The sequence below is a fragment of the Paenibacillus sp. F024 genome, from assembly GCF_057814255.1.
This window is the reverse complement of record NZ_JBVASZ010000015.1, coordinates 57672-114680: the sequence shown is the minus strand read 5'-3', so window position 1 is coordinate 114680 and position 57009 is coordinate 57672. Positions and strand designations below refer to the sequence as shown.

General features: G+C 50.3%; 54 protein-coding genes, 2 tRNA genes and 1 CRISPR repeat array (1 of these 57 cut by a window edge). Of the genes, 39 read left to right on the top strand and 17 right to left on the bottom strand.

Features of this window, described 5'->3' with window-relative positions; translation table 11 throughout:
- Positions 1-783, top strand: partial view of a L,D-transpeptidase gene (locus ACZYR9_RS16745; RefSeq protein WP_488979630.1) — the 3' portion only. 627 nt of this gene lie to the left of the window's left edge; the window shows 783 of its 1410 coding nt (coding positions 628-1410); its start codon lies off the left edge, out of view; the stop codon is at positions 781-783.
- Between the two features lie 45 nt (positions 784-828).
- Here the strand turns inward: ACZYR9_RS16745 and ACZYR9_RS16740 are convergent, their stop codons facing one another.
- Positions 829-966 (bottom strand): hypothetical protein, encoded by a 138-nt coding sequence (locus tag ACZYR9_RS16740; protein ID WP_488979629.1) that lies wholly within the window; start codon positions 964-966, stop codon positions 829-831.
- Positions 967-1132: 166 nt separating this feature from the next.
- On the opposite strand from ACZYR9_RS16740, the gene ACZYR9_RS16735 reads away from it, so the two are divergent.
- From ACZYR9_RS16735 to ACZYR9_RS16725, 3 genes are read left to right on the top strand one after another with little or no spacing between them, the layout of a single operon-like run.
- Entirely contained in the window at positions 1133-2236 is a 1104-nt protein-coding gene (locus ACZYR9_RS16735) for a quinone-dependent dihydroorotate dehydrogenase (protein ID WP_488979628.1), read from the top strand.
- A gap of 16 nt (positions 2237-2252) precedes the next feature.
- Complete coding sequence (yjbM, locus tag ACZYR9_RS16730) at positions 2253-3056, top strand: GTP diphosphokinase (protein ID WP_488979627.1); 804 nt, start codon at positions 2253-2255, stop codon at positions 3054-3056.
- Between the two features lie 40 nt (positions 3057-3096).
- Positions 3097-3513, top strand: a complete 417-nt coding sequence (locus tag ACZYR9_RS16725; protein WP_488979639.1) for a DUF309 domain-containing protein — start codon at positions 3097-3099, stop codon at positions 3511-3513.
- Positions 3514-3588: 75 nt separating this feature from the next.
- Here ACZYR9_RS16725 and ACZYR9_RS16720 read toward each other — a convergent pair whose 3' ends face one another.
- Entirely contained in the window at positions 3589-4071 is a 483-nt protein-coding gene (locus ACZYR9_RS16720) for a thioredoxin family protein (RefSeq protein ID WP_488979626.1), read from the bottom strand.
- Positions 4072-4295: 224 nt separating this feature from the next.
- Here ACZYR9_RS16720 and ACZYR9_RS16715 point away from each other — a divergent pair, with 224 nt between their 5' ends.
- The 11 genes from ACZYR9_RS16715 to ACZYR9_RS16665 all read left to right on the top strand — a co-directional run bounded on the left by ACZYR9_RS16715 (position 4296) and on the right by ACZYR9_RS16665 (position 19296).
- On the top strand, positions 4296-5765 hold the full coding sequence (locus ACZYR9_RS16715) for an RsmF rRNA methyltransferase first C-terminal domain-containing protein (protein ID WP_488979638.1): 1470 nt from the start codon (positions 4296-4298) through the stop codon (positions 5763-5765).
- 2 nt (positions 5766-5767) lie between these two features.
- Positions 5768-6517 carry a pseudouridine synthase gene (locus ACZYR9_RS16710; protein ID WP_488979625.1) on the top strand — a complete coding sequence of 250 codons (750 nt, stop codon included), beginning with the start codon at positions 5768-5770 and terminating at the stop codon, positions 6515-6517.
- 25 nt (positions 6518-6542) lie between these two features.
- Complete coding sequence (locus ACZYR9_RS16705) at positions 6543-7352, top strand: Cof-type HAD-IIB family hydrolase (RefSeq protein WP_488979624.1); 810 nt, start codon at positions 6543-6545, stop codon at positions 7350-7352.
- Between the two features lie 608 nt (positions 7353-7960).
- Positions 7961-10384, top strand: a complete 2424-nt coding sequence (cas3, locus tag ACZYR9_RS16700) for a CRISPR-associated helicase Cas3' (protein ID WP_488979623.1) — start codon at positions 7961-7963, stop codon at positions 10382-10384.
- A gap of 223 nt (positions 10385-10607) precedes the next feature.
- Positions 10608-11327: a type I-C CRISPR-associated protein Cas5c gene (gene cas5c, locus ACZYR9_RS16695; RefSeq protein ID WP_488979622.1), complete on the top strand. Its 720-nt coding sequence runs from the start codon at positions 10608-10610 to the stop codon at positions 11325-11327.
- Positions 11324-13222, top strand: coding sequence for a type I-C CRISPR-associated protein Cas8c/Csd1 (cas8c, locus tag ACZYR9_RS16690; RefSeq protein ID WP_488979621.1), 1899 nt, complete (start codon positions 11324-11326; stop codon positions 13220-13222). Before cas5c ends, cas8c begins: the two co-directional genes overlap by 4 nt.
- A 14-nt stretch (positions 13223-13236) precedes the next feature.
- A complete protein-coding gene (gene cas7c / locus ACZYR9_RS16685) occupies positions 13237-14097 on the top strand; it encodes a type I-C CRISPR-associated protein Cas7/Csd2 (RefSeq protein ID WP_488979620.1) in 861 nt (286 codons plus the stop codon).
- Positions 14087-14746: a CRISPR-associated protein Cas4 gene (cas4, locus tag ACZYR9_RS16680; RefSeq protein WP_488979619.1), complete on the top strand. Its 660-nt coding sequence runs from the start codon at positions 14087-14089 to the stop codon at positions 14744-14746. The genes cas7c and cas4 overlap by 11 nt, the downstream gene beginning before the upstream one ends.
- Positions 14743-15774 carry a type I-C CRISPR-associated endonuclease Cas1c gene (cas1c, locus tag ACZYR9_RS16675; RefSeq protein WP_488979618.1) on the top strand — a complete coding sequence of 344 codons (1032 nt, stop codon included), beginning with the start codon at positions 14743-14745 and terminating at the stop codon, positions 15772-15774. Before cas4 ends, cas1c begins: the two co-directional genes overlap by 4 nt.
- A gap of 9 nt (positions 15775-15783) precedes the next feature.
- Positions 15784-16074 (top strand): CRISPR-associated endonuclease Cas2, encoded by a 291-nt coding sequence (cas2, locus tag ACZYR9_RS16670; protein WP_488979617.1) that lies wholly within the window; start codon positions 15784-15786, stop codon positions 16072-16074.
- A gap of 168 nt (positions 16075-16242) precedes the next feature.
- Positions 16243-17460: direct repeats of the CRISPR family, unit length 32 nt; unit sequence GTCGCATCCTACGCGGATGCGTGGATTGAAAT.
- A 792-nt stretch (positions 17461-18252) separates the two neighbouring features.
- Complete coding sequence (locus ACZYR9_RS16665; protein ID WP_488979616.1) at positions 18253-19296, top strand: hypothetical protein; 1044 nt, start codon at positions 18253-18255, stop codon at positions 19294-19296.
- 123 nt (positions 19297-19419) lie between these two features.
- Here the strand turns inward: ACZYR9_RS16665 and ACZYR9_RS16660 are convergent, their stop codons facing one another.
- On the bottom strand, positions 19420-20784 hold the full coding sequence (locus ACZYR9_RS16660; RefSeq protein ID WP_488979615.1) for an RsmF rRNA methyltransferase first C-terminal domain-containing protein: 1365 nt from the start codon (positions 20782-20784) through the stop codon (positions 19420-19422).
- Positions 20785-20994: 210 nt separating this feature from the next.
- Between ACZYR9_RS16660 and queD the strand changes: the two genes are divergently transcribed.
- The 3 genes from queD (at position 20995) to queC (ending at position 22944) form a co-directional block, all read left to right on the top strand.
- Positions 20995-21471 (top strand): 6-carboxytetrahydropterin synthase QueD, encoded by a 477-nt coding sequence (queD, locus tag ACZYR9_RS16655; protein ID WP_488979614.1) that lies wholly within the window; start codon positions 20995-20997, stop codon positions 21469-21471.
- 44 nt (positions 21472-21515) lie between these two features.
- Entirely contained in the window at positions 21516-22175 is a 660-nt protein-coding gene (locus ACZYR9_RS16650) for a 7-carboxy-7-deazaguanine synthase QueE (protein WP_488979637.1), read from the top strand.
- A 73-nt stretch (positions 22176-22248) separates the two neighbouring features.
- The gene (gene queC, locus ACZYR9_RS16645) at positions 22249-22944 is read left to right on the top strand and encodes a 7-cyano-7-deazaguanine synthase QueC (protein WP_488979613.1); all 696 of its coding nucleotides are present in this window, start codon (positions 22249-22251) and stop codon (positions 22942-22944) included.
- Positions 22945-22990: 46 nt separating this feature from the next.
- On the opposite strand, the gene ACZYR9_RS16640 is transcribed toward queC, so the two are convergent.
- The gene (locus ACZYR9_RS16640; RefSeq protein WP_488979612.1) at positions 22991-23251 is read right to left on the bottom strand and encodes a DUF1450 domain-containing protein; all 261 of its coding nucleotides are present in this window, start codon (positions 23249-23251) and stop codon (positions 22991-22993) included.
- Positions 23252-23372: 121 nt separating this feature from the next.
- Positions 23373-23843 carry a helix-turn-helix domain-containing protein gene (locus ACZYR9_RS16635; RefSeq protein ID WP_488979611.1) on the bottom strand — a complete coding sequence of 157 codons (471 nt, stop codon included), beginning with the start codon at positions 23841-23843 and terminating at the stop codon, positions 23373-23375.
- A gap of 719 nt (positions 23844-24562) precedes the next feature.
- Between ACZYR9_RS16635 and ACZYR9_RS16630 the strand changes: the two genes are divergently transcribed.
- Together ACZYR9_RS16630 and ACZYR9_RS16625 are read left to right on the top strand one after the other, a co-directional pair.
- On the top strand, positions 24563-25180 hold the full coding sequence (locus tag ACZYR9_RS16630) for a rhomboid family intramembrane serine protease (protein ID WP_488979610.1): 618 nt from the start codon (positions 24563-24565) through the stop codon (positions 25178-25180).
- A 175-nt stretch (positions 25181-25355) separates the two neighbouring features.
- Positions 25356-25562, top strand: coding sequence for a helix-turn-helix transcriptional regulator (locus ACZYR9_RS16625; protein ID WP_488979609.1), 207 nt, complete (start codon positions 25356-25358; stop codon positions 25560-25562).
- Between the two features lie 131 nt (positions 25563-25693).
- Here ACZYR9_RS16625 and ACZYR9_RS16620 read toward each other — a convergent pair whose 3' ends face one another.
- Complete coding sequence (locus ACZYR9_RS16620) at positions 25694-26836, bottom strand: GGDEF domain-containing protein (RefSeq protein ID WP_488979608.1); 1143 nt, start codon at positions 26834-26836, stop codon at positions 25694-25696.
- 168 nt (positions 26837-27004) lie between these two features.
- Between ACZYR9_RS16620 and ACZYR9_RS16615 the strand changes: the two genes are divergently transcribed.
- The 3 genes from ACZYR9_RS16615 to ACZYR9_RS16605 are packed head-to-tail and all read left to right on the top strand — an operon-like array spanning position 27005 to position 32624.
- Positions 27005-28135 carry a glycosyltransferase family 4 protein gene (locus ACZYR9_RS16615; protein WP_488979607.1) on the top strand — a complete coding sequence of 377 codons (1131 nt, stop codon included), beginning with the start codon at positions 27005-27007 and terminating at the stop codon, positions 28133-28135.
- Between the two features lie 26 nt (positions 28136-28161).
- Entirely contained in the window at positions 28162-29448 is a 1287-nt protein-coding gene (locus ACZYR9_RS16610; protein WP_488979606.1) for a metallophosphoesterase family protein, read from the top strand.
- Entirely contained in the window at positions 29445-32624 is a 3180-nt protein-coding gene (locus tag ACZYR9_RS16605; RefSeq protein WP_488979605.1) for an AAA family ATPase, read from the top strand. Before ACZYR9_RS16610 ends, ACZYR9_RS16605 begins: the two co-directional genes overlap by 4 nt.
- Positions 32625-32671: 47 nt before the next feature.
- Here the strand turns inward: ACZYR9_RS16605 and ACZYR9_RS16600 are convergent, their stop codons facing one another.
- Both ACZYR9_RS16600 and ACZYR9_RS16595 read right to left on the bottom strand, forming a co-directional pair.
- Positions 32672-33592: an EamA family transporter gene (locus ACZYR9_RS16600; RefSeq protein ID WP_488979604.1), complete on the bottom strand. Its 921-nt coding sequence runs from the start codon at positions 33590-33592 to the stop codon at positions 32672-32674.
- A gap of 35 nt (positions 33593-33627) precedes the next feature.
- Positions 33628-34389, bottom strand: coding sequence for a glucose 1-dehydrogenase (locus ACZYR9_RS16595; RefSeq protein WP_488979603.1), 762 nt, complete (start codon positions 34387-34389; stop codon positions 33628-33630).
- A gap of 105 nt (positions 34390-34494) precedes the next feature.
- Here ACZYR9_RS16595 and ACZYR9_RS16590 point away from each other — a divergent pair, with 105 nt between their 5' ends.
- Entirely contained in the window at positions 34495-34788 is a 294-nt protein-coding gene (locus ACZYR9_RS16590; RefSeq protein ID WP_488979602.1) for a hypothetical protein, read from the top strand.
- A 33-nt stretch (positions 34789-34821) separates the two neighbouring features.
- The gene (locus ACZYR9_RS16585; protein ID WP_488979601.1) at positions 34822-35274 is read left to right on the top strand and encodes a hypothetical protein; all 453 of its coding nucleotides are present in this window, start codon (positions 34822-34824) and stop codon (positions 35272-35274) included.
- Here the strand turns inward: ACZYR9_RS16585 and ACZYR9_RS16580 are convergent.
- On the bottom strand, positions 35200-36246 hold the full coding sequence (locus ACZYR9_RS16580; protein WP_488979600.1) for a YkvI family membrane protein: 1047 nt from the start codon (positions 36244-36246) through the stop codon (positions 35200-35202). The two genes, ACZYR9_RS16585 and ACZYR9_RS16580, sit on opposite strands and share 75 nt — an antisense overlap.
- Before the next feature lie 184 nt (positions 36247-36430).
- Here ACZYR9_RS16580 and ACZYR9_RS16575 point away from each other — a divergent pair, with 184 nt between their 5' ends.
- Entirely contained in the window at positions 36431-37045 is a 615-nt protein-coding gene (locus ACZYR9_RS16575; protein ID WP_488979599.1) for a DedA family protein, read from the top strand.
- Between the two features lie 115 nt (positions 37046-37160).
- On the opposite strand, the gene ACZYR9_RS16570 is transcribed toward ACZYR9_RS16575, so the two are convergent.
- On the bottom strand, positions 37161-37886 hold the full coding sequence (locus ACZYR9_RS16570; protein WP_488979598.1) for a DUF4309 domain-containing protein: 726 nt from the start codon (positions 37884-37886) through the stop codon (positions 37161-37163).
- A 308-nt stretch (positions 37887-38194) separates the two neighbouring features.
- On the opposite strand from ACZYR9_RS16570, the gene ACZYR9_RS16565 reads away from it, so the two are divergent.
- The 8 genes from ACZYR9_RS16565 (at position 38195) to ACZYR9_RS16530 (ending at position 41943) form a co-directional block, all read left to right on the top strand.
- Positions 38195-38764: a xanthine phosphoribosyltransferase gene (locus tag ACZYR9_RS16565; protein WP_488979597.1), complete on the top strand. Its 570-nt coding sequence runs from the start codon at positions 38195-38197 to the stop codon at positions 38762-38764.
- 151 nt (positions 38765-38915) lie between these two features.
- Entirely contained in the window at positions 38916-39239 is a 324-nt protein-coding gene (locus tag ACZYR9_RS16560; protein ID WP_488979596.1) for a hypothetical protein, read from the top strand.
- 157 nt (positions 39240-39396) lie between these two features.
- Positions 39397-39624 (top strand): hypothetical protein, encoded by a 228-nt coding sequence (locus ACZYR9_RS16555; protein ID WP_488979595.1) that lies wholly within the window; start codon positions 39397-39399, stop codon positions 39622-39624.
- Positions 39624-40343, top strand: coding sequence for an adenosylcobinamide amidohydrolase (locus tag ACZYR9_RS16550; RefSeq protein WP_488979594.1), 720 nt, complete (start codon positions 39624-39626; stop codon positions 40341-40343). The genes ACZYR9_RS16555 and ACZYR9_RS16550 overlap by 1 nt, the downstream gene beginning before the upstream one ends.
- Positions 40344-40416: 73 nt before the next feature.
- Complete coding sequence (locus ACZYR9_RS16545; protein ID WP_488979593.1) at positions 40417-40635, top strand: hypothetical protein; 219 nt, start codon at positions 40417-40419, stop codon at positions 40633-40635.
- 318 nt (positions 40636-40953) lie between these two features.
- Positions 40954-41038 (top strand) — tRNA-Leu (locus ACZYR9_RS16540).
- Positions 41039-41062: 24 nt separating this feature from the next.
- A tRNA-Leu gene (locus ACZYR9_RS16535) sits at positions 41063-41146 on the top strand.
- Positions 41147-41457: 311 nt separating this feature from the next.
- A complete protein-coding gene (locus ACZYR9_RS16530) occupies positions 41458-41943 on the top strand; it encodes a GNAT family N-acetyltransferase (RefSeq protein ID WP_488979592.1) in 486 nt (161 codons plus the stop codon).
- Positions 41944-41989: 46 nt separating this feature from the next.
- Here ACZYR9_RS16530 and ACZYR9_RS16525 read toward each other — a convergent pair whose 3' ends face one another.
- The gene (locus tag ACZYR9_RS16525) at positions 41990-42430 is read right to left on the bottom strand and encodes an Hsp20/alpha crystallin family protein (RefSeq protein WP_488979591.1); all 441 of its coding nucleotides are present in this window, start codon (positions 42428-42430) and stop codon (positions 41990-41992) included.
- 291 nt (positions 42431-42721) lie between these two features.
- Here ACZYR9_RS16525 and argS point away from each other — a divergent pair, with 291 nt between their 5' ends.
- Positions 42722-44434, top strand: coding sequence for an arginine--tRNA ligase (gene argS / locus ACZYR9_RS16520; RefSeq protein WP_488979590.1), 1713 nt, complete (start codon positions 42722-42724; stop codon positions 44432-44434).
- 137 nt (positions 44435-44571) lie between these two features.
- On the top strand, positions 44572-44772 hold the full coding sequence (locus ACZYR9_RS16515; protein ID WP_488979589.1) for a YqzE family protein: 201 nt from the start codon (positions 44572-44574) through the stop codon (positions 44770-44772).
- Positions 44773-45145: 373 nt separating this feature from the next.
- On the opposite strand, the gene ACZYR9_RS16510 is transcribed toward ACZYR9_RS16515, so the two are convergent.
- From ACZYR9_RS16510 to ACZYR9_RS16500, 3 genes are all read right to left on the bottom strand, one after another.
- Positions 45146-46081, bottom strand: coding sequence for a hypothetical protein (locus ACZYR9_RS16510; RefSeq protein ID WP_488979588.1), 936 nt, complete (start codon positions 46079-46081; stop codon positions 45146-45148).
- A gap of 168 nt (positions 46082-46249) precedes the next feature.
- Positions 46250-47209: a YqhG family protein gene (locus tag ACZYR9_RS16505; protein WP_488979587.1), complete on the bottom strand. Its 960-nt coding sequence runs from the start codon at positions 47207-47209 to the stop codon at positions 46250-46252.
- A gap of 2 nt (positions 47210-47211) precedes the next feature.
- Positions 47212-49020, bottom strand: coding sequence for a DEAD/DEAH box helicase (locus ACZYR9_RS16500; protein WP_488979586.1), 1809 nt, complete (start codon positions 49018-49020; stop codon positions 47212-47214).
- Between the two features lie 297 nt (positions 49021-49317).
- On the opposite strand from ACZYR9_RS16500, the gene ACZYR9_RS16495 reads away from it, so the two are divergent.
- Positions 49318-50163, top strand: a complete 846-nt coding sequence (locus tag ACZYR9_RS16495; RefSeq protein ID WP_488979585.1) for a lipoate--protein ligase family protein — start codon at positions 49318-49320, stop codon at positions 50161-50163.
- 67 nt (positions 50164-50230) lie between these two features.
- Here the strand turns inward: ACZYR9_RS16495 and ACZYR9_RS16490 are convergent, their stop codons facing one another.
- The gene (locus tag ACZYR9_RS16490; RefSeq protein ID WP_488979584.1) at positions 50231-50557 is read right to left on the bottom strand and encodes a DMT family transporter; all 327 of its coding nucleotides are present in this window, start codon (positions 50555-50557) and stop codon (positions 50231-50233) included.
- 203 nt (positions 50558-50760) lie between these two features.
- A complete protein-coding gene (gene dat / locus ACZYR9_RS16485; RefSeq protein WP_488979583.1) occupies positions 50761-51600 on the bottom strand; it encodes a D-amino-acid transaminase in 840 nt (279 codons plus the stop codon).
- 394 nt (positions 51601-51994) lie between these two features.
- On the opposite strand from dat, the gene ACZYR9_RS16480 reads away from it, so the two are divergent.
- The gene (locus ACZYR9_RS16480) at positions 51995-54601 is read left to right on the top strand and encodes an adenosylcobalamin-dependent ribonucleoside-diphosphate reductase (protein ID WP_488979582.1); all 2607 of its coding nucleotides are present in this window, start codon (positions 51995-51997) and stop codon (positions 54599-54601) included.
- Positions 54602-55114: 513 nt separating this feature from the next.
- Here ACZYR9_RS16480 and ACZYR9_RS16475 read toward each other — a convergent pair.
- Positions 55115-55561: a GreA/GreB family elongation factor gene (locus tag ACZYR9_RS16475; RefSeq protein ID WP_488979581.1), complete on the bottom strand. Its 447-nt coding sequence runs from the start codon at positions 55559-55561 to the stop codon at positions 55115-55117.
- 432 nt (positions 55562-55993) lie between these two features.
- Here ACZYR9_RS16475 and ACZYR9_RS16470 point away from each other — a divergent pair, with 432 nt between their 5' ends.
- Positions 55994-56914, top strand: a complete 921-nt coding sequence (locus ACZYR9_RS16470) for a hypothetical protein (protein ID WP_488979580.1) — start codon at positions 55994-55996, stop codon at positions 56912-56914.
- Positions 56915-57009 lie beyond the last annotated feature (95 nt).

The window sequence follows — 57009 nt, the reverse complement described above, 5'->3', positions numbered from 1 at the left end:
AATTACTACGATGCGCAGAGCTGCAGCTGTGATCCGGCTGATCCCAAGAAGGCGGAGCAGATTGCAGCCGCATGGATGTCCAAGCAGGAGCAGGAGCTGGTGCTGAAATCGGCGCTCGCCTATTATACCAAGACGAACGGCCGTCCGCCCCAGCAATTGACTGAATTGACGGCGCCTTACCCCGGAAATGTACTGCCGGGCATCACTGAGGATATGCAGGAGCTGTTTGACGGACAAAAAGCCGCAATGATGGAGGAAGCGGCAGCGTGGGTGAAACCAAACGGGACGCCGGAAGCTTCGGAGGCTGCTCCGGATGCGGAGGGACTGACCAAACCGATGAAGGAGCCGCTGCGGATTGTTGTGGACAAGTCCGCCCATCGTTTGGCGCTGGTCAGCGGCAAGCTGATCGTGCGCAGCTACACCGTCGGGCTGGGAGGCGACCGTACCCCGGAAGGAACCTTCGCGGTCACGGAAAAGGTCCGTAACCCCAACGGGAAATCGAACGGAGAATTCGGCAGCCGCGGCATGACGCTTTCGGATACCCTCTACGCCATTCACGGAACGAACCGGCCTTCCAGCATCGGCAAGGATGAGTCTCTCGGCTGTATCCGGATGCGCAAGGAGGATGTGGAAGAGCTGTTCGATATGACGCCGCTCGGTACTCCGGTTACGATCGGCAAAGGCTTGCTGCCGGCGGAAGAATCGCGCAGCGGGCGTCCGTTCGGGCTGCCGCAGCAGACCGAGGAAACGAACCCGGGGAAGGTTTACAAATGGCTGAATTAAAGGCGGAGCTTGGCAGGGTAAAGACTTCAGGCTTTCCAAAGAGAGCTAGCTGCCGAGGATGAGCAGTACGGCCATAATGATGATAATCGCTGCAAAGATGGAGCTGATCCAAATGATCAGCTTTTTGTTTGGCTGCTCCTTCGATTTGCGCTGCAAATAGGTGGAGCTTCTCTTCTTCGGCATGGTGATCCGCCCTTTCGCAAATGTGAGTTTAAACATATATTAACATAATGCAGCCGCAGAGACAGGGAGATTTTATAGCCGCTTCCTCTTTATTTTTGTCCCGTAAAACGATACACTGTCAACAGAGAGTAAAAGACAAGAGATCGTGCGGGGAGAGAAAAGAAGCATGCTGTACAAAAAAATAGCAAAACCGGTGTTGTTCGGAATGGACCCGGAAAAAGCACATCATGTCATCATTGACGGAATGCATACGGTAGGTAAGCTGCCGGGAGGCCGCCTGCTGCTCCGTTCAGTATGGGGCGTTCGCCCGGTTCCGGAGCTTACGATGCAGCTGTGGGGGATCACCTTTGCCAATCCTGTCGGTTTAGCGGCAGGACTGGACAAGAACGCCAAGGCGGTCCCGGGGTTTTCAAACATCGGCTTCGGGTTTATGGAGGTTGGAACGGTAACGCCCAAGCCTCAGGCGGGCAATGAGCTGCCGCGCTTGTTCAGACTGCCGGAAGATACAGCCCTGATTAACCGTATGGGCTTTAATAATGTAGGCATTGAAGGAATGAAGCGAAATTTACGGGATCAAGGCAAACGAACGATTCCGCTGGCGATTAACATCGGCAAAAACAAAGCGACGCCGAACGAGCAGGCGGAGGAAGATTACCGCGCATGCATTCAGTCGCTGTATGGTTACGGAGATTTTTTCGTTGTGAATATCAGTTCTCCGAATACTCCGGATTTGCGCAATCTTCAGCATGGAGACGACTTGTCCAGGCTGCTTGCCGCCGTGAAGGACGAGGTTCGCAAGCAGCATGCGCGCTTTGGCGGAAGGGAGAAGCCCGTACTGGTCAAAATCGCGCCGGACCTGCAGCAGCAAGAAGTGGAATATATGGTGGAGACGATCATGCGGAGCAACGTTTCCGGCATTATCGTTTCGAATACGACCATCTCGCGTGACGGACTGCAAAGCGCATACCGGAACGAGACCGGGGGATTGAGCGGACGTCCGCTGACGAAACGTTCCACGGAGCTCATTTATTCCGTATATAAGGCAACGGGAGGACAGCTTCCGATTATCGGTTCAGGCGGGATTTTTTCCGCGGAAGACGCATATGAAAAAATACGGGCCGGGGCCAGCCTGGTTGAAGTTTATACGGGTCTAATCTATGAAGGTCCTGCTCTCATCGGCCGCATTAACGAGGGACTTCGAGCTTTGCTTCGAAAGGATGGTTTCAAGCATATTTCCGAAGCGATCGGTTCAGCGCATCGAGGCAAGTAGAATGGGGGATTACGGAATGGACGGACGCGACTGGAAAAAATTCCTTCTGCCTTACGAACAAACGGTTGAGGAATTGAAAGTAAAATTTAAAACCATGCGTGCAGAACTGAAAATCCGGGAAGAATATTCGCCTGTTGAATTCGTCACAGGACGCGTTAAACGAATTTCGAGTATTTTGGAGAAGTCCAAACGGCTCAATGTCCCTATGGATAAGCTGGAAACAGGAATTGAGGATATTGCCGGGATTCGGATCATGTGCCAATTCGTCGAGGACATCGAACGTTTAGCCGAGCTGATCCGCAAACGCGAGGATATGAAGCTGATCTATGAGAAGGATTATATTCTTAATAAGAAGCCAAGCGGCTACCGCAGCTATCATATGATCGTAGAGTATCCGGTTCAAACGGCGCTCGGCATGAAGCGGGTGTTGGCCGAAATTCAGCTTCGCACGCTGGCGATGAATTTCTGGGCGACGATCGAGCATTCGTTGAACTATAAATACCGGGAAAGCCTGCCGGAAAAGGTACTGACCCGTCTCAGCAGAGCGGCGGAAGCCGCGTTCCTGCTCGATCAGGAAATGAGCAACATCCGCGAGGAAATTATGGAAGCGCAAAAGCTGTTTGAGGATAAATCCAACATCGTCAACCGGGTGCTTAACGGCATTCAGGAGCTGTATTTTTACCACCGGGTACGCGAGGCGGCACAGTTTCAGCTGCGTTTCAACGAGCTTTGGGATACGGATGACGTTTGGCAGCTAAAGCGCCTATCCAATGAAATTGATGATGCCATCCAACGGGCCAAAAAAGGTACTACGACGTAAACCGGCACCAGGTGAAAATAGGAGGGACCATCCTTTGAATTTGTCCTACGATCCTTTGTATGTGCAGTTTGTATACTATTTCAATGATGCAAGGGATTACTTCGAATGTCACGAGGTAATGGAGGAATTGTGGCTTGAAGAAGGCCGCAATCCTCTTTATCAAGGCCTGCTGCAGGTAGCGGTAGGCCTTTATCATTATCGGAACGGCAATGTGAACGGGGCGGTCAAGCTGTTTACCGCAGCGATCGAGAAATTGGAAGGGTTTCCTGCGGATAGTTTGGGAATCGATCTGCAGCGGCTTCGGGAGGACAGCAGGACGTATTTGGCGAAGCTGCTTCGTCTGGAGGAGGAGCCGTTTGCTTTTTACGATTTGGATATCCTTATTATAGACCCCCAGCTGGAAGCACTGGTGGCGGAGGTTCGTCTGCATCCTCCGGCGGTTCATGACGAGGATTAGTGTCATAGACGGACCGGGATAACGATAAAAGCAGCGGAGCTGTTGTCCGCTGCTTTCATTGAATCATGCCTTTGGTTATTGTTTATGTTTAGCGATAAAGCCCCGGAACGCATCGGCGGTTTGCTCGCCTTCGAGACGCTCCACTTCTTTGCCGCCCTTATAGTAAATGAAAGTAGGCGTGTATTGAATATTATACCTCGACCATGCGTCCCGGTATTCCTCTAGGTTAAACTGCTTGACGTCCACGTTGAGTTCTTTGGCGACCGGCATCAGCACGGGAGTCGTCGCTTTGCAGTGGGAGCAGGTGGATGCAAAATAGTAGAGGAAAAAGTCTTCCTGATCGGCGATTTTCTTATCTAAGGCGTCGGGCAGAATAATGTTCTGGTAGTTCGGATCGTCAAGCAGCTTCAGCGTTTCGGGATGAAGCTTGCTTGGGTCTATACCGTATACATTGTCCGTATGCTTGCCATATTTGGCTTGATTGGATTGCTGGTTGACAAAATAAAGCGCGCCGAAGAGAACGACGATGATCGATAAATAAATGCCAAGCTTTTTCATTATGCCCCTCTTTTCCATATTAAAGATGTAACAATCTTTCAAAATATTCGTTACTTACTGTTTGGTTTCCTTCTATGATCATACACTAAAAATGAAGGAATTTCGAACTTGCCGATGAAATGGTCGGGTGAGATCCCTCCGGGAGCCGGTTCATTGCGGCGCGGGATGATAAAAAGTACAATGGGACTACATGTTTTAGAACAATTGAAGAGAGTTGAGAAGTGATGACGGTACCGATGCTGCCTGAAGCATTTTTGGATAAAATGGAACGATTGCTGGGAGCGGAGCTTCCGGATTTTCTGGCTTCATACGATAAGGAGCGGTTGTTCGGTTTGCGCGTCAATACGTTGAAGCTGAAGGCGGACCGGTTTCAGGAGCTGACGCCATTGGAGCTGGATCCTGTGTCTTGGGCACATACCGGATTCTATTATCGTGAAGGAGAGCGTCCCGGCAAGCATCCGCATTATCATGCGGGACTATACTACATACAAGAACCCAGCGCAATGGCGCCTGCGGAGCTGCTGGACGTACGTCCCGGAGACCGGGTGCTTGATTTGTGCGCGGCGCCGGGGGGCAAAACAACGCAGCTTGCCGGGAAGCTTCAGGGAACCGGTGTGCTTGTCGCCAATGATGTGCATCCGGAACGGGTCAAGGCCCTCGTGAAAAATATGGAGCTCAACGGAGTTCAAAATGCGGTCGTTCTCAACGATAATCCGGACAAGCTGGAAGGGCCTTTTGCCGGATATTTCGATAAAATTTTGATCGATGCCCCTTGCTCGGGCGAGGGCATGTTCCGCAAGGAAGAGGATATGGCGAAGGCCTGGCGGCCGGATTGGCCCGAGAAGTACGCTGCGATGCAGCGGATCCTGCTGAGGCAGGCCGCCCGGATGCTGCGCTCCGGCGGTCAAATGGTCTATTCGACCTGCACATTCTCCCCGGAGGAAAATGAAGCGGTGATTGCGGAGTTTCTCGAGGCGCATCCTATGTTCGAGGTAATGCCGATATCGGAGCGCAGCGGCTGGATGCCGGGCCGCCCGGATTGGCTGGGCGAAAGCGGCGGCCGCGCGGCCGAGGCTGCCGGTACGGCCAGGCTGTGGCCCCACCGCCTGGCGGGCGAAGGCCACTATGTGGCGGTGCTGCGCCATCACGGGCCGGCCGTGCCTGTGGAGGCGGACGCGAGGCCCGCAATGCGGCGGGCGGCAAAGCCGCCGCGCCGCGAAAGCAAGCGGCCCGCTAAGGCGGCGGCCGACCCGCGCGAGGCGCTTGCGCGCTTCGCGGCGGAGCAGCTGGCGGCGGTGCCGTACGCTGCCGCGGAGCTTGTGTTCCGCGGCGAGCACGCGTACGCCGCGCCTGCAGGGCTGCCGATCTTAGACGGAGTCCGGGTGATCCGGCCCGGCTGGTACCTCGGCAGCGCCGCAGGCCAGCGTTTCGTGCCGTCGCACGCGCTGGCGATGGGATTGCGCGCGGAGGATGCGCTGCGTACGGTAAGCTTTACGGCCGACGATCCGCAGGCCGTACGCTATTTGAAGGGCGAGACGCTGATGCTCGCCCAAGAGGATCTGCACACCGCAGGAGAAGGCGTGCCTGCCAAGGGCTACTGCCTCGTCTGCATCGACGGTTTTCCCGTCGGCTGGGCCAAATGGCAGGACGGCCTGCTGAAAAACGAATATCCTCCCGGCTGGAGGTGGACATAGAGATGAAAGCAACATTGCGTTTGGACAAGCTCCTCGCCCATACAGGCTTCGGTACGCGCAGCGAGATCAAGCAGCTGGTGAAACGCGGGGCCGTCAGCGTGAACGGCAGAACAATCAAAGACAGCGGACAGCAGGTGCATCCGGAGCGTGATGAAATTATTGTGGACGGAGAGCCGGTGTTATACCGGGAATTCGTTTACCTGATGCTGAACAAGCCGCAGGGTGTAGTTTCGGCTACGGAAGACACCCGGGACCGTACCGTTGTGGATCTGTTGGATCGCGGGTACGCCCATTTTGATTTGTTCCCCGTCGGACGGCTGGATAAAGATACGGAAGGGCTGCTGCTGCTCACCAATGACGGCAAGCTGGCTCATAATTTGCTGTCCCCCCGCAAGCATGTGCCTAAAACGTATTATGCCGATGTGGAGGGAGCCGTTGATGAAAGCGACAGGGCGGCGTTTGCCCGCGGCGTCACGCTGGATGACGGGTACGTCACGATGCCTGCGGAGCTTCACATTCTGCACAAGGGGGATCCGGCGCAGTCCGAGCTTTCCCGCATTGAGCTTACCATTATGGAGGGGAAGTTTCATCAGGTGAAACGCATGTTCCAATCCGTCGGCAAACGCGTCGTTTTTCTTAAACGAATTACGATGGGACCGCTCAAGCTTGATCCGACTCTTCCAGTAGGGAAGTACCGGGAGCTGACGGAAGATGAACTGCTGTCTTTAAAGGAGCATGACGAAACCCAATAGAGCAGGAGAAGGAAGTGGATACGAAATGCAGTATAAATTAATTGCGCTTGATGTGGACGGAACGCTGTTAAACGACAGCTATGAGCTGACGGAGAGAACGGTGTCCACCCTCCGCCGGGTTCATGAGGCGGGGAGCCGCATCGTGCTTTGTACGGGAAGAGCTCCGGAGAGCTCGGTTCCGCTCATGGAACAATTGGGATTCGAGGGGGTGCTGATCGCCCATAACGGTGCGGCTACGGTCGAGACTCCAGGCTCTCGCCTGCTGCATGAATTCTCTTATCCGATCCGGGATATTGCGGGGTTAATCGAATATTGCCGGGCGGAGCAAGTGCATTTTGATTTGAATACCTCATGGAAAATGTATATAGAACACGTTGGAGAGGTCGAAGCGGCGATGTACGAGAAATATATGGCCGCTCCGGAGCAGGTCGAAGATGTGCTGGCCTTATCGGTACCTATCGTGAAATTTACCATGTTCGGTTCGCAGGAAGCGATGGATCGGGTGGAACAGCAGCTGGATTCCCTTGGCCTGCCGCCTTCGCTGCATGCGATTCGCAGCGGAGTGCATTTTATCGACGTCATGCTCACCTCCGTATCCAAGGGGCGCGCGCTGAGCAAGCTTTCCGAGATGTGGGGGATTGAACGGTCCTCTATTCTGGCCATGGGCAACTATTACAACGATATCGACATGCTCCGCTTTGCCGGGCTTGGCATTGCCATGGGCAACTCCCCGGAAGAGGTTAAGCTAGCCGCGGATGAAATTACGCTTTCAAATAATGAAGATGGCGTGGCTGATGCGCTTTTGCGTCATATCTGTTCGGAATTAACGAGATAAGTCTGATTTAGTGTGCAGGCTGAAATAAAGGCGCAAAGAATTCCGGTTTTCTCTTTCCATAGCCAATGGGAAATCAATGTGTTTATGAATAGCCTCTACAAAAAAAGGACGGGAAACTCCCCGCCCTTTTTATTAATTCCATTTGAATGTCAAAATGAAATCTTCGAAAATAATATTCAAACCTTCTCCTACGATGATCTCCAATGTTACAAACAAAATAGTGTAGCTCATTAATGGTTACCAGAGTCGGCTGCTGCATAGCATCTATTCGGTCGAAGTTATGGACTTTTTCCATTAGTCTACATCATACTACAAATTAAGATATGATAATTTTTCTGAAAATGTTGCATATCATGATCGGAACGTAGAGGCTTAAATCCTGTGTACTTATCCAGGTTAGGGTCCAATCATTTGCAATCCTATTTTGATGAATTTTGCTTTCCGCTTCAATATGCCCTTTTAAACTTCGATGTGTTTTAGTTTTATCTTCTCGCCATCCGAGATATTAAGGCATATAATCGAAACATATGTTCCCTGACAACTTGTTGTCCATAAGATGATGTATTCTTATTTTAGCTAAGCAAAAGTACAGAACTGGGAGTGATAAAATGAACTACATCGCCCATATTCGAGAAACTGATAATCAAATTCAAAGTGTTTCAGAGCATTTGCTTGGAGTAAAAGATTTAGCGGAATCATACGGGGAGAAGATTGGCGTCAAGCATATAGCAGGTCTTGCGGGCATACTTCATGATATGGGCAAGTACTCCTATGAATTTAGAGATTACATAATAGAGGCAGTGAGAAATCCGGACTCTCCTCCGAAGAGAGGCAGTGTAGACCATTCGACGGCGGGCGCAAAGTTAATATACCAACTGTTTCATACAGGGAATCCATCCCGGTTTCATTGGATTTTGGCCGAAGTCGTAGGAAACGCGATCCTATCGCATCATTCCTATCTTCACGATTTTTTAAATCCAGATTTGGAGTCACCTTACTTGAAGCGCGTGCGTGAAAAACAATTAAATGAGTTTGACAGGTCTATGCAGTGCTTTTTTGACAATGTGATCAGCGAGGTGGAATTACAGCAATATGCGTCTAAAGCACTAGTAGAATTAGAAGCTTATCTGATGAAACCTTTTGTGGAAAATAGTGAAAGCAAGCTGATGTTCCTGACCAAATTTATTTTTAGCGCTTTAATCGATGCCGATCGAACGAACACCAGGTTATTTGAAGAAAATACGACCGGCGAAGCAGAACAGAGCCACAAGAATTTGTTCGATGCTTATTATGAGAGGCTTATGACAAGGATTCACTCCTACCAAGCACTAGACGCCGCAACAACGCCAATTAATGTGCTTAGGAAAGAAATGTCCGATCAATGCGATCACTTTGCCGAAAAGCCGTCGGGGATCTATACGTTATCGATTCCAACCGGAGGCGGAAAAACTTTGGCCAGTTTAAGATATGCGCTCAGGCATGCCAGTCTGCACGACAAGAAGCGCATCATATATGTAGTTCCGTATACAACGATTATTGAGCAGAACGCCGAAGAAGTTCGCAAAATCCTCATGGATATTGGACATATTTTGGAACATCATTCGAACGTCATTGAGGATGGGGATGATGACGACGAGAACGAGGATGGCCTGATCAATGTACGTCAAAAGCTGAAACTGGCCAAGGATAACTGGAATTCGCCGATTATTTTTACAACAATGGTGCAGTTTTTGAATGTGTTCTATGCCAAAGGGAGTAGAAATATTCGGAGGCTGCATAATTTAAGCGAGTCGGTGATAATTTTTGACGAGGTGCAGAAGGTTCCCGTTTCTTGTGTATCGTTATTTAATCAAGCAATGAATTTTTTGAAAACCTATGGCCATTCCAGTATTATTCTTTGCACTGCAACCCAGCCTGCCTTGGATTTTGTCGAGCATAAGCTGGTGCTGGATGCAGATGCTGAAATGGTTAAAAACCTGGATCGAGTGATTGAGGCTTTTAAACGAGTGGAAATTATTGATAAAGCAACGGATGAAACGTTCAACAATGACAAGCTTGCCGATTTTATTGCAGAGAAAATGGTTGAGGTTCAGAATGTGCTTGTTATTTTGAATACGAAAACAGTTGTGAAAAGATTATATCGTCAAATGGAGGGGAGTGATATCCCCATATATCACTTAAGCACATCAATGTGCGCCGTACATCGGTATCACATATTGGGTCAAGTGCGGGAACATCTTGAGAAGAACGAGAAAGTCATATGCATCAGCACACAACTGATTGAAGCCGGGGTAGATGTAAGCTTCGATTGTGTGATTCGCTCTTTGGCGGGGTTGGATTCCATCGCGCAAGCTGCAGGCAGATGCAACCGTCATGGGGAGCGGGAACTACAGCAAGTTTATGTCATTGATCATGTGGAGGAGAAACTGGATCATTTACTGGAAATAAAGGTTGGGAAGAAATTATCCAGACGGATCCTTGTTGATCTCAGGCGTAACCGGAACCACCATGGTGGCCATGTTTTATCTGTTCAGGCTATGAATAGGTATTTTAAAGAGTTTTATACGGAATTCGAATCCAGTTTGAACTATTTTATCCCCAAATTAGAGAAAGATATGACAGAGTTGTTGGCATCTGATAGGAAACACAACTCGTATAACCAAGCCTACACGCATCATAGGAAGGAAAGCTTGCCATTATTTATTGTCAATAGTTATCGAACGGCGGCAGAATATTTTCATGTTATCGACGATCGGACCACTTCTGTTATTGTCCCTTATGACCATGAAGGCAAAGACATTATTGCAAAGCTGAATGGCAAAGAGTCGATTGAGGAGCTATCACGTTTATTGCAAAAAGCCCAGCAGTATACGATTAATCTGTTTCATTACGAAAGGGATCAATTGGCTCAGAATGGGGGACTGGTAAGGCTGCTCGACGGGAAAGTATTCGCATTGAAAGAAAGCGCCTATAATAAGGAATTTGGCTTTGATCTCGACAATGACTGCCAATTTGAATTGGGGATGTTTTGAAAATGAACAAGAATCGTATCTAATCGTTCGGATAGGCTTCCACATTCCGCACTATATTTTTCAATCCACGCTTTATTTAAATATTGAGGATTATAGTATTACCTAAGTTTTATTGAAAAATTCTTATAATGTGTTATGGAAATTGCGTTTACTAGGGTGCATGAATGGAATATTATTTAATTATATCAAATTATATCCATATTAAATTATAGGAGGTGAAATGATGAGGAACTCGATCGAGTTTGTCATACATGGTGCTTACGCGTTGTTCACGGATCCCTTAACTAAACTTGGTGGGGAAAAACTTTCCTATCAAGTGCCTACGTACCAAGCTCTAAAGGGGATTGTTGAAAGCGTTTATTGGAAACCCACGATCATAATGATCGTCGATGCAGTACGGATCATGAAATCAATACGTATGGAATCCAAAGGCATTCGCCCGATTGATTATGGCGGAGGGAATACACTTGCCAACTATACGTATCTGAGAGATGTACGTTATCAAGTAATTGCACATTTCGAGTTCAACATGAACCGGCCCGATATGGCTTTTGACCGTAACGAACACAAACATCACATTATTATGAAGCGCTCTCTCCAGGCTGGCGGTAGAAGAGATATTTTCCTCGGCGCCAGAGAATGCCAGGCTTATGTTGAACCTTGCGTATTTGGTGAAGGAGACGGATTTTACGACGGTTATGGCGATATTCATCTGGGAAGCATGGTACATGGCATCAATTATCCGGATGAAACAGGTCGTAACCACTTGGAAGTGCGTCTATGGAATCCGGTTATGAAGGACGGCATTATCCAATTTATAAGACCTGAACAGTGTGCTCAGGTTCGTAAGATTACGGATATGGAGCCGAAGCATTTCAACGGTTCAAATGTTGAATCGGCAGATGATCTGTTCGAAAGACTTGAAGAGGGGGGGAATCCATGAGCTGGTTACTAAATCTGTATGAGACCTATGAAGCTAATGTTGATCTCGTCGGTAAAATTGAAAAAAAACATAACGAACAAGAGTACACGCTGCTTCCTGTCTCTCATACTACGCAAAACGCGCATATCGAAGTGGAAATAACGGAAGATGGCGAGTTTCATACGGCGACTGTCATTGACAAGAGCAATGCAAATACATTAATTCCATGCACCGAAGATGCCGCAAACCGCGCAGGTTCAAAGATTGCGCCATACCCGCTTCATGATAAATTGAATTATGTTGCGGGAGATTATGCAGCCTATGGTGGTGAAATCAAAAAAGAAGAGCCTTTTACATACTATATTAAACAGCTTGAAGACTGGACTAATTCTCCATATGCTGCCGCTAAGGTAAAGAGCATCTATTATTATTTGCGCAAGGGCCGACTCATTCAGGACTTAGTAGAGCATAAGATTTTATATGTAGATGCCGAAAATCGCCTAATTGATAAGTGGGATAAGAAATATGAGGCGTTATATGGCTCAAGACCTGAAATATTCTCAGTTATTAGCGGCGAGCAAGGGAGTGCATTCATTCGGTTCAACGTCTATTCCCCTAATAGAATTTTAACAAAGGTATGGAAGGATAAGGAAGTATATGACTCCTTCATCCAGTTTTACAGTAGTCGGTTGGGCGAAAAGGATCTTTGCTATGTCTCGGGGAGAGTACTCCCTGCCACGGACAAGCATGCCAACAAAATAAGACATGCGGCAGACAAGGCAAAGTTAATTTCGGCCAATGACACCAGCGGCTTTACGTTTCGAGGGCGGTTTAATCAAAGCAATGAAGCGGCTAGCATTAGTTATGATGTATCTCAAAAAGCGCATAATGCATTGAAGTGGCTCATTAATCGTCAGGGAAAAATCATTGATCAGCGTGTGTTTCTTGTGTGGGGTAATGATGATCTTGATATTCCGGGACCTACAGAGGATCTTTTTTCGATCGCTCCTGAACCAATTGCCGTCAAAGAGAGAATATCATTTACTCATAAGGAGTTCGCCGGAGAAGTTTCCAAGGCGTTGGACGGGTATCGCAATCGGTTGTCGGTTTCGTCCGATGCAAAGGTGAATATTTTGATTCTGGATTCGGCAACAACAGGGCGTATGGCAGTGCTGTATTATCGGAATATGAACAAGGAGCTCTATTTGGACAGACTTGTGAAATGGCATTCCACCTGTGTATGGCTGCATCGGTATCATAAGGTTGATAATGGTGATTATGTGCAATTTTATGGGGCCCCCGCCACGAAGGATATCGCTTTTGCCGCATACGGGCCAAGAGCAAGTGACAAGATGGTCAAAGGGTTGATGGAGCGGATGCTGCCATGCATTGTCGACGAGCGAAATATTCCTTTGGATATTGTAAACAGCGCATGCAACCGAGCGTCAAACCCCATGTCGATGGAAAAATGGGAATGGGAGAAGACGTTGAGTATTACGTGCGCCCTGATCAAAAATAGACAGGAGGGATTCGATGTGGCATTAGATAAAGAAAATAATGATCGGAACTATTTATTCGGCCGCTTGTTAGCCGTCGCTGATGTTTTGGAAAGACGCGCACTGGGTGCTGAAGAAACTCGCGCCACCAACGCCATTCGTTATATGAATTCCTTCTCCAGACATCCGGCAAGAACCTGGAAGACCATTCAGAATTGCTTGCAGCCGTATCAGGCCAGGCTTGGAACAAAGGGGATCTATTTATCCAAGATTATTGATGAAGTAGCTTCACGAATTCCGGTCGCCGAATTTAATAATAAGCCATTATCCGAAGTGTTTTTATTGGGCTTCTATAGTCAACGGGATGAACTTTTTCAGAAGAAAGAAAATAATGACGATGCAGCGGCTGCATCTGATTAAAAGGGAGAGATAGCATGACTATATTAGATCATAAAATTGATTTTGCAGTTGTATTGTCCGTATCCAAAGCTAATCCTAACGGTGATCCCCTCAATGGTAATCGGCCGCGGCAAAACTACGACGGCTATGGCGAGATTTCGGATGTTGCACTCAAACGGAAGATTAGGAATCGTCTTCAGGATATGGGCGAATCTATCTTTGTTCAATCCAATGATCGCAAATCAGATTCGTATAACAGTTTAAGAGAGCGCGCGGATGCAAATGCCGAGCTGGAGAAAATTCTGAAGTCTAAGACAAGCTCCAGTGATGACTTTGCCAGAGTCGCTTGCCAAGAATGGCTGGACGTCCGAAGCTTTGGCCAAGTATTTGCGTTCAAAGCGGATAAGGGGGCCGGTGTTTCTGTCGGCGTAAGAGGTCCAGTGTCTATCCATACGGCAACAAGTATTGATCCTATTGATATTACTAGTATGCAAATTACAAAAAGCGTCAATTCCGAGCCTGGTGCTGCAAGAGGTTCGGATACGATGGGAATGAAGCATCGCGTAGATTCGGGTGTTTACATTTTTTATGGTAGCATTAATCCGCAGCTGGCCAAGAAAACCGGATTTACGAATAGGGACGCCGAGAAGATTAAGCAAGCGCTCATAACTTTGCTTGAGAACGACGCGTCATCCGCCAGACCGGAAGGAAGCATGGAAGTCCACACGGTATATTGGTGGGAGCATAATTCCAAACTGGGCCAATATTCTTCCGCTAAGGTACACCGGTCTCTACTGTTTGAAAAACTTGGCGAGGAACCCAAGACGTTCGAAGATTACAAGTTTACGGTTCAGCCTTTAGAAGGATTAAAAGTCGAGAGCATCAATGGGCAGTAATGGTGACGATAATTATTTAATGTTGTCTGGCATACAGCATTTTCGATTTTGCAAACGTCAATGGGCGTTAATTCATATTGAGCAACAATGGGAAGAGAACGTCAGAACCGTTGAAGGGAAGCATCTTCACCGGAATGCCGATCAGCCGTTTGTAAGAGAGAAGCGAGGAAATAAGCTTGTCGTTCGCGCAATGCCTGTAAAGTCGGAGAACCTTAAGATATCAGGTATTTGTGATGTGGTAGAATTTATAAGAAACGATAGCGGTGTTGAAATTAATAGTGCTGAAGGCAAATACATTCCCTATCCAGTCGAATATAAACACGGAAAGCCAAAACAAAACGATGAGGATATTTTACAGTTGGCTGCACAAGCCATCTGTCTGGAGGAAATGCTGCTGTGCGACATAAATACAGGCTATTTATTTTATAATGAAATCAAACATCGGGTTGAAGTGCCGCTATCCACAGCTATTAAAAATAAAGTAAAGCTAGTTGTTGCCGAAATGCAAGACTACTATAAGCGCAAGCATTCGCCCAAAGTAAAAACGGGGTCTTTTTGCCGAAGCTGTTCCCTTCAACATGTTTGCTTGCCGGAGCTCATGAATAAACGGACCGTTAAGAGTTATGTTGAAGGGAGAATTAAAGAATGAAGAAGCTGCTGAATACGCTATTTATTACGACATCCGATGTTTATTTATCTCTAGATGGAGATAACATTGTTCTGCTTAAGGAACAGGAGAAGCTTGGCAGGCTGCCGTTGCATAATCTGGAATCAATTATCGCATTTGGTTATACAGGTGCAAGTCCGGCGCTCATGGGATATTGTGCGGAGCGCAATATCTCATTAGTGTTTTACACGATGAACGGCAGGTTCCTTGCTAGAGTGATCGGGGAAAGCAAGGGCAATGTCGTCCTAAGGAAGAAACAATATGCTATATCGGAAGATGAGGCTCTTTCGGCGAAGATTGCGAGGAATTTTATTATCGGCAAGGTTTATAATCATAAATGGATTATTGAGAGAATGACCAGAGATTACCCTTTACGCATTGATGTTGACCAGTTCAAAGCCATTTCGCAGCAGCTAACCGCTGTAATGTTGGAAGTAAGGACATGTGAGAATTTAGAACGTTTAAGAGGGCTGGAAGGTCAAGCGGCTATTAGCTACAATAAGCTGTTTGACCACATGATTTTGCAGCAAAAAGACGATTTTTACTTTCACTCGCGTTCCCGAAGGCCACCTTTGGATAACGTAAATGCGATGTTGTCGTTCGCTTATTCGCTATTAGCGAATGATTTGGCATCTGCGCTGGAAGGTGTCGGATTGGATGCATATGTCGGATTTTTGCATCGTGACCGGCCGGGGCGCGCATCTCTGGCTCTGGATGTGATGGAAGAATTGCGAGGTGTTTTTGCAGATAAATTTGTGTTGTCATTAATTAACAAGAGGATTGTGAGCAAAGAGGACTTTTTGAAAAAAGAGAATGGCGCCGTCATGATGAAGGATGAGGCGAGAAAAAAGTTTCTAACCGCATGGCAAAATAAGAAGCAAGAGAAGATCACACATCCCTATCTTGGTGAGAAGATCTCGTGGGGGTTAGTCCCGCATGCACAATCCTTACTATTAGCCCGTTATTTGCGTAATGATTTAGATGAGTATCCGCCTTTCTTATGGAAGTAGGTGAATTATTTGTTGGTACTGGTAACGTATGATGTAAGTACAGTCAGTAGTGAAGGGCAAAGAAGACTGCGACAGTTTTCGAAAATATGCCAAAATTATGGCCAGCGAGTTCAAAATTCAGTGTTTGAGTGCGTTGTTGATGCTGCTCAATATACTGTTTTAAAATTACAGCTTCTTGCTATTATTAACCAAGAACAAGACAGCCTCAGATTCTATCAGTTGGGTAATAATTACAAGAATAAGGTGGAGCATATCGGTGTGAAAGAGTCAATTGATTTAGAAGGTCCTTTGATTTTGTAGTGCGAATGTGAAGCGAACATGGATGGCTGGGGACATTCGCACTGATAATATGGTTAAAAATGTAAAATTATTCTCTTTTTTATCCATTTTATTCATAATACTTATTCATTTTCGCGCATTTTTGATCACAAATATGAAGTTTCGGACATATTTGGATCAAAAATCGCAGTCGCATCCTACGCGGATGCGTGGATTGAAATTTCCTCGCTTATGATCGGTTCATGATCTGCGTCAAGTCGCATCCTACGCGGATGCGTGGATTGAAATATGAAGACGATTTATAAGATATTCCCATTGGCAGTCGCATCCTACGCGGATGCGTGGATTGAAATACCACCTGTATAGATAATTGAATGCGATCCGGCGCGTCGCATCCTACGCGGATGCGTGGATTGAAATCATCCTAGGCCGGAGGCCATCGTATCGACCGAATGTCGCATCCTACGCGGATGCGTGGATTGAAATATCTATGCTAGGTCCTTGCATAACTGACAAACCGTCGCATCCTACGCGGATGCGTGGATTGAAATGTACTGATCACCTATATTTAGGTCTTTTGATTTCGTCGCATCCTACGCGGATGCGTGGATTGAAATGCTGATGAACTGGATAAGCTGGGCACATGGTATGGTCGCATCCTACGCGGATGCGTGGATTGAAATATCATTATCACGTATTTTGCATGTAAGTGGGCTTGTCGCATCCTACGCGGATGCGTGGATTGAAATGGGGCTTGACCGGGATGCTTGGCGCGCTTGACCGTCGCATCCTACGCGGATGCGTGGATTGAAATTCATGGAGAACAACGCATTGTCAAAAATGGTGTGTCGCATCCTACGCGGATGCGTGGATTGAAATGCACTTCGGACAGAACGGAAGCATTTCACCGCGCCGTCGCATCCTACGCGGATGCGTGGATTGAAATACAACGAACCAGTATGACGGCGTACCGATGTGCGGTCGCATCCTACGCGGATGCGTGGATTGAAATGTCACAGTGATATGATTAACAGCCGTATTACAAGTCGCATCCTACGCGGATGCGTGGATTGAAATACATTGGCATCACCTAGCTTCTTTATTCGGAGTGGTCGCATCCTACGCGGATGCGTGGATTGAAATGACGAGGCCCGCCGACATGCGGAAGCGGCCGAAGTCACATCCTACGCGGATGCGTGGATTGAAATCAAATGAATATTATCCACCTGAGTTCGATACGGACGTCGCATCCTACGCGGATGCGTGGATTGAAATTCTTTTAGAGAAACATAATATTCATTTTGTTACGGTCGCATCCTACGCGGATGCGTGGATTGAAATATCGCCGAAGCCCGCAACGGATGGCCTCACGCTAGTCGCATCCTACGCGGATGCGTGGATTGAAATATCGCCAGTATGCGTTCCCACGCTTCCTCCACCGTCGCATCCTACGCGGATGCGGTGGATTGAAATGTTAAGAACCACAGGCTTAAAAGCGGCATCGACATGTAACATCTTAGAAATTTAACATTCATCATTAGAAGAAATTGTCATCTTAAGGAAAAAATATTATTGCTAGATAATTTGATTATATCAATGAGCTTCAGAAGGATTACGGTAATGTTGCTATGATAGGTGATGAGTTAATGATGCCTCGGCACTCGCGGATTCAACCCTTGGGATAAATATTGGTGTTGCCGGTACGGATACAACCTAGATCAGCATTGTGCTGAGGGCCGATAATTTAAGCAAATTACCTTACACGGTTCGATTAAGCAGAAAGACATTCGACTATGAAGCAAAGCATTGTCTTCTCGCTCGGATTAAAACTTCTCGCTTGGCTTCGATCCGGGTTGGTTAACGTTATGACAAGGGGTTTTTGTAGATTTGGGAGCAACATTAATCGTATCCTTTAACGGACTTCGATTATTATAAGCGGTTAATTAACCGGTTAACAGTCGATTTAAGAGAATAGATAAAGTATGTACTCCATATGATTGGGTCAAAATCAAATCTCTGAGGGACTTTAAATGCTAAGGAAGCGACAGCCTTATGCAGTTGAAAAGCATAAACTATGGGCAGGTGTTAATTGCAGGATAGGCGGAGTTGATTTGGACGGATCACCCAAAGCGTATACTTTTTGGGCAGGATTGGACATGCTAATGAGGAAATTACTGTGCCAGTCTGGAGGGGACCGGAATGAACCATGTCATGCTTAGACCGGATTTGAAAACGGCCGGCGGCGAGGTTTGCGACATTTTGTACAAAAATCGTTTTGTTGGAACGTTGTCTTTAGTCTATCGGGAATCCGACCGAATTGCGGGCGCGCTCCAGTTGGAGAAAGATGTACTGTCCGACACCGAAAAAGAAGAAGTATCCGATCAGGTGCACACTTATGTCCGGGCGCTAGTGGACGCTCTGCGGGCCCGGGAATGCGAGGTGATGGTTACTTACAGCAGTTATGATCATGTCATAGCGGCAGAAACTGCGGGGGCGGTCCATCCCCTTCATTCCACTGCCGAAGAAGAACGGGACCATGATACCGATTGGGTGGACTATGGCACACGTCTGGAGGATGAGCAACCGAACGAACGGGAAGAGGTTACGATGGCCGATTATGAATTGGTCGTTGTAAGCGAAGACGAAGATGCGATGGAGTACCATATTTATGACAAAGAGGACGATTTGGTCGCCGAAGCATTCCTCGATATCGAAGACCGGATCGTCACGGGAACCGTCCATTGGCTGATCAGGCCGTTGGACCATGAGCTGGACATCATCGCCGATTTAATCATTCTTGATTTTAACGATGATGAAGTGGACGGATTTGTCATTCATATGCAGTACCTTGACGAAATCATTGAAACCATAGAGCTGACGCATGAGGACTTTCTGTCGGCAGATGACGAAATCGATGATCCCGATATCTATTCAAGCTCGCTGCAGGGGGAGTATTCGATCGTATTGGCGCGTGATGACGGGGATGTGCTCACTTATGAGATCTATCAGCAGTCGCGCGGCGGATTGCCGATCGGAACGGCTACGATTGATATCAGTGAACGGCAGCTTACGGGCTTCATTGATTTCCGGGAGCCGGGGAGCTCGGACGATCGTGAACTGATCGCAACCTTGCTGATGGAAGAGCTGGATAAAGAGAAGGATTATGAAACGATCAATCTGACGATGATGCATAGAAACCGGTTGATCGAAGAAGTGCTGTTCGAGACGGAGCAAGTGCACTAAGCAAACAGGCTGAACCGCAAGCAGATATCCTGCAGCGGGACAGCCTGTTTCTGTGAAGGAAGCGTGCTGTAAGTCTGAAAAACGGTGTCACGGCATAACCTTCAGGGTAGCGGTCGCTTTCAGTTAGCGCCTTAGTCCTTTGGGGTAGTGGTTCTTCAGCTGCCGACCGGTTTGCTTGCCCCAGCCGAGGGGGTGACCGTCTACGGTAACCAGGATCCAGCCGCTGCCCGAAGCACTGCGTTCGATCACTTCACCTTTAAGATAGCGCTGCACTTCCGAACTCTCTGCCGCGAAGTCTGCCGTCTGGGCAACAGCCGAGGCGGAGGGGAGGGCAAGAGCAAGGGCATGGGCAGGCTCAAGCCGTCCCTTCTTTACCTCTCCCAGATGAAGACCCGGACGGAGCACCTTCATGCCTTGAAGCCAGGCGCTGTGAAACGGACAGCCCATCACCGCCGGTAACCAGTACAGCTGCTCGCCGAACAGCAGCGGCTCCCCCGGCGGCAGCTCGAACCTGTCGGAATGAAGCATCTCCGCGGCGAAGCCGTCAAACAGGCGCATGGCTTCCTCTTCCGGGCGCTGTCTTCGTCCGCCTCGTGATCCGTTTTTGCGAGGTACGGACGCTTCCGCCGTAAGGCTTCCCGGCTCTTCCGCAAGACGCAGGGTGGCGACAAAGTGACCTTCCCCGGCGTGCAGATGCGGCCAAATGCGCTCCATACGCTCAAGTTGAAGCTGCGGATACCGCTGAAGAAGCGCTTCGATCGTCCGTTCATTCTCAAGCTCATTGAACGTGCAGGTGGAATAGGCCAGCCGTCCGCCGGGCTTCAGCATCGTGACGGCAGCGTGCAAAATGTCCTCCTGCCTTGCTGCACACATCTGTACGTGTGCAGGCGACCATTCATTTATCGCATCCGGATCCTTCCGGAACATGCCTTCGCCGGAGCAGGGGGCGTCCACCATGATTTTGTCAAAAAAAACCGGAAAGCGTTCAGCCAGCTGTTGTGGTGCCGCGCTGACCACAACGGCATTGCGGACGCCCATGCGCTCGTTGTTTTCGGACAGGATTTTGGCGCGTGCAGGATGGATTTCATTTGAAATCAGGAGGCCCCGTCCCGCAAGCTTGCCGGCAATCTGTGTTGACTTGCCTCCCGGAGCGGCGGCAAGATCCAATACAATCTCACCCGGCTTGGGATCCAGCAGCTCGACGGCCGACATGGCCGAAGGCTCTTGAATATAATACACGCCGGCAGCATGATAAGGATGCTTTCCCGGTTTGGTTTCCTCACGGTAATAAAATCCGGTATCGCACCAGGGCACCGGTTGTAGGCCGAACAGCTCCGCCAGCGTTTCAAAGGCGAAGCCGCCCATTTTGTCAGGGTTCAAACGAAGTCCCTGGACCCGGGGAAGCGAATAGCTCTCAAGGAACGCTTCCGCTCCTTCGCCGAGCTGTAATTTCATTTGTTCGATAAATGCTGCAGGTAATTGGATCATAGGATGCGGTTTACTCCTTTTTGCGCAAACTATTCTTCATTATACAAGTTTCGCCATATTGTGAGAAGTCTACCCGGCATGATATAATAATTCGTTGATTCAGAAAGGTGGTCTTCAAGGCTCTATACCCGTATCTGAATCACCATGACAAACGCATCGTCTTCAATGAACGGTATCGCGTTTATCTTTGGGTAAAGAGGTGAATGATTAATGGAATACGAAATCCCCAAAAAAGTACAAATGTTAGGGGAAGACATACAAAAGAGCCAGCTCAAGTATCATGACAGAGAAGTGCTCGTATCAAAGGAGTTCACATTCGACAGCGCGCACCATTTACATTGTTATGAGGGCAAGTGCAAAAGCCTGCACGGGCATACGTATAAGCTGCAGGTCATCATGCGGGGCAAGGTGGACGAGCGGGGCATTACGATTGATTTTGCCGATATTAAACGTATCGCCAAAGACCGGATCATTGATCGCCTGGATCATCGTTATCTGAATGAGGTTCTGCCGCCGATGAACACCACCGCTGAAAATATGGTCGTCTGGATGTATGAGCAGCTGCGGGACGCTTTAGTCGGCGAAGGGCTGTACCCTGCGGTGCGGGTAGATGAAGTCCGCTTGTGGGAGACCCCGACCAGCTATGCTGCGGTGACGGCGCGGTTGATGGGAGATGAACCCTCTTGAGCCAGACTGCACCACGCTTGGAAGTAAAAGAAATCAAACTGCCCATGGTGGAAATTTTTGAAACGGTGGAGGGAGAAGGCACAAGAGCAGGGTTCCCGACCGTCTTCGTACGTTTGTTCGGCTGCAATCTGCGCTGCACCTGGTGTGATACCAAATACAGCTATCCTCCGGCGGAAGCGGAATTCGTTATGACCATAGGAGAAATTGTGGCGGAAGCAACCCGTTATTCATCAAAGCATCTGTGTCTGACGGGCGGAGAACCGCTGCTCTACGGAGACAGGTCTGCCGCACTAATTGAAGCCTTGGCCGCTGCCGGCAAGTTTACGGATCTGCATATCGAGACGAATGGAGCCATTGATCTCGCTCCATTCCTCGAGAGGATCGAATCGCCGATGGTTCGCTATATTATGGATTACAAGCTGCCCGATTCCGGCGAAGAGGACAAAATGATCACAGCCAACCTGTCCAGGCTCCGTCCCCAAGACGAGTTGAAATTCGTGATCGGCAGCGACCGCGATTTTCTGGCGGCCAAAGCCGTATTGGAAAAATACCCGACGGCCGCGCTGCCGTTGTTCAGCCCCGTATGGGAAACGATGCCGCCGGACAAGCTTGTCCGGCTGATGCTTGAGCACGGATTGTCCCAGGTCAAGCTGAATATGCAAATGCACAAAATCATTTGGGACCCGGCGATGCGCGGCGTATGAGCGCAGCCGGGCTTTTCCGCGCTTAAGGATTAACCGTGATATTCGAGAGTATAAGCAGGGATGGTGTTTAATTATGAAAAAAGCAGTCGTCATTTTAAGCGGGGGGCTGGACAGCACCACGTGCATGGGCATTGCGCGGGAAGCGGGTTATGAGCTGTATCCGATTACCTTCGATTACGGGCAGCGGCAAAAAAGGGAAATTGACAATGCCCGGCAGGTGGCCGACTTCTATGGAGTGTCGGACAGACATCGGGTGATTTCGCTCGGATTCCTTAAAGAATTCGGCGGCAGCGCGCTGACCGATGATTCCATCGAGGTGCCGCCGGCGGGGGAGAGCGGAGCGGTGGATTCCGATATTCCGATTACTTATGTACCGGGGCGCAATCTGTTATTCCTTTCAATCGCGACGTCTTATGCCGAGGTCAGCGGGGCGGAAGCGATTTATATCGGTGTAAATGCGCTCGATTACAGCGGCTATCCGGATTGCCGTCCCGAGTTTATCCGCAAGGTGGAGGAGGTTATGGCTCTTGCTACCCGGGTAGGCGTTGAAGGGGGGCCGATCCGGATCGAAACGCCGCTTATTCATTGGACCAAAGCCGAAATTATCCGGGAAGGGATGCGGCTTAACGTGCCGTATCAGCTTACGACCTCGTGCTATAACGGGCAGGAGGAGGCCTGCGGGGTCTGCGATAGCTGTCGTCTCAGGTTGAAGGGCTTTGCCGATGCGAATGCGGTGGACCCGGTTGCGTATCGGGAGGGCAAGCAATAAAAAAATCCGGCACCTCAACTCCTCGGAGTTGGATGTGCCGGATTTTTTATGTTTGCTTCAGTACCCTTTCGATGGCGGTGATCAGCTCTTCCGAACCGGCTGCTTCCATATATTCCGGGTCGTAACGGAACCACTTCTTAGGACGGTTAACGATGACAAACGGATGCAGCTTGCACTGCTCGCAGCGGTCCAGGCAGCCTCTTACCTTTTGAGCAAGATGAGGGTGGTTTTCTTCCATATGTTCATAAGTCCGTTCATTCATATTCCGTAGATTATTGCTGCAATATTCTATGAATACGGATTTCAAAGGCAGCACATCCTTTATCCGGGAATCTGCTTGGCGTACTTCACGACGGTTGTAATTATATCGGTGTGCCCGGGCAGCGTCAACAAAAGGGGACATCATGCCTTAAAATTGTCAAAAGACGTTATTTTTCTTGAGGATATGTAAACTTTGGGGTGTCCGAATTTGCAGCCTCAGCCTCCGAATTGTACTCTGGGGAGGACCGTTCTTGATCCTGGAGCTTTTTTTGCTTCCAGAAGAGGACGGTGAGCATCCGCTCAATCCATTCTTTATCTGCAGGGGTAAGCTCAATGCCGTCAAAAACCAAATCATTCTCACGAAGAAATCTTCGCAGGTTTATGCGGGTCTTCGCATAGCCGCGACTTTCTTTCTCCACGGAGGATTTCTCGAGGTATCCGGCAACCTGCATCAGATCGGTGTAAGGTATATTCAGCCCTTCCGACAGCTTCATCAGCACATCGGGAGAGGGAACGCCGCGGTTGCCGTTCTCCAGCTGGGAGATATAGGCCGCCGAGACGCCGGACCGGTCCGCCAGCTCGCGAATCGTGAACCCTTTCATTTTGCGCATGTCTTTTAACTGATCGTAGAAATCCATAGGCAACCTCTCATCAAAAGGATAAAAAACGAAAATCTAACAAGGTAAACAAAGGTTAACATATTTATAATATCAGTATACATTAGCAAATACAATGTTCGACCGGTTCAGAATAGACAGCTGACTATAGGGGATGTACGCCTTTGAAACTTTTTGTAGAGTTTTTGATACAAATTGTATATAATTGTCGTATACGTAAAAAAGGAGTCGAGCAATATGTACTATTGTATTTTGTGCGAAGAAATCCATACGTTGAAATATTCAGAATGCGAAACCGTTTTCTCCTCCGGATTTCATTACTATAACCGTTCCCTTTACAGTGCGGGAATTTGCCGGTGTGAGCTTTGCAATCAGGAAAAGGATCATAAGCTGAAGTCTAAGGTCGGTTAATAGCACAACCGATCGGCCGTTATCAACAGAACCTTTCAGCGAAGCGGTGTTTCTTTGCGTTTTGCAAAGAACAGCGTTTTTTTGTAATATCAGAATCTATAGGTTTGATCCGGAGGATTACGATTCTGATATTTCAAGTATAGCTTCCTCTAAAACACGAATGGTTCTTCATTGAACAGGCTTCGATTAGAAGCTTTTTTTATTTGCCCGATTTGCAGGATCGTCACATTTTTCATTAATATATAGAGGAATACGTTTTATATTTTAATTAGCCTGGGATTGGTAAACGAAAAAAGCATGGAAAATTCGCTGGAGAGGATGAGGATACGGTGTTCAGCCGGACAGAGAGTTTAAAGCAATATTTCAAGTGGTATCCCGTTACAGCGGTTTTGATTTGCATTCACATGATTCTGTTGGGTCTGATGGAATGGTTTGGCTCATCCCAGGATACCGTTACATTGATTCAATTCGGAGCCTTGTTTGACCTGCCGAATCTGAAACCGGAAGCTTGGCGGTATGTTACGGCGATGTTTTTGCATATCGGATTTGCCCATCTGCTCTTTAATTGCTTTGCTTTGTATGTGTTCGCACCGCCTTTGGAGCGGATCCTGGGCAAATGGAGATATGTGCTGTTTTATCTGGTGTGCGGCTTGGCCGGCAATCTCTTCAGCGCTTGGTTTCATCGGGACTATTTTGTCTCGGCAGGGGCTTCGGGCGCTATTTACGGGATTTATGCCGCCTATTTATATTTAGCGATGTTCCGAAAAGATATTATCGACCATCAAACCAAACAAATCGTGCTTACCATTATCGGAGTCGGCTTTATTTACTCCTTCGTTGTCCCCAATATTGATATCTATGCCCATCTGGGCGGCTTTCTCGGGGGATTGGCTACCATGGGGCTGATCGTTCTCTTCATCAAAAGAAGAAACCGAAGATCATATTAAGAGCGCGGCAAATGCAAATACCTGCGTCGGAGGTGAACGTCACACCTGTTCCCCCGGCGCTTTTTCCTGTGTAATGAAAAGGATAAAAATAAACAACAGTGAATTCTATTTGTTGCAAATGTAAATTTGAATGGTATAATAGATAACAGGTTTGTTAAAGTTTGGGGGGCTGAAAATGAAAATTAAAGCCAAAACGAACGCCATCATCAGAGCGCGGATTTTCAAAGGGATGACACAGCGTGAGCTGGCCAAATTATCGGGCTTAAGCTATGCGTATATCAGCCTGCTGGAGCGTTCGGTCAAACCTGTCGGGCCCGGCACCGCCAAGAAGCTAAGCGAGCTGCTGGACCAGCCGATCGAGGAATTGTTTAACATAGAATAAACCTGGTTCGAACAGATGCCGATCAGCGAAAATGGAGGCTCTATGTCGGTAATATCCCGACACTGCCGATGAAAATAACGGAAGTCCGGCATATTTCTATTACCGGACTGCCATTGCTGCGTTCAAAGAGCTCAAAAACCGGCGACTTTATTTTTACCGGTCGTTTTGGCTTGGTACATCGCTTCATCCGCCTGCTTGATCAGTTCCTCCGCTGTAACCCCTTTCGCATAGTGGCTGAAGCCTATGCTGACGGTAACGCTTGTTTCCGATTCTACCCTTGAACGGATCCTTTCCGCGAAGCTTTGAGCCTCCGTATCGGGGTCTGTGATCAGCACGACGATTTCCTCGCCGCCGTAACGCCCGCAAATGCCGGCCTCCGCTGTTTCTTCCTTCACGATTTTGGAGATTTGTTTTAAGGCGAGATCTCCCATCTGATGACCCTTCGTATCGTTCAGCTTTTTGAAATTATCAATATCGCAGAAAAGGACGGCTACAGGAATACGCTGCTGCACGTACTGCTTTACCCGTTTTTCAAAATATTTGCGGTTATACAGCTGGGTTAGTCCGTCGGTAATGGACGATGTATACATCGCTTGCATCAGCTCGATGACACGTTCGAAGATAAAGAGAAACAGCACGATATGAAAAGCAAAAGGGACGATGCGTTCCAACAGCTCCAGCGCTTGCTGATTTCCGTTAAAGAGATAAAGATTAGCCATATGTACGGTATGCATGACAAAATAAACGGTAAGCATCAGCTGGAATTTTCCATTTTGACCGATTCTCGGGTTGACCAGTAAAAAGCTTATAAAAATAAGTATAAACAAGTACAGCTCCATACCGAGCGGACGCAGAAGCATTAGATGCTCCTCGCTGCTTTGAAGCCAAACGGGAGCATACCAATAGGTCAGCGAGGCCGCGGCGGTCGCTATTCCGAACAGGAAGAAGACGGCAAGGTCCCTTTTGCGTGTGGGATTATACAGCTGATACATTCCGATATTCATCAGGACAAAGGCGAGTACTTTGAGCAAAAGCGCAATAAAGGTCTGTACATCGTTCATACCGGGGGTAAGCGCGTACCGGATTAACTGCCCGTGCTGCACGAGAAAGATGCAAAGCGCCGCGACCATGGAGAAATATCCGACTTTGCGCCGGGTGATCGACAAACGTATCGATACGAGCAGCGTCATCACGATGATGACGATCAGCATGGAATGCAGGAAAATCGGACCCGAGGGTCCGAAAAACAGATCCGATAACGTGAAGTTGTTCATGAAAAGTGGCAGGCCTCCGTCATCCAGCGGGAACTTCATTTGTCCCATTATACCAAACATACATTCGATAAGGGAAGTCTTGTAGTCCTTTTGCATACCTGATAGGATTAAGATGGAATGAGATGCGGGCTCGCCCGCAACAACTATGGGAATTGCCGGAGGTAGCTAATGCGTATACTGCAAGCCTTGTTTTTTCCCCCGGAGCAGCCCGGCGGGGTTTCCTCCATGGTTCCTTTTATGCTCGAGCGCTTTAATAGGCGGGGGTGGGAAATGGAGTTGTTTTCCTTACCGAAGCGGGTGCGCGGCAAAGGTGCCGAAGAGATTCGTTTCACTACGTTTGACTGGGAATCGTATGCCGGAAATCCGGTAGTTGATAAATACATACAGACGATGAAGGATTATATCTGGTGGACCAAGCTTCGCATCAAATCTTCTTATGATTTGATACATGCCCATCATCCGATCGCGGGTCTGGTGATGAAACGGCTTTTTCCGGATACGCCGCTCATTATGACGATCCACTCCAGCTATGAGCGGGAGCTGAAGCTGAACGGAAAAATCAGTGAGGACGGTCCTGAGCACCGGTTTCTTACCTCGATCTATAGGGAGCTTGAGGAAAAGGCGGATCAGTTGATCACCGTATCCAACTCGTTTAAGCAGTATTTGGCCGATTACGTGCAGGAGCCCGAGAAAATCGGGGTGATCCCCAACGGCTTCGATGAGAAAAGGTTTCGCCCGGTGCATCATGAAAACCAAGTGCCTCAGCTGATCAGCGTCTGCCGACTGGTTCCGGCCAAGGGGCTGGATACGCTGCTTTACGCTTGCGCGGAGCTCAAACGCAAAGGCCAGCCGTTCGTGCTTCATTTGATTGGAGACGGTCCGATTCGACCGGAGCTGGAAGAGCTTGCGCAAAAGCTGGACATCTATAACGATACGATTTTTTACGGATACATGCTTCATCCGGAAGATTTTATGCCGTTTTTTGATGTGTTTGTGCTGCCTTCACGCGCGGAAGCTTTCGGGTCGGTGTTCGCCGAGGCGGCGCTTTGCGGACTCGCCGTTGTAGGGACGCAGGTTGGAGGAATTGCCGAGCAGATTGAGCATGGGGTTAACGGCTTGCTTGTACCTGTTGACGATGTGTCTGCGCTTGCGGGGGCGCTGGAGAAAGTGGCCGGCGATCCGATGTACCGCTATCAGCTGTCCAGAGTAGCGCTGGAGAAGGCGCTCAAATCGTATTCAATGACACGGATTGTTCAGCAGCTTCGCGGTGTGTACCGAAGCTACCGTAAAGACAATTAGAATACTGGGGAAAGGTCGGGAGGAGCATGAGGTCTTTTCGTTTTATTCACGCTGCGGATTTGCACTTGGACAGCCCGTTTCGCGGTTTGGCCGGTCTTCCCGAAGCATTGAGGGAACGGGTGAAGGAAGCGAGCTTCACGGCGCTTCGAAGGCTCACGGACCTGGCTGTCAGTCAGAGGGCCGATTTCGTTGTGTTCAGCGGCGATATATATGATGCCAAGGACCGTTCGCTGCGGGCGCAGCTGCGGTTCCGGCAAGCTTTGGAAACGCTGGCGGGTCATCGGATACCCGCCTTTGTCATACATGGAAATCACGATCCTCTGCACGACGGCTACAGCGCGAAGCTTACATGGCCGGAGGAGGTCAAAGTGTTCGGCGCAAACGAGGTGGAAAGCGGACTCGTCAGAGCGGCGGACGGGGAAGCCTTGGCAAGAATCTCGGGCATTTCCTTTGGCCGGGCGGCGGTGACGGACAATTTGACGCCGGGCTTCCGCGGATGGGGCGACGATTTGTATCATATCGGTCTGCTGCATACCAATGTGGACGGCGACGCGAGGCATGATAATTATGCGCCGTGCCGTCTGAGCGACCTTCTTGTACGAGGAGTCGATTATTGGGCGCTGGGACATATTCATACGCGGCGCATACTGCACGAGAAGCCGTGGGTTGTATACCCGGGCAGCTTGCAGGGCCGTCATATTCGGGAGACCGGGCCCCGGGGCTGCTATCTGGTCGATGTCTCGGCCTCCGGGGAAACGGAGCTTGCGTTTCATCCGCTGGATGATGTGAGATGGCAGGCGACGGAAATCGCCATTGACGGCTTGGAGACGGAACAGCAGCTCTTGGAAGCGCTGGAGGAAGCCGTATGGACTGCCGCCGAGGCGGCTGAAGGCCGGGCCGTGATTTTGAGGCTCCTGCTGACGGGCCGGGGGCCGATGCATGACGTGCTTAGACGCAGCGGAGCGCTGGCCGGTCTCAGAACGGCTCTTAAGGATATTCTGTCGGGGGGCGGACATTCCGTTTGGGTGGAGTCGGTAGAAGACCGGACCGGCGCAGCACTGGACCGTACGGATCTTGAAGACCGGCCGGGCTTTCTCGGGGATTTGCTGCGGCTTGCCAAAGCGTCCGGTACGGATCCCGCGCAGCTGGCCGTGTTTGCGGCCGAAGCGCTGGCACCGCTGTCGGCACAGCCCCGTCTTGCCGCTTTGCTGGCGGAATTCAGCGAAGAGGAGCTTAGGCAATGGCTGAATGAGGCTGAGGAGCTTGCGATCGACATGCTGGCCGGCAGTGCGGAAACGAGGTGGAGCGAATGAGAATCGAACGGCTGGACATCGGGGCTTTCGGAGCGATCCGGGACTTGAGTTTATCCTTTGAGGGCCCGGTATCGCTTCTTTACGGGCCCAATGAAGCGGGCAAAAGCACGGTGATGAACTTCATTCGCGCCGTCTTGTTCGGCTTTGGAGCCAGAGGCGCGGCGGACCGCTACACCCCCAGGCAGGGAGGCGGCCAGGGCGGGGCGATTACGCTCCTGGACGAGCAGGGCCGGCGCATTCGTGTGGAGCGATGGGACAGCCCCCAGGGGGGACGCGGGAGAACTCCGGCGGCAGGCAGTGTCCGCGTGATTTTCCCGGATGGGACCGTGGGCGGAGAACCGGAGCTGACGGCTCTGCTTGGCGGCATTACGCCGGAGCTGTTTCGCAGCTTGTTTGCGTTTGGTTTGACGGAGCTGCAGGAGCTGGGGACACTGCAAAGCGATGAGATCAGCAGCTTTTTGTACAGCGCAGGCCTGGGCGCCAGCGGATCGGAGCTGCGCGCGGCCGAGCGAAAGCTCGTTCAAGAGCAGGAGCAGCTGTATCGGCCGCGCGGCCGCACACCGCTGATGAATCGCGCCTTGCAGGAGCTGGATGCGGCGGAATCGGAGCTTGCCGAAAGCAGGGTACAGGCGGAACGGTATAATGCATTGGAAGCGGAAGCCGGGAAGCTGGCCGCCGAGCAGGAAAGGCTGGAGGCTCTGCACAGGGAGCAGGCGAAGCAGGCAGACTGGCTGGAGCGCAGCATACGGGCGAGACCCCATTGGGTTCGCGCCAAGGAGCTCCAGCAGGAACTCAGCGCGCTTCCGGAGGGCTTGGAGCATTTTCCCGAGGACGCGGTGAGTCGGCTTGACGCGATCTTAGCCGAACGGGAGCGGCTTATGACGGAGCTCGACCGTCTGGAGCTGGCGCAGTCCGAGCTGGAGCAAGCTGTGGAGGCTTTGGAGTCACAGGAGAGCTTGGACAAGAACGTTCTGGAGCGGCAAACCGAGCTTGAAGATCTGCTTGAGCGCCGTCCCGCCTATGAAGAGGCGAAGCGGCTGCTTGCCGAGGCGGAGGCGGAAGAAGAACAGCTTGGTCTGGAGCTTGCGCTGCTGCTGCGGCGGATTGATCCGCAGTGGACGGCAGAGCATGTGGACGGGCTTCCGTCGACCGTCATGCTGCGGGAGCAGGCGTCCGCCTTCCGGGAGGAGTGGCGCGTTTGGCGGCAGGAGGAAGCGCTGCTTGTGGCTGAGATGGAACGGATCCGGCTGGAGCTCAGCGAATCCGAAGGACGGTTGTCTGACGACGAGCCGTTTTACGCTTCGGATGAAGAAGCTGTCCGCGAAGGGCTGGATCGCATCAAATCGGCCCGGCGGCTGCTGGCCGACTGGAAGGATGCGCTGCGGGAAATTCAGTATGCGGAGCAGCGGGAGCGTGATTTGGAGCAATATCAGCGAACGGGCTCCGGAGGAGGGGCTTCCGGTGTCCCTTTATACGGGATATATACACTGACCCTGCTGCTTCCAGGAGCTCTGGCCATCCTGCAGGAGCTTGTGGCTGCAGGGGTTACTTTTATAATATTGTTTGGCGTTAGCGTGGGTTGGACCTTAGCTCGCCGCCGATCAGCTGCGAAGGGCGAGTCCCGCCAGCGCCGCCCCTATGCGGGCGGTTCGGGCACGGATGCCCCGGCGCAGGCGGCCGCGCTCGAAGCGGCGCTGGCCTCGGAGCTGCGGCAGCTGCGGCGTCTCGCGGAGACCGGCGGCGCTGCGGCGGAGTTGGCTGCCGCCGTCGAGCCTGCCGACTGGCGCAGCCCCCAGGGGCCGGCGCAAGCCGCTCTGCCGCTGCAGCCCGATGGCATCGAGCCTTGGCTCGATGCCATCGAGCAGCAGCTTCGCACGCGGCAGGCGCAGCTTGCCACGCGCGTGGCCGCCGGCGAGCGGCTGCTGGCGCTTCGCGCGCAGCGCGAACGCCACGCCCGGGCGGGCGAGCCGCTGCGCCAGCGCTGGCACGCCTGGCTGGCGGAGCACGCGCTGCCGGCGGCTGCGAGCGCCGAAGCGGCGCTGGAGCTGCTGCAGCTGGCGGAGCAGGCGCTCCAGCAGCTCCAGCGGCTGCGCCGGCAGGCTGCGCGCTGCGAGGCGCTCAGGCGCACAGCCGCGGAATTCGCCGCGGAGACGGCGGCGCTGCTCGGCGAGGCGGCCGGGCGCGAGCCGGGGCCGGCGCTGAGGGCGTGGCAGGCTGCCCGCGACCGCGAGCTTGCCCGGCTGCAGCAGCTGGAGCAAGGCCGTAGGCAGCTTGCTGAACTGCAGCAGCAGGCAGCGATTTTGCAGCAGCAGCTGCAGCGTTGCGAAGCCCGCCGGCTGGAGCTGCTCGAGGCGGGGGAGGCCGAAGGAGAGGAAGCGCTCCGCCGGCGCTATCTGGAATACCGCCGGCGGTTGGAGCTGCTCGCCGGGCTAAGCCAGGAAGAGCTTGCGCTCAGGACCTTGGTTGGCGAAGATCAGCTGAATCGGCTGCATGAAGAGCTGGAGCAGCGGCATACCGCCGATTTGGAAGAAGCACTGAGGGCACTGTTGGAGAACCTTGAGTCAAGCCGAGGGCTGCTGGAGAATGTTCGGGAGGAAAAGACCCGTCGACGGTATGAGCTTGAACGGCTGATCTTAGGGGGAGATCATGCGGACAAGCTTCAGATGGTCGAGGAGCGCCGTGCCGAGCTGCAGCGCTTAATCAGGCGCTGGGCCGTTCATGCGATGTGCAGCTCGCTGTTTGTAAGGACGAAGAAAATGTACGAGCACGAAAAACAGCCCTCTGTCATGCAGAGAGCCTCAGTTTACTTTGAACGTGTGACCGCCGGACGCTATGTCCGGATGATTGCCCCGCTGGGAGAGCAGCGTGTGCTTGCGGAGAAAGAAAACGGGGAACAGCTGGATACGGTTCATTTAAGCCGGGGAACGGCAGAGCAAATGTATTTATGCATCCGTTTCGCTCTTGCGGACGAGTACGCGGCATCCGGCGTTCGTCTGCCGCTTGTCATCGATGATTTGTTCGTCAATTTCGACGATGAGCGACTGGGATACGGGCTGGAGCTGCTGCGCTCCGTTTCGCAGCGGCATCAGCTGCTGCTGTTTACCTGCCACAGGCATGTGGTAGAGGCTTATGAATCCCGGTTCCCGGCGGAATCCGTCAGCCGTCTTATCCCTTAAACGATAGCTTTGCCTTCGCCCGTTACAACGGGTCTGCAAAACACCTTTTAGGCAGATATTCTCATAAGAATCATGCCTGCCAATGCACATAACAAGCCGCCCATTTCGAGGCGGCTGAATTTTTCTTTGAGCACGAAACGGGCATACAGCAGGACCATTGCGACGCTCATCGATACGACGGCGGAAACAAGTCCGGTCACTCCCAGCTTGAACGCCTGCAGGAGAAGCATCATGCCAAAGGCGTTCGTGCAGCCGACCACCATACCCCACAGCAAGGTTTTGCCTGATGACCACTGCATTGCTGAAGCATCGGAACCGCCCGCCATTTCCGCGGAAGCGGCGGCTTCCTGCACGGCACGGAGAAGCCCTGCGGCAGCCTGACGCCTGGCATTGATCAGCCCTACGGACCCGAACAAGCTTGCGCCGGTCGCGAACATTAGCGTGAGCGTCGGCAGTGGGGCCGCTTCAAGCAGGGTGGATTGCTTTCCGGTAAGATCGTTCAATGCGAAGAACAGCATGGCGAGCCCTCCCCATTGGGCGCCCTGCAGATTTTTTAAAGACAGATCGTTAGAATAACGGAGCAAAACGATCCCCGCGACGATAACCAGAAATGAAACCGACTGCCAGCCGTTCGGTTTTTCGCCCCAGAATACATAAGCCAGCACCACGACCACAACGGAAGGAAGGCCGGTAAGCATGGCCACAAGCGATGTTTTTCCGACGGCGAAGCCTCTATACATCGCGGCGTTGGAGGAAAAAGAAAACAGCCCCATAAGCACTCCGATCCATACGGGCTTGGTCCAGGCTTGTCCTGTCATTAGGCTGGCGGACAGTACGATCAGGGCGCCGGTCAGAAAAACGCCGAACAGCAGCAGATCACGATGGATCGGCCGCTGCGAGGTCCATTGATACAAAATGCCTCTCAGCCCGAAGCAGAAGGCCGAGGCGGCTGCAAATACGAACCACATGATGTAATCTCCCCGTTGTCAACCGGATAAGCTGGTTATTCTTCATAAATCATTTTAACCGTCATCCCCCCGTCGATAACAAGGTTCTGTCCGGTAATAAAGCCGGCCCGGTCGTCGGCCAAATATAAGCATGCGGCAGCGATGTCTTGCGGCGTACCGACGCGTCCTACCGGGTGCTGCAGCCGGTCTCGTTCGGAATGAACCGGCTTCTGACGTTTCGACGCTTTCTGCCAATCGCCGACTTCGATCCACCCGGGACTAATCGCGTTCACGCGGATCCCATAAGGGCCCAGGCTGACGGCCATGGCATGGGTGAGAGCCAACAAGCCGCCCTTGGAGGCAGCGTAGCTTTCCGTATCGGCTTCCGACATGAGCCCGCGGGTAGAGGCCATATTAAGAATAACACCGGAGCCCTGATGCTTCATGGCTCGGGCGGCATGCTGCGAGCATGAGAACGCTCCGCGCAAATTGATACCGAGCACGCGATCGAAAGACGACAGCGGCAGGTCCAGCATGGATCCGCCGATGCCGATCCCCGCGTTGTTGACAAGCACATCCACACGGCCAAGCTCTTCAAGCACGACCTTAAACCAATGCTCAATATCCGCTTCCTTGGATACATCGACGGGAACAAACAGAGCGTTGCCGCCCAGCTCGCGAATTTCCGCGACGAGCTCAGCCCCTGCCTCCTGATCCGCGTCCGCTACGGTAATCTCATAACCGGCTTTGAAAAATTCAAGGGCAACCGCTTTACCGATTCCCTGCGCTCCGCCTGTAACGGCTGCTACCTTACGCATGAACCTACCTCCTGATTGGTTACAAACCATTGCTTTTTTTTGAGTATATCGAATACTATAGGGGTAGTACAAGATTAACCTGAAGATCGATGGGAGGTCCAGTTCATGAACCCTGAACAGCCTGAACAGCCAAAGCCGCAGCGAGCCTCCCGTGAAATGACGTACCGTGACGGACGAAAGCGGAAAACCATCACAGCCAAAAATCAGCTTCCTGCCTTCCCGGCAGACGCAGAGAGAGCGCTTTCTTCACCCGGACCCGCTTGGAGGCCCTGGGGACTACTGTGGCGTGAAGCGCCCGTTCCCGGAGGCAGCTTAAAAGCTTCCGTCGTCATTCTTCCTGCGGTGCTGTTTGCTCTGTTTGTGTGGATGACCTATGAGTTGAGCCGCTATACCTTTTAGTACCCGATAACTTACACGCGAGGTGTTGCAACTATGATGACGCTGCTAGCCCTGCTCGGCGGTGCGTTGGGACTTGCCGTAACGGGCTCGGCCGTACTGCTGGCCTGGTCGGTGTATGCCGGAGCACGGGTCCAAAAGGGGCAGCAAGACGGGAAAGAAACCGAACCTCCGAAGCCCCCCTCCGGCTGGCTCCAAGAGAGCGCCCCGCAATTGTTGAAATGGACTTATTTCGATTATGCGCTGCTTGTTTTGTTTATGATCGGCAGTATGTTTTTGTTCACGGATCTGATCGCCGTACTGCGGGATGCGGATCAATACCCGCCGTACCATTTTGCATACCTGCTGTGCGGATTCGTATTCACCCTGTCCGGAATGCTGATGCTGGTCGTCCGTTTGGCGCTGACATTATCGTTAGTGCGGACGGATCGGAGGAGCCTTGCGCCACATCATCATGACCATCCAGGCCATGCTGAACATGCCGAGTAAAGGATAAAGCGATGAGATCAGCGCTTTAAAGCCAATCTGGCTGACCCCATAGCTGAGAAGAAGAACGACAGGAACGATCGTCTTGTAGGATAAGCGTATCCGTTGTTCGATTTGAAGGCATAGACCGTAAACATCGGCGAGAAAGGTAGTGAAAATTTCCCCGTATATGATAAGTACAAACAAGAGGGGAAGAAGCGAGCCCAGACCATGGATCAGCTGCCCCATAGGAATATCGTAGCTCATGATACCCGGCATCTGCGAGGAGAGGGCGAAATGTCCTGCAATCAACATTAGGCCGATGCTGATCCCGCCCCATAATCCGCCCCAAAACAATATGGTACGGTCATGGATTTGAGCGCCAAGAGGGACTAATACCGCTTGGGCCATGGTCAAATTAAAGGCTGCGTACAAAAAAGGAGCAAACCAAATACGCTGCGTAGAGTAGCCGGTATCCAGCAGCAGCCAGTTGGCCGACCCCGGCGTGTTCACTGCGTTCCACACCACGAAGCAGCTGAATATCACCATTAGCGGTACAACGATGGAGTTAACGGCCATAATGGCGTCCATTCCCTTGATCAAAAGAACATAGGACAGAAGCAGTGTAAACAATAATCCGGTTTGGTACGGCAAATTCAGATGCTCGGAAAAGACGGAGCCGGCCCCGGCGAGCATAACGGTGGATACGCCAAACAAAGAAATCAAGGTGAAGAGGCTGACCAGGCTTCCGATGCGTTCTCCAAAAAGTAGCTTGTTCAAATCCTCGTATGATTTGGCTCCTACAACGTTTGCAAACAGCATCAGCTTGATCCCGAGCCATACGAACAGGAGGCTCGTGATCCCGATGGTCAGTGTCGCCATCCAGCCGTAACGGGTAAAAAACTGCACGATTTCCTGCCCGGTGGCAAATCCTGCACCGACAACGGTGCCGACATAGGTAAAGCTGACCTGCAGGATGCTTCCCCATTTTCTCATGTTGTGTGTTTAACCCCCTTCAACGGCTTGGCTACTATATAACGTATGAAAACCGGTCAAGCCTCATGACTTTTTATTGTCAGGGGACGATACGGAAGGTTCTTCTTGGGTAAATGCTTGTCATCTGATACAATAAGGTAGACTAGCATGGGATTCGACAATTTTTGCGCTGGAGCGTGTCAAGGTGGAGCATCTTTTACAATTAATTGATCACTATGGTTATTTTGCTCTGTACGGTTTATTGGCACTGGGAATCGTCGGTATTCCCGTTCCCGATGAAATATTAATGACGACGGTCGGTTCGCTTACCGCAGCCGACGAGCCGCTGCTGTCCTTTGGCGTTACCCTCGTGGTCAGCTTCTGTGGAGCGATGACGGGGATGATTGTAAGCTACATTCTGGGAAGAACGGTTGGAAAGCCTTTCCTTTACAAATATGGAAAATGGGTCAAGTTAACGCCTGAACGGCTGAATACGGCGGAAATTTGGTTCAAAAAATACGGCATGTGGGCCGTTGCCTTCGGATATTACGTGCCCGGTGTTCGCCATTTTACCTGTTATTGGGCAGGGGTCAGTAATGTTGGGATTTGGCGTTACCTGCTTTTTGCGGGGACCGGCGGGCTGATCTGGGTCACTTCTTTCCTAACGCTCGGACATGTCATCGGTAGGAACGCACCGCAAATCCTGGAGGCGGCGCATCATTATTTGGGGTTGCCTGTAATCATTGTTATTATTGTCGTTTGTATTGGCGGCTATTTCTATTGGAGGCACCGCAGGAGGGCGCTGTACGGTTCAAAATAAGTTCCGTACATCTATGGATATCCGCAAAAATAGCCCGCACGGTCATTCAACCGCACGGGCTATTCTTAATAATAAATCATTTTTCATTTCACGTATCTTTAAAAAGAACTCCGAATTATTCCGCAAATAATTTGATGGAATTCACCGTTTGCGTTTTGGGATCAATGTCCAGCTTCAGCATGGCGCCGTTAGCTTTATAAGTAAGCACATAGCTGGTGTTCACATCCGGCTTGCCGAGCGCTTTAGTCGCGTTGGCCACGGGATCTCCCAGCTTCAGGCCGCCCAGGCCGGGATTGACATCTGCGCTTCTGACATCGATAAAGTGCAATTCGTTCTTGCTATTGAAGCCCAGCAGGAAGTCGGTATAGTCATATACGGTCATCGGATCGGCATCTTCCTCCATGACGAACTGCTCTTTTGGCTGACCGATTCTGCTCACCACTTCCTCGGGGCTTATCTTCAGCATGAAGCCGAGGAGCGTCGGATTGGCCACCGTGTAGGGCGATTCGATATGTATCTTATGCTTGGTACCGTTTCCGGCTTTTGGACTGCCGTTCTCTACCTTGTTGTCGTTATCTGCACTGGCCAGAGCGACTTGCTCGCTGGCAGCTTCAGGTGGTGACAAGACCGGCGGAGCGCCTGCAGACGGGTCAGTCCCAGGTGCTGTCTGTGGTAACAAATCTTCATCACCCGGTGTCGGTGTAACAGAGACGACGGACTCTTGTCCGTTTCCTTTCGGGGTCTCGTCCGGTCCTGCTTGATCCTTTTTGCATCCTGCAGTCATTAGCGCAATCACTATCATAACGGACAAGAATCCGATGAAACTTAGCTTTTTATTCATCACGAACTTCCTTTCCGTGTAACATTACACCATTCAGCCTTACTAATCATACTCTTTCATTGTCGGCTTCACAAAGATCAAAAAACCTCAAATCCGGCCGAATTGCATAAAAAACAATCGTTAGCATTTTCAAAGCTTCATTTTCGTTCTGCCAGACCATCTTTCTTCCTTGTATAACCTTATAGACGAAGGAGCAATCCAAAAAGTTGCATAAATTTATGCAAATCACTAAAAGATGATACTTGAAACCTAGATTACCGTTATGATAAGTTATCCAAATAGAGGTTTAGAGACGGAGGCGTGGAGAAATGGAAAAATTGAAGCAAAAAATAAGAGAAGTGGGCGTTGTTTTATCCGATGAGGTTATTAAGCTGGACGCCATCCTGAATCATGCGGTCGATCCGGTTCTGACGACTGCGATGGGACAAGAGTTCGCCCGGTTGTTTCGGGAAGAGGGTGTGACGAAGATAGTGACGATCGAATCGTCCGGCATTCCGATCGCGTTTGCGGCTGCACAAGAATTGAACGTGCCGCTCGTATTTGCACGGAGGAAGAAAACGCTGAATACGGATACGGAAACGTACTGCGAGCGCGTGCCGTCGTTTACTAAAGGCTTTGTGACAGATATTATGGTGTCTAAAGAATTTTTAAATGAAAATGACCGGATTGTGCTCATAGACGATTTTATTGCCAACGGGGACGCGGCGCGAGGACTCATCCGCATTATCCAGCATTCCGGAGCTGCACTGGTGGGGGTCGGAATTGCTGTTGAGAAATCCTTTCAGGCCGGCGGCCGGACTATCCGCGAATCCGGCATTCGTGTGGAGTCTTTGGTGAAGATATCGTCGCTGTCTAACGGGGAGATTCAATTCGAATAACCGCTTTAGAAATATCTGCTATGATCTCGACTCGAACAGAAAGCCTTCCCTCCAAGAGCATTTTACTATATAATAATCAGTAAGCGTATTGATGAATATCGCTTTAAGCCAGTTCTTATGCAACTGACTAACTTGGGGAGGTGCTACTTGCATGGGGAAAGAAATTCCGTCCGATTTTTTCGTAACCAAATTAAGTGAGGCGAAAGTACACTTCGAACGTGCCCTTGATTGTAAACATACGGATTTTGACGATCTGTATCCCTATATGATTGAGCATCCTCAATTTTTTTGGTACAAACGGTATGTGGCTTGGTCTGAGCTGTTGACGATCGTTAAGCTTTGCAACGAACTCCAGATTGGATGGGAAGAGCAATTCTCACAGCAGCAGGTCGATTATATCAACAAGCGGGTTATGTCCAGCAAAGTGCTCGACTATTGGTTTGAAACCAACGACTCCAGAGAGCATGTCGGTTAATTATCGATTGATCATAATGCAGCATAGATAAGAACCTGACCGTTATCCAATGGCGGCACAGGTTCTTTTTTTGCGCCTTTCTCCTTCATGCTGCATCGTTGCCCAGGTTTATTGCATCCCCTAAATGGTGTATTCTTATATAAAAGGAGGGTTATCCATGATTTCCGATGAACAGCTCGATACCTATCGATTAGAGAATACCCTGCTCAGAGTGGTCCGCGATGCGGACAGTGCAAACGATGTAAAAGGCATTGTGGTCGCCTGGGACGACAAAACGGTAATGATTCGCAAACCGAACCGTCGTTTGGTCAAGCTGGACAGGCGCTACCACTATCAACTGTTTTCCGAGCCAAGGCTTTCCTTGTTCACGGTGGAGGAAGAATAATGACCGAAGTAAGCCGGGATTTGCACTATACATCCGTTCCGATGCAAGGTTTTCGTTTTGGCTCGGCTTGGCGCGGGGCGGAGAGCTTCTTCGTTGTGGAAAGCAAGATGCCTCTGCGTACCTTGAACTCTTCTATGTGGGGAGAGGGCTTCGGTAGGTCCCGACGATTGATGAACCGACAGGTGTCCAAGCATTATCATGCTGAAAACCCTTTGCTGGAGATGAACGGATTCTTATCGGCCAATGGAATTCCAACGGAAGGAACAGCAGCTTTAATGACGGCAGCGGATTTGCGTGATTATGGCTTTGAATGCCGTACATTGGAGCATGGAACCGTCGTATGCGCTTGGGTTACCGCAGGCTTGAGCAACAAGGCGAGAGCAGGAATGGAGCGTGACCCGGTCGCCTTGTTTTCGGGAGCGGGAACGATTAATATCATTGTGGCCATAGAGGCCGAGTTGACGGATGCCGCTTTTGTAAATACGGTGATTACAGCTACAGAAGCAAAGACCGCGGCACTCCAGGATTTGAATATCCGGCTGGAAGGAAGCGATAGGACGGCCACAGGCACAACAACGGACGCCGTGCTGATTGCGGCCACTCAGCGCGGAACTTCCTACCGGTATGCGGGTACGGCCACAGTCTTAGGTCATGCCGTCGGCCGGACGGTTTACGAGGCGACAAAGCATTCTGCGGAGCGTTACCTGCATCGGAACTAACGGCGTATGAGGAGGCTGCGCTTAGGGAATCTTAGCTTATGCAGAACAGAAGCGTTCCAAGGAGTGAGAGCCAATGCAGCCAAACAGGGAGGTAGAGGAGCCTATCCTTTTGGAGGAGCATTATCTTCTGAGGGTCCGAACATGCCCGGAAGGAGTCGAGGGTGACGTTCTTATGAGGGATTTGACGAGGCCCGGCCAAGCGACTCATTTGTTTGAAGCTCCCCGCCAGCAGACGCAAGAAGAGCTTAAAGCTTGGGCACAGCTGGCTCTGCGCGCTTACAGGGAAGGGTAAGTCCAGCAAAACAACGTAACAAAATAGAGGGCAGCTGTCACATCGCCATATTTCCGCATAGCCGTAAGCTGTATTTCCAACGATAACGCCAAAGATGCTTTGCCGTCCGCTGTCGGGGCTAGCGATATTTTAAGCGTATTGACGTTGACATCCGATATAAATTCGTGCTATATTACTCTTTGTCCGTTACAGAAGGAGTAATTATCGAGGCGCGAAATTTCGGTATTTCGTTGATTGTTCGATAAAAAGCAGTATACGGCGCAACGAGCTTTAAGCGGTGATAAAACGTATTAACAGCGTATTATCAACGTCAAACATGCGGTCATGGCGGAATTGGCAGACGCGCACGGTTCAGGTCCGTGTGGGCTAACCCCCCGTGGAGGTTCGAGTCCTCTTGACCGCATTGCCTTATCATTCAGGATGTCATGCGGTCGTGGCGGAATTGGCAGACGCGCTAGATTCAGGTTCTAGTGGTGTAACAGCCGTGGAGGTTCGAGTCCTCTCGTCCGCATCCAAAGAAATGAAAAATCAAGGGTTTGAGCCTCCGGGGTTCAAACCCTTGATTTTTTTAAACCCCTAAAAAAGAAGCCTTGTAAGCCCGCTGTAGAATTTCGTCTTTCTGCTGGCTGCCGCGTTATGGCTGATCATTCCTATGATTTTAAAGATGAAAGGCAAACAGGTGCTAAAAAGCGAGGAGGGTTAAGACGAGGAAACTCTCTGCTTCATTCATAGCGAAATTCGAGTATAATAGAAGAAAAAAGATTTGTGCAGAGGATACCACACTGCCGCAAATCGTGCAGCAAGGGGTAAAGAACGCTACATATGAACATCAGGCACGCAGTTACAGCGGATCTTCCAGCGATTCTGGAAATTTACAACGACGCGGTTCTTCAGACGGTGGCTACCTTTGATACGGTACCCCGAACGATGGAACAGCAGGAGCAGTGGTATGAGCAGCACGGGCCGTCTTACCCGGTCATTGTAGCTGAGGACAAGGGGCAGATTATCGGCTGGGCGTCGCTGAACCGGTATTCGGACAGGCTCGCCTATGCGCGGACGGCAGAGCTTTCTTTATACATTCGGGACGGATTCCGCGGGCAGGGGCTTGGCAAGACGATGCTGGAGGCTGTATTGGCGGAAGGAAGAGCAGCCGGACTGCATACGGTGCTCTCCCGTATTGTTGGAGACAACGACAGCAGCATCCATATTCATCGTTTGTTCGGATTTGATACGGTAGGCACCATGCGCGAAGTCGGCTATAAATTCGGCCGTCTCCTGGATGTGGTGCTGATGCAAAAGATGCTGTAGCGCAAGAAAACGGACTCCGGTCAAGGTACCGGGGTCCGCTTTGGCATTAGTGAAACTGTACGTCGATCCGGCGATGCGTTTGCTTCGGCGCTTTGGGCATCCGGACTTCGAGTATGCCGTTCCTGTATGATGCCGTGGTTCCTTCCTCCGTTACCTCTGCGGGCAAAGCGATAGACCGGTTAAAGCGTCCGGTGAAGCGTTCCTTGCGGTGAAACTGCTCTTCCTTTACTTCATCGAATCGGTTAATCGTCCCGGTAATGGTTAACATTTGAGGCTCGACATGAATGTCTACGTCTTCTTTTTTGTCCAGGCCGGCTATTTCACAGTGCGCGATCACCTCGTTTTCCGTTTCGTGAACGTCAATCCGCGGTGCGCCGAATTCCTGGTTAAATCCGAATGCGGCAGGCAGTCCCTCGTTAAAAAATTTGTCCATTTCTTTTTTTAAATGGTCGATTCGCCGGAAGGGCTCAAATGGAACTAATGCCATAGGATGATTCCTCCTGTTTTTTTATCATGAGCTTTACGATATCATTGTGAGCAAAAAAAGGCTTAATATGCGGATTATGATAAGGCAAGTTATGACAATGAACGCACCTGATTTGTCTATATACACGCTTGACTCGCATTTTGCGGGTCGATATAATGGAAGGTATGCAAAGGCTGGCAATTTTCGCATAATGCCCCGAATGGAGGCACCCCTTAAGGGGTGCTTTGTTGCATCAGGGGGTGCAATGGAATTGCCGCAGCGTTCAACGGTATGAAAGGAGCATGACTTGTCATGAATTATAAACAATGGCTTGCGGAACAGCTGGCCGACAGGCTCGAGGGCGTATCTCCGGAAACGCTGTCGGAGCTTATCGAATACCCGCCCAATCCGCAAATGGGAGATTTATCGCTGCCGTGCTTTAAGCTTAGCAAGCAGCTGAGAAAGGCGCCTCAGGCGATTGCAGAGGAACTAAAAGCAGGATGGAGCGGACATGCTTCCGTTACCCGCATTGATGCGGTTTCGGGGTATTTTAACGTATACCTGGATGCGGAGCAGTTCGCTTCGCAGGTTGTAAATGAGGTGCTGACCCAAGGCGGTCAATACGGTTCGCAGGATATCGGGCAAGGACGCAGCATCGTCATCGACTTCTCTTCGCCCAATATTGCCAAGACCTTTCACATCGGCCATTTGCGCTCAACGGTGATCGGCAATGCGCTTTACCGCATATTCAAATTCATGGGCTACAACAGCGTTGGTGTGAATCACTTGGGCGATTGGGGAACGCAGTTCGGCAAACTGATCGTCGCGTATAAGCTTTGGGGCAACCAAAACGCTGTTGAAGCGGACGGTATAGGCGAGCTGCAGAGGCTGTATGTGAAGTTCCACGATGAGGCGGACGTCAAACCGGAGCTGGAGGATGAGGCGCGCGGATGGTTCGTTAAACTGGAGCAGGGAGACGAAGAGGCGCTGAAGCTGTGGCGCTGGTTCGTGGACATCAGCTTGAAGGAATTTCAGAAAATGTACGACTTGCTCGGCGTAACGTTTGATTCTTATGCGGGCGAGAGCTTCTACAACGACAAGATGGCGGCCGTACTTGACGAGCTGAAAGCAAAGCAGCTGCTCGAGGAAGACGACGGGGCTCTCTTGGTCCGATTGGAAGACTATAATATGCCTCCTGCGTTAATGGTAAAGAAAGACGGCGGCACGCTGTATCATACGCGCGACGTTACAGCGGCGATTTATCGTAAAAACACCTATGACTTCGATAAGGCGATCTATGTTACGGATGCCGGGCAAAGTCTTCACTTCAAGCAGTGGTTCAAGGTGATCGAGCTGATGGGCTATGACTGGGCAAGCCGGCTTGTTCACGTGCCTTTCGGCAAAGTGAGCCTAGAGGGAGCCAAGCTCTCGACCCGCAAAGGCAATGTAATTAATTTGGAGGATCTTCTGACCAAGGCGATTGAGAAAACACGCGAAATCATCGACGAGAAGAACCCGAATATGGAAAACAAAGATGAGGTGGCACGTGAGGTTGGCGTAGGCGCTATTATTTTCAATGACCTCAGCAACAACCGGATTAAAGATATCGTGTTTTCCTGGGATGAGGCGCTTAACTTTGAAGGCGAAACCGGTCCTTACGTGCAGTACACGCATGCGCGGGCATGCAGCGTGCTGAGAAAAGCGGCAGAAAACGGCGCAGCCTCCGGTTCAAGTACAGGAGCCGCGGCACATCTGACGAATGCGGAAGCCCAAGCTGTATTGAGGGAGCTGTACCTGTTCAAGGAGCGGATCCAGCAGGCCGTGGATCGGTTGGAGCCGTCCATTATCAGCCGGTATTTGGTGGACTTGGCGCAAAGATTCAACCATTTCTACCACGAATGTCCAATTCTGAAGGTAGAAGACGCAGAGCTTCGCCAGGCTCGCCTGGACCTGGTGCGCTGTGTAAGCATTACATTAAAGAACGGCCTTTCCTTGATTGGACTGCAAGCGCCGGAGAAAATATAAACGAATCAAAACCCCGTCCTCCGGGACTGCATTGGCAGTCTTGGCCGACGGGTTTTTTGCATTACAATTCGTTAAACCGCTGCATGTTTGCCGCAGCCGCAGCTTGCCTATACTACAGGAAGGAGGCTGATCGAACCTTGGTAAAGAGTGATGAACTGGTCAAATATGTTACGCAGCAGGTCGTAAAATACATGGACACCCCTAAAGAGGTGCGTAAGCAGGTCCGTGCCGACAAAAAGGTAGGCAGAGAACCGTGGCAGTACCGCTGGTTCGGCATGCTCCCTTTTGTCCTGCGCATGTGGACGGAGCCGCTGCGGCGAAAACGCGGGACTAAATAGATCAAGACATAAAAGCAGCCACTTGCGAACCTCTCAGGGCCTGAGAGGTTTGTTTTACGTTCAATTCTACCAATACTTGCATGGCAAGTGACGGATCCCTTATTACCGGGAGCTTTAATCGCAACGGCATCGAGGGTCCCCATCGGGGTCAGTAATATTGTAAATTAAATCGCTTTATAAATCGTCGGTATAATGACCTTTGTCACTAACCTCCTGCCTTGTCCGCGACACTGCTCATGCTTGTTTACTGGATCAAATGGGTCTATATATAAAAAAAGGAAAAGCTTCTTAGCTCCTTGGCGGCGATACCACAAATGTCATGCCGCCCTTGGAGAAGGAAGCTTTTCTATATAGGAAGAGAGGAGAAAAACCGTTAGGGATAAAAACCGCCGAGCGGATTGAACACATGGAAGGGCAAAAAGCGGTCGTCGTCCTGACGGACCCCCACGAAGCTCTCGCCTCCGGACCAAGTCTGGTAACCGGTTATGGGCAGCGGCACGTGGACATGTCCTCCATAAAGCTCGGCTGCGAATACAGGCTTATGCCCTTGATCAATCCACTGCAGCAGCAGCTCGAAGCGAACAAGCGTCTCCGCATGGCCTTGAACCCAGGGAAGCCGTTCATAGGCGTCGGCCGGTTCGGTTTGGCCGGCTGCTATTATTGTATGCAAGGAATCTGTGTGTGTGAACGGGAACGGTTTCACCAATATGCCTGTTTCGAGCTTGGGCAGCTGACTGTCGTTGTCCAGAGGCAGCTCCTCGCCGGTCTTTGCATCGATATAGAAAACCCGACCCGCTTGCGGTACCGTTACTTTCCAAAGCGCTTCAAGGGGATTGTAATATATACGTTCCAAGTGATAAGGAGATTCGATGATTTCAAGCTGTACCAGGCTGCGGTACAGCGTCCGCATACTGAAAAGAGGGTGCTTGCCATTGCCGTATTCGATCAACCGGTAGCTTTCCTGCCCGGAAGCCTGAATAACCAGGTAGCCTGCTTCCTGCCCGTCCACCGTAACAATAACAATCCATCCGTGTGTTCCAGGCCCGAGCGGATAGGATATCCACGCGCCTTGTTTCCACTGCTCGAATCCTTGCTGGGAAGCGAGTTCCTGGATGAACCGATTCACTGCCTTTTGAATGGAGGGGGCCGAAAGATCGCTTTGTTCGGCCGGCTGCACCTTCAGCGTCTGAGCCGCAGGCTCCTTGAACGCTTCCTGTACGGCGTGAACGGGCCTTAAATCGAATGACACCGCCGCAAGCAGGCTTGTACTAAGGAGCAGTGACGTCAGAGCGAATGAAAGCTTTTTCATCTAATCCAACCACCTGCTTTGCTTGGGAGTTGTTGCTTTAGGCAGTGTGCGCTCACATAGGCGAATATACTCTATACTATAAATCATATGCAATGAAAAGTTTGTTAGAACCTGTAGCCTTGTCTTAGTAAAATTCCCCGTAAAATTCGTTTTGTTCGGGGAGGTTCGTCATCCGTTTGTCGGCTTTAGGGCCGGAAAGTGAAACAAACCGCAATTTATGGCGGATATTTGAATGCGCGGGCGGTACTGCCACTCCACTTCCTGCAGACGGCCGGCATACTGCGCCTCCATCTCCGCCTTGCTGTTCTCACCGGCCTCCTTGAGCAGAGGCTCATAATAAGCACGTACCCTGTTGATTTCATCCTTGAGCCGCAGCTGAGCCTCCTCTGCCCATCGATGGTCATATTCAGCCAGTTTCTTTTCCAAGTAATCCTCAAGATAAATGACTGCCCGTGCAAGCGTAATCCGGTCCGGTGTTATGTAGACATGCGCAGGAAGCCGCGGAGTCAGCCTCTTGTCGGTCAGCCGATCATGAAAATGCTCGACCAATTCGCCGGTTTGCAGCTGGATTCCCAAGGAATGGATCTCACTGCGTTTCATATCGCAGGCCAGCTCGACCTTATAGTTGACGCCTAACCATGTCTCGTAGGGGACGGTAGCCGTTTGTTTAGGCTGCTCCGGCGTGTGCTGCTCGAACAGCCGTACGAACCGGCCTTTGCTCAGAACGGCGGTGAAAATCTGTTCGAGCCTACGGCTGCCGTAGGTGAGCTCATCACGAGGGACACGTGCAGTGAAGGCTGTAGGCACGAAGCCGAAGTAGCGGCCGAGGATGCTGTCGCCTTGAGGCTGCGGCGTACCGGGAGGAGCTGCAGGCTGCACTGCCTGAGCGCCCTGCGGCGGATGCAGCATTCGATAGGTCTCGGGATCGAAGATAAATGTGCAGGTCATGGTTTCCGGTACGGCCCCGGTGCGTTCCACAAAGCTCCAATAATATGGCCGCTGCGTTAAATCCTTGTCAGCGGAAGGAGACAGCTTGACGGTAACGTAAGCAGGATGCTTTTCAAGTACGTCACACTGCTCTGCTTCCAAATAGCGCAAAACGTAGGATCTGATTTCCTCAGCGTTCATGCTTATGGCTGTACCTCCCCGCCGCCGTATTGTTGTATGCTAACCGTGTGCAGGGAGGAATTGACCAGATTCTGAAGTCCTGCCGCTTCATTCATTTCTTGTTCCATTTCTGTTTTCAGTTGTGTGAACGACCGTCCGAGATCATCGAGCTGCCTATGAATTTCGTCCCTGCTTTTGGAGGTAAGGATCATTTTGGCCAGGTGCGACTCCAAAGACGTGTTTTTCTCGAAGCGTTCCAAAATCGTATCCAGCTGACCGATAACCAGCTCAAACATGTTAATTTTCTCATGCAGCAGGGACAGGATGTGCTCCTCAATCGTTCCGAGCGTCGACAAATTGTAAATTTTGACGTCTTCCTTCTGGCCGAGCCGGTGTACACGGCCGATCCTTTGCTCGACCCGCATGGGATTCCACGGTAAATCAAAATTGATCATATGGTGGCAGAATTGAAGGTTGATTCCTTCGCCGCCGGCCTCTGTGGCAATCAGCACCTGGGCCCGGCCCCTGAACAAGTCCATCATCCAATCCTTCTTACCCCGGTTCATGCCTCCGCGATAGGGCACAGCCTGAATTTTATGCTCCTTCAAATACTGCAGCAGGTATTCTTGGGATGCGCGGTATTCTGTGAAAATGATCGTTTTGTCGTTAATGGATTGGATGAGCTCCAATACCTTTTCGGCTTTGGTATTCGCTTTGATGCTGCGGATTTTCTCTACAAGCTCCCATATTCTTGAGCGCAGAGGGGAGTCTTCTGCGGTTTTTTTGAACATGTTGACCAGAGTAATAAAAACGGCATCCCGGCTTGAGCATACTTCTCGCTGTAATGTGACCAGAGAAAGCATGCTGCCTATATCGCCGCCGGTTTCCTCATATCGCGTTTTGACGAAATCGGTAACCCCATCGTAAAGCGCTTGCTCCTCCTCTGAAAGCTGGAGCGGAATATTGCGGACAATTCGTTTGGTAAAGCTTACGTTGCCGTCGCTGCGGCGGTTGCGGATCATGACCTTGCTCAGCTCCTGCTGGAGCTGGTCTTCATTCTTGGGGATTCGTTTATCGACGACAAAATTGGCCTGAAAGCTGCCTTGTCCGCCAAGCTGACCTGGCTTCAGCAGGGTAATCAGATTGTACAGCTCTTTAAGGTCGTTCTGTACCGGAGTCGCCGTCAGCAGAAGGCAGTATTTTTTGCGCAGCTCGTTGATAAAACGGTAGTTGGTCGTTTTTTTATTTTTCAGCTTGTGCGCTTCATCGACGATCAGCATATCATACTCCAGTCCAACCACGATGTCCCGGTGGGGGTCGCGCTTGGCGGTATCCATCGAGGCGACGACGATATCGTTTTGCACCCACATGTACTCTTTCTTTTGAGCTACGGCGGGGATACCGAACTTTTGATTCAGCTCCCGAACCCATTGCAGCACCAAGGAAGCGGGTACGAGTATAAGCACTTTTCGGACCAGGCCCCGGATCATGTATTCCTTGAGAATGAGACCCGCCTCAATGGTTTTGCCAAGTCCTACTTCATCGGCAAGAATAGCCCGTCCCCGCATTTCGGTCAGCACTTTTTTGGCGGTCCCGATTTGATGCTCCATCGGAACGAGGCTCGGCAGATGGGCCAGGCATTGAAGCTCGTCGAAGCTGCGGATGAGTCCGGCCTGCTCGGCCTCGAGTGCGAGCCGGTACATGACCGGATCATCCCAAGGACCGTTGCGCATGGACCGTTCGTGCAGTTGCTCGAACCATTCCCTGTCGTAATGGAGCTCCACATGCTCATTGAGCTTCCGTACGTGCTCTTTTCGCTCGGTTGGTTGCATTTTCACGCGCTCCTTTTCCAGTGATTCGGAAATGCATAGCCAAGGCTGCGCCTCTAAATCACTGAATATTCTTGACTAACACCCGCGACCTTTATGGATGGAACACACGGTTTTACTCGTCAGACTCGCCTAAAGTTAATTTTTAGTATGTACAACTTAGGGGCTTTCAAACCATGCAGTAATGTTTTATGATGAGGGAATAGCCTTCAGAAGACGGCGATTTAACGTGAATACGCAACGATATGCGCCGTGAACAGGACAGGCTTGGCAACGTACAGTAAAGGAATGGTGAAATAGATGAAGAACGAATGGCGGTTTATCCGTTCGGGTTTCGGCACGCCGGATTACAATATGGCAGTGGATGAGGCGATTCTGACGGCACATAGCGAAGGGTTGGTTCCTCCGACCGTGAGGTTTTACGGCTGGAACCCTCCAACGCTGTCGGTAGGTTTTTTTCAAAAGGCTGCAAGCGAGGTGAATTTTGACGCTCTGGAGCAGGAGGGTATCGGCTTTGTCCGGAGAGCGACCGGGGGCCGTGCCGTGCTTCACGATAAGGAGCTGACATACAGTATGATCGTATCGGAGAGCTATCCCGGCATTCCGCGGAGCGTCACCGAGGCGTATCGTGTGCTTAGTGAAGGACTGCTGCTAGGGTTTCGCAAGCTGGGGCTGTCGGCGGAGATGGTTCAGCTGGAGAACGAAGAAGAGAAAGAAAAATACGCATCTATGGGTTCGGCAGCCTGCTTCGACTCTCCGTCCTGGTATGAGCTTGTGGTAGAGGGAAGGAAGGTGGCCGGGAGCGCGCAAACCCGACAGAAGGGGGTAGTGCTTCAGCACGGATCGATCCTTCTGGACCTTGATGCGGATCAGCTGTTCAGACTGCTGCGTTTTTCTAACGAGCGCGTGATGGAGCGGATGAAGCAGCAATTTTTAAAGAAGGCGGTTGCGATTAATGAAGTGCGCGGTCAAGCCGAGCTGCCCAGAGTGGAGTTGGGCGAGGTAGAGGAAGCATTCCACGCGGGCATTGAAGAAGGATTAGGGATTCGGCTGGTCCCTTCGGAGCTGACGGACCATGAGCAGGAGCTTGTCGAACGGTTAATGGTGGAGAAATACGGTAATTCCGAGTGGAACCTTCGGAGATAATGATCTCCGGGGTTTTTTTTCGTTTGGGGAGGGCGCTATGGAAGGACCGGCATCAAGCCCGCCGGCCTCAGGCATTGACGGATCGCAGATTTAATATCATCACTCCCGCAATGATCAGCAAAACTCCAAGTACGGTGGTTGAGGTCAGTTTTTCTTTCCAAACTAGAAAGCCGATGAGAGCCGTTGCCGCTGTTCCGACTCCTGACCATATGGCATAAGCGATGCCCAGAGGAATTTGCTGTAAGGATAGGGATAAAGAATAGAAGGCGATTGAAAAGCTGATGATGACGCCTATACTGGGAAATACTTTGGTAAAGCCTGCCGATGCCTTCAGCATGGATGTGCCGAACAGTTCAAAAACAATCGCCAAGGTTAAAAATAAATAAGCTTTCAAGGCTGCTCCCCCTTCGTTAAGTCTGCCCATTCAACCACAACCCGTCAGCGGCAAGTCCGAATATCGCGGCGGGTACAGCTTCGATCCCGATGGGTTCCAACGCCATCAAATCCGGCGGCAGGAAGACCGGAGATAGGTATCTTTCGGTCCTGTGCTGTCGTGAAGCAGGTCTCCGGCTTGGCAATCCGGCAGCCAAAGGCTGACTACATGGAAATTGTCTTTTCAAACTCGTGCTGCAGCTTGCGGGTAACCGGTCCGGGATTGCCATTGGCGACAGGGGTCCCGTCTACGGATATGACAGGAGTCACTTCAACGGTTGTACCCGTAATGAATGCTTCATCGGCGGTGCGTAGCTCGTCCAATGTAAATGGAGATTCCTTCACGGACAATCCGAGTCCCCGGGACAGGCGAAGTACAACCGCGCGGGTGATGCCGTGCAGAATCAGATGGTCGGCAGGATGCGTAATGACGGCACCGTCCTTGACAATCATGATATTGGACGCGCTGCATTCCGTTACGGTGCCGTTACGATGCAGGATGACATCACCGGCTCCCAGGTCCACCGCATGCTGCTTAGCCATGACGTTAGGGAGCAGATTCAGGGTTTTCAGATCGCAGCGGAGCCAACGGATATCGTCCATCGTTACAGCGGCGATGCCTTCTTTCATGGTGTTCAGCGGACGACGCATTTCGGTAGTGTAGGCCATCAAGATCGGCTTGCTGTCCTCAGGAAACGGATGAGAACGCGGTGCGGCTCCCCGAGTCACTTGCATGTACACTGTGCCCTCGGTCAAGCTGTTGATATCCATCAGCTCTTCCAGACGTGCTGCTATCACATCGGATGGTGAGGGCAGCGGAATTCTCAGCGCCGAGGCACTTTTCTCCCAGCGCTCAAAATGAGCCGCCGCTTCATACAGTTTTCCGTTATAAACGCGAAAAACCTCATAGACCCCATCGCCAAAATAATAACCGCGGTCTTCCGGAGAAATCCGCAGGTCTTCTTTTGAGACAAACCGGTCCTGATACAAATACGTCTTAGACATAGCGTGAGCCTCCTGTAAAATAATAACAAGAACATATGTTTGTGTAAATGCTGCAGACATGATACATTAATTCCAGACTAGCAATCCGCCGAAGAATTGTCAAAACCGCTTTGCGTTGACCGGTTTATCGAATTTCTATCGCAATTGAAACAGAGCCTTTAGACCCTTTTTTAGCAAACAGATTTTGTATCTTTTGTCGAAAATGATGAGAATTTGAGAAACGAAAAAGAGAGCAATGTAGAGAAAAAGCAAGCTTTCTGCCAGCATGCTTGGACTAAATCGTTAATTTCGTTTTTTTGGTATTAGAAACACTATATATTGTATTGTATAATGGATTTCACATACCAGATATTGTGATTGATCTTTTGAATATATTTTCCGGGAGGTTGTTGTTTTGAAGACCATGCAGCAGACCAAATTGGAAGGGCTAAGCGAGAAGATTTTTCTGGATCGTTACGCGATGAAGAATGCGGACACCAGTCACACGAAAGTCGGCGATACCGTATTGGTGTTGACTAAGGACGATCCTAAATTTCCTGCGAAGGAAGTCGGCGAGGTCATCGAGCGTAACGGAATACAGGTTAAAGTCAAGCTGCGCAGCGGGGAGGTTTTCGAATCCTCTGTAGAAAAGCTTACATTAACCTTGGAAAAAACTCCTCAGCAAATGTGGGATCGCTTGGCCTCTGCCATGGCTTCTGTGGAAGAAACTCCGGAGAAACAAGCCGAATGGACCGAAAAGTTCCGATACATTCTGGAAGACTGGAAGCTTGTACCTGGAGGACGGATCGCCGCCGGCGCCGATGCCAGCGATGAACTGACGCTTTTTAACTGTTACGTGATTCCTTCTCCGCATGACAGCCGCGGAGGAATTATGGCCACGCTGTCCGAGATGACCGAGATTATGGCCCGGGGCGGCGGCGTAGGCATTAATTTGTCCTCTCTCCGTCCGCGCCGTTCCGTTGTCAAGGGAGTGAACGGTTCTTCCAGCGGCGCCGTTTCATGGGGCGGACTGTTCAGCTATACTACCGGCTTGATCGAGCAGGGGGGCAGCCGCCGCGGGGCGCTTATGCTGATGATGAACGATTGGCACCCTGACGTTCTAAATTTCATTACGGTCAAACAAACCATGGGGCAAATTACGAATGCCAATTTGTCCGTATGCGTCAGCAACGGTTTTATGAAAGCCGTAAAAGAAGATTTGGACTGGGAATTGGTGTACCCCGATACGACAGACCCTGAATACAATGAGATTTGGGACGGGGATCTGGAAAAATGGAAAAAGACGGGCAAGAACGTTATTCATTACCGCACGGTTAAGGCGCGCGACGTATGGCATACGATCATTGAATCCGCGTGGAAATCGGCGGAGCCAGGTGTCGTGTTTATGGAATATTACAACCAGATGTCCAACAGCTGGTATTTCAATCCGATCATTTGTACGAATCCTTGCGGTGAGCAGGGGCTTCCGGCTTGGGGCGTCTGCAACCTGTCGGCGATCAACCTATCCAAGTTTTACGACGAAGAAAACCATGATGTGGCTTGGGATGAACTGGCGACCGTGGTCCGTTATTCGACACGTTTTCTGGATAATGTGATTGACAAGACCCCTTATCATTTTGAAGAGAACCGGATCAATCAACAGGGTGAGCGCCGCATTGGTCTTGGTTCCATGGGTCTCGCCGAGCTGATGATCAAGCTGAATATCCGTTACGGCAGTCCCGAATCCCTGGAGTTTCTTGATAAGCTTTATGGCTTTATGGCGAAGGAAGCATACCTTGCTTCCGCCGATATTGCGGAAGAAAAAGGCTCCTTCAAGCATTTTGAGACGGAACCGTTCCTGCAAAGCGGCTTTATGAAGACGATGACCTCGGTTTATCCGGAGGTCGGCGCAGCCATTAAGAAGAAGGGGATGCGCAATGTAACGGTCATTACGCAGGCGCCTACCGGCAGTACGGGTACGATGGTCGGCACATCTACCGGAATCGAGCCTTACTTTGCGTTTGAATATTACCGTCAAAGCCGGTTAGGCTTCGACAAGCAGTATGTACCGATTGCGCAGCAGTGGAAGGATCAGCATCCGAACGAGGATCTGCCGGATTACTTCATCACCGCTATGGACCTGTCCGCAGAAGATCATATCCGTGTACAAGCCGCGATTCAGAAATGGGTGGACAGCTCCATCTCCAAGACGGCGAATTGCCCGGCCGACTTTACGGTAGAAGAAACAAAGCGCCTGTACGAGCTGGCATTTGACCTAGGCTGCAAAGGCGTAACCATTTACCGTGACGGAAGCCGCGACGTGCAGGTGCTCAGCACCGACAAGAAGGATGATAAGGCGGAGGAAGCGAAAGGAACGGAAGCGCAAGCCACAGCAGCCGCTCCGGCTGTCAATGCGAAGGAAGAAACTTCCTTGAACGGTCTTACTCAATCGCTGGCCGTAAATATCGACGCGAAGACGGAGCAGGTCTTTGACAAGCAGTACAAACGCCGTCCGCAAGCGCTCCGCGGCGCAACCTATAAATTCAATACGCCGTTTGGAATGGCGTATATTACGATTAACGATATGAACGGAAGCCCAAGCGAGATTTTCCTGAACGTGGGCAAGGCCGGTTCCGATGTATTCGCGATGTCTGAAGCGCTTGGCCGCGTTTGCTCCTTGTTCCTCCGTTACGGAGACCATGGCAACAAGGTGCAGCTGCTGATCAAGCACCTGAAAGGCATCGGCGGCTCCGGCGCCATCGGCTTCGGCGCCAACCGCGTCGAATCGATCGCCGACGCCGTCGCCCAAGCGCTTGAAATGCACGGCAATTTCTCCGACAGCGCGGAAGACTACGTCACCGCTACCCAGGAAGTCGTCCATGAGACAACAACCGCTCAATACGCAGTAACCCGCAGCGCAGCCACGTCCCTTGACCTGTGCCCATCCTGCGGCTCCGCTTCGCTGATCAACAGCGAGGGCTGCAAAAACTGCAGCAACTGCGGATATAGCAAGTGCAGCTGAAAAAAGGCCTTCGGGCCTTTTTTATTTGTTTTTTGTGATGAATCATTGAAGCTGCTAAAAGACCACAACTAATGATAATTTTGACTCATCGAAGGTGACAAACACCTTCATTATTCAGGTTAATGCATGAATACACTTATTTGAATAATTATGCAATATATCGTATTAATATCCGAACTTGCTTGTGATCTTGAAAAAGGGACTGTTTTTCCGTTGCAATATCACAAATTTGTAAGGGGATTCCATCCGGCTTGTATTTGTACTGAACATCGATGTAGGCTGATCAATTATTGTCCCCAATGTAAACGCAAAATATCATTGATGGAACTCGTGCAAAGCGGAAGATGCAATGTTTGCAAATGAAGACAGGAGCGCTCTATCCCTATGATATCCGAACATTGGACGTATTCCTTAAGCGTTTTGGGATTCAGGTCTCCATGGACGGTGAGAGCGTGAATAAAGTCCTGTATTGTCAGATCCCCTTTGGAACTGCTCATTGATAGCCCACAATGTTTAATTTACATCGCCGTGATTAACAAACTTAATACCTTCCACTCTTACTAAGGTCTCGCCGGAAGGTATAACGAGTTGATAGTTTTCATTAGTTTGTGCCATCAGCAATTGAAACCCAATAGGAGATAAGAATGATATCAAGTTTCTATTGGGATCAGCCCGATGTGGGAATACTATCGTAAGAGATTCTGTTGATCCGTCATCTAGATATCGAAAATCCACTTTGCTTCCTATTAGCGCAATGGAATTTAGATTTTCTTCGGTTAGATTTTTTATAATCCCTTCAAGAGTTGAACAGTATACAGATATCGTCTTCTCAACATTGCGGCGCTTTTGGTTGTATTCAGGAAGATACTGGTTCAGGAAATTAATCTTTTCATCGTCAAAATAAACAAGCTGAGTAACCAGTTGTACTCGGGAATCCTGATATAATAAACTATGGTTCATAGTAGATTTCCCCTCCTTTACGAAGCACACCAAATACACTGAAGTTAAAGCCATATACCATATAAATCCCTCCCATGTAAAATATAGGTCTCCATTAGGGAGACCTTCAGATCATTGTACCAAATATTATTGGTAAATCCAATGATACGTCCCACTATAAACATACACAACTTGATAGTTTCCACTTATGAGTGCTAAATTTTATCAAAAGTGTAGGCATTCCGTAATTATACGGAGTGCCTCACTCTATTTTTATAACTATTTTACTCATAATTTAATATAAGACAGGCGCTCGAAAAGAAGAACAGCTTATTTGGACGGTTAAAAAAGTATCAGATTGGTAGGTTTCTTTTGAGCCTAATCAGTTTATGTTAATAAAAGCTTCGGTACGATGAAATATTAAAGACCATACGAACAAAGGGGCATATGAATATGGATTCTGCTAGTTCAAAGAAAGTAACGATTATTTCATATGTTATTGCCATTACATTTATTATTGCCATGATTACGGCTTCGGTGATGTTAAAAGATAACGAAATTATTTTGCCTGAAATTGCGGCAATGGCAATTGGCATGTGGGTGTACCGAGAAGCCGGATGGATCAGGCAACCATCGAAGATTTTTCTTGCTCCTTCTCTAACTGCTGTGGTCGGCTTTATGGTAAATCAATTACACATTTCTTATTTAGGAAAAGTCATTCTCACCTTGGTACTGATGATGCTCTTTTTGCGAATCATTCAATCAAGCTTGGCACCGTCGATTGCAACGGGTTTACTGCCGTTGGTGGTTAATGCAAACGAATGGTCATTTATTATATCGGTTTTCATTTTCACCTTCATATTGATGCTTGGAGTTCTTGCATTTGGCTTGAATAAAGGACTTTATAAGAAAGTGGAGATACAATACAAGTATATGCCCGTATTCTTAGTGCTGACTTTCGTTTGGATCGGTTTATGCTGGGTCGCTGGTTACCAACAACTCGCAATTATCCCGCCTATTCTCGTTGTTGTGTATGAGTCACTGCAAAAGCCAATGTACAGTGGGAAGATGGCCTTTAAGCAAGGGCTTGTGTTGACAATATCTGCAACTGTCGGAGCGCTATTGTATTTTAATATTGATTCATGGCTATTGGTAACGCTGTTGGATATGATCTTGATGCTTGTTCTATCACTGATTGTTGGTATCCGTATGCCTGCGATATACGCTTTTCCACTGCTTCCGTTTATCTTCCCTGATGATATCGTAATGAAATTGCCGCAAGGTTCGTTAGTCACATGTTTGTTTATGTTTGTTTCAGTGTTAGTGTATAAAAAGTATGAAATGAAGCGAACCGGGAAAGTAATGCAAATGTGAAAAGGGAAGGGTTAACTCATTCTAGGTTGGGCTATTTCTTTACTGCAATAAAGAAAATACGCGGTTAAACCGCGGGATTTTAATAGGGTGGTGCC

Excerpts from the sequence above, each read along its gene's own strand:
- ACZYR9_RS16740 (WP_488979629.1), bottom strand. The coding sequence starts at position 966 with ATGCCGAAGAAGAGAAGCTCCACCTATTTGCAGCGCAAATCGAAGGAG.
- ACZYR9_RS16735 (WP_488979628.1), top strand. The coding sequence starts at position 1,133 with ATGCTGTACAAAAAAATAGCAAAACCGGTGTTGTTCGGAATGGACCCG.
- yjbM (WP_488979627.1), top strand. The coding sequence starts at position 2,253 with ATGGACGGACGCGACTGGAAAAAATTCCTTCTGCCTTACGAACAAACG.
- ACZYR9_RS16720 (WP_488979626.1), bottom strand. The coding sequence starts at position 4,071 with ATGAAAAAGCTTGGCATTTATTTATCGATCATCGTCGTTCTCTTCGGC.
- ACZYR9_RS16715 (WP_488979638.1), top strand. The coding sequence starts at position 4,296 with ATGACGGTACCGATGCTGCCTGAAGCATTTTTGGATAAAATGGAACGA.
- ACZYR9_RS16710 (WP_488979625.1), top strand. The coding sequence starts at position 5,768 with ATGAAAGCAACATTGCGTTTGGACAAGCTCCTCGCCCATACAGGCTTC.
- ACZYR9_RS16705 (WP_488979624.1), top strand. The coding sequence starts at position 6,543 with ATGCAGTATAAATTAATTGCGCTTGATGTGGACGGAACGCTGTTAAAC.
- cas3 (WP_488979623.1), top strand. The coding sequence starts at position 7,961 with ATGAACTACATCGCCCATATTCGAGAAACTGATAATCAAATTCAAAGT.
- cas5c (WP_488979622.1), top strand. The coding sequence starts at position 10,608 with ATGAGGAACTCGATCGAGTTTGTCATACATGGTGCTTACGCGTTGTTC.
- cas8c (WP_488979621.1), top strand. The coding sequence starts at position 11,324 with ATGAGCTGGTTACTAAATCTGTATGAGACCTATGAAGCTAATGTTGAT.
- cas7c (WP_488979620.1), top strand. The coding sequence starts at position 13,237 with ATGACTATATTAGATCATAAAATTGATTTTGCAGTTGTATTGTCCGTA.
- cas4 (WP_488979619.1), top strand. The coding sequence starts at position 14,087 with ATGGGCAGTAATGGTGACGATAATTATTTAATGTTGTCTGGCATACAG.
- cas1c (WP_488979618.1), top strand. The coding sequence starts at position 14,743 with ATGAAGAAGCTGCTGAATACGCTATTTATTACGACATCCGATGTTTAT.
- ACZYR9_RS16665 (WP_488979616.1), top strand. The coding sequence starts at position 18,253 with ATGAACCATGTCATGCTTAGACCGGATTTGAAAACGGCCGGCGGCGAG.
- ACZYR9_RS16660 (WP_488979615.1), bottom strand. The coding sequence starts at position 20,784 with ATGATCCAATTACCTGCAGCATTTATCGAACAAATGAAATTACAGCTC.
- queD (WP_488979614.1), top strand. The coding sequence starts at position 20,995 with ATGGAATACGAAATCCCCAAAAAAGTACAAATGTTAGGGGAAGACATA.
- ACZYR9_RS16650 (WP_488979637.1), top strand. The coding sequence starts at position 21,516 with ATGGTGGAAATTTTTGAAACGGTGGAGGGAGAAGGCACAAGAGCAGGG.
- queC (WP_488979613.1), top strand. The coding sequence starts at position 22,249 with ATGAAAAAAGCAGTCGTCATTTTAAGCGGGGGGCTGGACAGCACCACG.
- ACZYR9_RS16635 (WP_488979611.1), bottom strand. The coding sequence starts at position 23,843 with ATGGATTTCTACGATCAGTTAAAAGACATGCGCAAAATGAAAGGGTTC.
- ACZYR9_RS16625 (WP_488979609.1), top strand. The coding sequence starts at position 25,356 with ATGAAAATTAAAGCCAAAACGAACGCCATCATCAGAGCGCGGATTTTC.
- ACZYR9_RS16620 (WP_488979608.1), bottom strand. The coding sequence starts at position 26,836 with ATGAACAACTTCACGTTATCGGATCTGTTTTTCGGACCCTCGGGTCCG.
- ACZYR9_RS16615 (WP_488979607.1), top strand. The coding sequence starts at position 27,005 with ATGCGTATACTGCAAGCCTTGTTTTTTCCCCCGGAGCAGCCCGGCGGG.
- ACZYR9_RS16610 (WP_488979606.1), top strand. The coding sequence starts at position 28,162 with ATGAGGTCTTTTCGTTTTATTCACGCTGCGGATTTGCACTTGGACAGC.
- ACZYR9_RS16605 (WP_488979605.1), top strand. The coding sequence starts at position 29,445 with ATGAGAATCGAACGGCTGGACATCGGGGCTTTCGGAGCGATCCGGGAC.
- ACZYR9_RS16600 (WP_488979604.1), bottom strand. The coding sequence starts at position 33,592 with ATGTGGTTCGTATTTGCAGCCGCCTCGGCCTTCTGCTTCGGGCTGAGA.
- ACZYR9_RS16595 (WP_488979603.1), bottom strand. The coding sequence starts at position 34,389 with ATGCGTAAGGTAGCAGCCGTTACAGGCGGAGCGCAGGGAATCGGTAAA.
- ACZYR9_RS16590 (WP_488979602.1), top strand. The coding sequence starts at position 34,495 with ATGAACCCTGAACAGCCTGAACAGCCAAAGCCGCAGCGAGCCTCCCGT.
- ACZYR9_RS16585 (WP_488979601.1), top strand. The coding sequence starts at position 34,822 with ATGATGACGCTGCTAGCCCTGCTCGGCGGTGCGTTGGGACTTGCCGTA.
- ACZYR9_RS16580 (WP_488979600.1), bottom strand. The coding sequence starts at position 36,246 with ATGAGAAAATGGGGAAGCATCCTGCAGGTCAGCTTTACCTATGTCGGC.
- ACZYR9_RS16570 (WP_488979598.1), bottom strand. The coding sequence starts at position 37,886 with ATGAATAAAAAGCTAAGTTTCATCGGATTCTTGTCCGTTATGATAGTG.
- ACZYR9_RS16565 (WP_488979597.1), top strand. The coding sequence starts at position 38,195 with ATGGAAAAATTGAAGCAAAAAATAAGAGAAGTGGGCGTTGTTTTATCC.
- ACZYR9_RS16560 (WP_488979596.1), top strand. The coding sequence starts at position 38,916 with ATGGGGAAAGAAATTCCGTCCGATTTTTTCGTAACCAAATTAAGTGAG.
- ACZYR9_RS16555 (WP_488979595.1), top strand. The coding sequence starts at position 39,397 with ATGATTTCCGATGAACAGCTCGATACCTATCGATTAGAGAATACCCTG.
- ACZYR9_RS16550 (WP_488979594.1), top strand. The coding sequence starts at position 39,624 with ATGACCGAAGTAAGCCGGGATTTGCACTATACATCCGTTCCGATGCAA.
- ACZYR9_RS16545 (WP_488979593.1), top strand. The coding sequence starts at position 40,417 with ATGCAGCCAAACAGGGAGGTAGAGGAGCCTATCCTTTTGGAGGAGCAT.
- ACZYR9_RS16530 (WP_488979592.1), top strand. The coding sequence starts at position 41,458 with ATGAACATCAGGCACGCAGTTACAGCGGATCTTCCAGCGATTCTGGAA.
- ACZYR9_RS16525 (WP_488979591.1), bottom strand. The coding sequence starts at position 42,430 with ATGGCATTAGTTCCATTTGAGCCCTTCCGGCGAATCGACCATTTAAAA.
- argS (WP_488979590.1), top strand. The coding sequence starts at position 42,722 with ATGAATTATAAACAATGGCTTGCGGAACAGCTGGCCGACAGGCTCGAG.
- ACZYR9_RS16510 (WP_488979588.1), bottom strand. The coding sequence starts at position 46,081 with ATGAAAAAGCTTTCATTCGCTCTGACGTCACTGCTCCTTAGTACAAGC.
- ACZYR9_RS16505 (WP_488979587.1), bottom strand. The coding sequence starts at position 47,209 with ATGAACGCTGAGGAAATCAGATCCTACGTTTTGCGCTATTTGGAAGCA.
- ACZYR9_RS16500 (WP_488979586.1), bottom strand. The coding sequence starts at position 49,020 with ATGCAACCAACCGAGCGAAAAGAGCACGTACGGAAGCTCAATGAGCAT.
- ACZYR9_RS16495 (WP_488979585.1), top strand. The coding sequence starts at position 49,318 with ATGAAGAACGAATGGCGGTTTATCCGTTCGGGTTTCGGCACGCCGGAT.
- dat (WP_488979583.1), bottom strand. The coding sequence starts at position 51,600 with ATGTCTAAGACGTATTTGTATCAGGACCGGTTTGTCTCAAAAGAAGAC.
- ACZYR9_RS16475 (WP_488979581.1), bottom strand. The coding sequence starts at position 55,561 with ATGAACCATAGTTTATTATATCAGGATTCCCGAGTACAACTGGTTACT.
- ACZYR9_RS16470 (WP_488979580.1), top strand. The coding sequence starts at position 55,994 with ATGGATTCTGCTAGTTCAAAGAAAGTAACGATTATTTCATATGTTATT.